Genomic DNA, 50,219 nt, shown 5'->3' on the forward strand with positions numbered 1-50,219 from the left:
TTGAAACTAGGTATATGGTTATCGAGAGCTAAAAAATATTTTCCAAATAGCCACAATACTATTATTCGTTGGTTTGATGAAATTATTGCTTACTTTGATAATAGGACAACTAGTGGTACTGTTGAGGATATAAATAACAAACTCAAGCTAATTAAACGCTCGGGTTATGGATTTAGAAACTTGGAAAACTTCCGGATTAGATGCTTATTAAATTGGCATTTTAATTGTTGATCTAGCATAACAGATACTGAAGAGCCAATACAATTTAAGCCTAGAATTGCTTGTGGTAGGTATATAAAGAAACTTCCAAATCCAAAATTATCCCAGAAAAAAGCTATGTCTCAAACCCATAAACAAGATGATGTTATCTCAGGTGCTGCCTTTGTTACCGGAGGCGCGGCGGCGGGTGCTGGAGTTTCCGCAGCAGTTGGTGGGATGGGCTTAGTCGGAGGATTCGGAGCAGTTGGAATTGGCATGGCACCCGTTACAGCAGCGGGCGCGGTTGCTGGTGTTGCTGCTTATGGAGCATTCAAAGCGATAGGAGAAGGAGATGCTTTCGCTTTAGGTTCGATGGGAATTGGTGCAGTAGGCGGCGCAGGTTTTTCCTCTGTTTTTGGCGGCATGGGATTAGCTTTCAAGGGAACAGCCGTTGGAATTGGGATGGGTTCCTTTGCAGCAACAGGTGCGGTTTTTGGACTGGGCGTTTATGGTTTATTAAAGCTGATTGACGAATCTGGAAGTGGGGAAAGTGCATATCAAGCTTTCGAGCGGATGGAAGAAAAAGTATTATGGCAAGAAGCTTATACTAATGCTCTTCTAGAGCTAGAATTGACAGCGCTAGATAACAAGTTATCGGGTGATGTTTTAGAGAAAAAATTTGCTGCTTTGGAAATTGAGGACGAGTTGAAGGCGCTAAAAGTAAAAATACCGACTAAAACTGTTTTTAATCTGAATTATTCTGCACCCTTTAAAAACGTTTCATCTCCAGTCTCTACATCTAACTCAAGTTTCAAGTCATCTGTAACTCCTAAAACTTCCACCCATCAAACACCGTTACCTCAACCGGAATTTGCTAAGCCTAAGATGGCAGCAGAATCGATGGCAATTGAGCCTCAGATACCTCAAGCTTGGAAATGCGTACATACCCTCAAAGGACACTCAGCCTCAGTCAATTCTATTGCCATCACCTCCGATGGTCAGACGATTGCTAGTGGGAGTGATGATAGAACCGTTACACTGTGGAACCTGAAGACTGGAAACCGGATTTTCAACTTCCTTGGGCAAGGACAGGAAGTTTCTTCAGTGGCAATTAGCCCAGATGGTCAGACGATTGCCAGTGGCAGTTTTGACCAAAAAATTACCGCCTGGAATTTGCGTAAAAAAGAATTTCTCCACACCTTCTTTTATTCAAACTCTTCTTACAGTCATTCGGGCTTTGTTTACTCGGTTGCCTTCAGCCCTAATGGAAAAATTATTGCTAGTGGAAGCGCTGATAAAACGATTAGGCTTTGGGGTGCCTATACAGGAAAACTAAGAAGCACGCTTAATGGACATTCTGACGCGGTTTTGTCTGTTGTTATTAGTCCTGATAGCCAAACTCTTGGCAGTGGAAGTGCTGATAAAACTATCAGGCTTTGGAATTTGAGCGGTGGACAACAGCCCCGCATCCTTATAGGACATTCAGGCTGGGTTACTTCTGTCGCCTTCAGCCCGGATGGAAAGACTCTAGCGAGTGGGAGTGGAGACGCGACAATTAAGTTGTGGAATTTCCAGACTGGAGAATTGCTTGGCACTCTTACAGGACACTCATCTGCGGTTGTTTCTATCGCTATCAACCCCGATGGCAAAACGCTCGCCAGTGGCAGCCGAGACGGCACCATCAAACTTTGGAACCTAAGCGCTGGAGAACTGCTGGATACTCTGTCTGGGTGTCATCCCGTTGCCTTCAGTTTCGATGGACAGACGCTGGTGAGTGGCGGTGAGAGGAACACGCTGAAAATTTGGCAAAAATGTGGCGCGAGTGAATCCATACTTGACGCCGTGCCATCTGGGGAATGGTGGGAAGTTTTGGGCGTGGTAAGGAACGCTGATGCTGACGATGTTAAGCGTGCTTACCGACGATTGGGAAGGCAGTATCACCCTGATGTTAATCCTTCTACCCATGCAAAAGCTCAAATGCAGGCGATTAATCAAGCTTATGCCAAGTTTGAGAAACAATTGAGCGATCGCTAACAGCATAACCCCTTTCAGAGATTCTCCCCACAAGTCCCCTCTAGCCTCTAACTATTTGACCTCACCTAGTCGTGAATGCTGCCATCGGGCATGATGGCTCCACTCAAATTGGCTTGGCTGAGATTGGCTCCACTCAAGTTGGCTCCACTCAAATTGGCTTGGCTGAGATTGGCTCCACTCAAGTTGGCTCCACTCAAATCTATCCAAACCATATCTGCCTTGCTCAAGTTAGTACCGCTCAAGTTAGCTCCACGCAGATTAACCCCAGGAAGGTTCGCTCTACTCAGGTCTATCCCTGCCAGCAATACATTCGGGGCAATCAACAACGCTCCTGCCAGTTTTGGGTCAAACTCTTCGGGAAACTTAGTTTGTTCGCTGTAGAGCGCTCTACGGAAGTTAGTCCCCACCAAGTTGGCCTCCCTTAAGTCAGCTTCATAGAGATGTGATGCGCTCAGATTAGCTCCACTCAGGTCAGCTCCACTCAGGTCAGCTCCGCGCAGGTCGGCTAAACTCAAGTTAGCTTCGCTCAAATCAGCTCCAATCAAGTTAGCTCCAATCAAGTCGGATAAACTCAAATTGGCTCTCGTCAAATCGGTGCCAATCAAGTCGGATAAACTCAGGTTGGCTGCAATTAAGAAGGTTCCAAGCATTTCAGCTCCACTCAAGTCGGCTCTACGCAAGTCTGCCTCACACAGGTCGGCTTCCTCCATGTGGGTTGCAGCTAGGGTGCATCGGCTCAGAATCGCTCGACTCAAGGTAGCTTTCTTTAAGTTGGCTCCACTGAAATCCGCCTGACTTAGATTTACCCCACTCAAGTCAGCTCCACTTAGGTCGGCTAGACAAAAATCTCTTTCGCCCTCTACATATTTCCTCAGTAGTTCATCTGCGTCCATCGATTCACACCCATTTGCGGAACAGTTGCATGATTTCCAATCGGGAAAGTCGCTTCCTGTCTAAGATTTTCAACCCAAAATCCCAAACCTCAAATCTAAAATTTTAAGACTCCTTCCCTCCTCCAATCAGTAGAGTAACTTTTCCTCATAAAAAAGCCCCCAATTGGGGGCAAGTTTGGTCAAAAAAAGCAAAAACAAAGATTCAAATCAGATAGAGGATGGTGAACAGAACAATCCACACAATATCGACGAAGTGCCAATAAATCTCTGCGGCTTCGACGCCAAAGTGGTGTTCGCTGCTGTAGTGACCTGGTTTGAAACTGCGCCACAAAACGGCAATCATCGCCCCCAGCCCCAAAAGAACGTGGAGACCGTGGAAACCAGTTAGAACATAGAACGTGCTGGCAAACAAGTTAGTGCTGAGGCCAAATTCTAAATGGGTATACTCGTAAATCTGACCCCCTAGGAAAATCGCTCCCATCAGGGCAGTTGCGGCAAACCAAGTCCTTAAGCCTGCCACATCGTTCTTTTTGATGGCAGTATCCGCATTGTGGATGACGAAACTGCTGGAAATCAGAATAATTGTGTTGATTCCGGGCAGTAATAGCTCTAACTTTGGCGTTCCTTCCGGGGGCCAACTCGGTGCCACGGCGCGAAAGGCTAGATAGGCGGTAAATAAGCCTACAAAGATCATGCCTTCCGCAATCAGAAACACAATCAGCCCCTGGATGCGGAAATCATGATGTTCTACGCCGTGGGCTTCCACGGTTGCTTCTGAGTTGTGGTGATAATTGAGGGCAGTCTTCGCTGGGTCAATGGTTGAACCTTGCATGAATCTCCTCTAGAAATTGGATAGGTAATGGGTAGTGGGGAATAGGTAATGGGTAGTCGTTTTTGCCCGATTACCTTTTTCCCGATTACCGATTGTGACTTTCTCCTTGGCGGTCATCTGGATGCGCCGCCACTGCGGGATCGGGATCGGCACGTAGAACCGAGTCAGGGCCAGCAGCCAAGACTGGATTTCGAGGCTCGTCAAGGGGCACCTCGACTTGAGTCCGGCGATCGCCCATGCCATAGTCATAAGGTCCTGTGGCTAACACTGGGTCTTTCTCAAAGTTTTCCGGTGGCGGGGGCGAGGTCGTCATCCACTCTAGGGTCAGTCCTTGCCAAGGGTTGTCAGGTGCCTTGGGACCCGCAATCCAACTCCAGCAGGCATTGACAATAAAAGGAATGGTGGACACGGCGAGTATGTATGCCCCAATAGTGCAAATTAAGTTGAGCGTAGTAAATTTCGGGTCATACTCAGCAATCCGCCGGTTCATGCCTTCTAGACCTAGCTTGTGCATCGGCAGGAAGGCCATATTGAAGCCAATCAACATCAAGACAAAGTGAATTTTGCCCCAAGTTTCGTTCAGCATCCGCCCCGTCATCTTGGGGAACCAGTGATAAAATCCGGCATAAATGCCGAATACACTGCCGCCAAAGAGGACGTAGTGCAGGTGAGCCACTACAAAGTAGGTGTCGTGAACGTGGATATCGAAGGGCACGGCTGCCACCATGACGCCACTGATGCCGCCGATGACAAACATGGAGATAAAGCCCATTGCGAACAGCATGGCGCTGTTTAGGCGCAGTTTGCCACCCCAAATGGTTGCCAACCAGCTAAAAACTTTGATCCCGGTAGGGACAGCAATCACCATTGTGGTGATCATGAAAAACATCCGCAACCAGGCAGGGGTGCCGCTGGTAAACATATGGTGCGCCCAGACGATTAGCCCCAAAAAGCTGATCGCCAGACTGGAATAAGCGATCGCCTTATAACCAAAAATCGGCTTGCGGGCGTGAACCGGCAAAATTTCTGAGATCATCCCGAAAAAGGGGAGGATCATGATGTAAACCGCCGGGTGAGAGTAAAACCAGAATAGGTGCTGATACACCACCGGATCTCCTCCGCCAGTCGGGTTAAAGAAGGACGTACCCACCAGCAGGTCAAAAGATAGTAGAATCAGTGCCCCTGCTAAGACTGGCGTAGCGATGAGAGCCAATGCAGAGGTAGCGAGCATTGCCCAGCAGAACAAGGGCATTTGATTCCACCCCATCCCCGGCGTCCGCATCTTCCAGATGGTGACGAGAAAATTTATCGCTGCCAAAATCGAGGAGGTTCCCAGGATCAGGACGCTGAGAATCCAAATCGCTTCACCGGGTTTGCCACTGACAAGGCTCAAGGGGGGATAAGAAGTCCAACCCGCACCGGGTGCCCCGACTAAGAAACTGCTCAACAGCAGCAACCCAGCGGGTGGGATCATCCAGAAGGCGATCGCATTCAGTCTGGGAAACGCCATATCCCTTGCCCCAATCAGCAAGGGCACCAGGTAGTTACCAAAGCCGCCGGTTCCCGCAGGCACGATCCACAAGAAGATCATCACCGTCGCGTGAACCGTAAATAAGCTGTTGTAAACATCTGGGGGGACAAAATCGGACGCTGGTGTTGCCAGTTCCGTGCGAACGGCTGTTGCCAGTACCCCACCGATCAAATAAAAGATAAACGTCGTGACCAGATATTGAATCCCAATCACTTTGTGGTCGGTACTAAAGCTAAAGTATTCTCGCCAATGCGTTACCTTCGGTTGTTTACCGTGAGCCGGTAGATTGGCTTGTTCTTGAAGCTCTACTTGTGTCATAAATCATTGAAGAATTGCTAATTGAAGAATTGAAGAATTGTCTTTTTTCCCATTAGCCATTAGCGATTAGCAGTCTTCCATTAATGGTGGTGGAGAGGGTGTAGAGTTTCGGCATCGATCCCCATTTCACTAGCGTAGGGAGCCAAAAACTCAGCATCGGAGCGTTCTGCGGGGTTTACTGCCACCGCCCGATCTAGAGCATCCGAACTAGCAACTTCTTGCTGTTCGGCAAGCCATTTCTGGAAATCTTCGAGTGTCTCAACAATTACCGTTGTCTTCATGGCTCCATGATAAGCACCACAGAGTTCCGCACAAATTACCGGATACTGACCGATTCTGCTGGGTGTAAGCCGCAGCTCAGTTTGTCGTCCTGGAATCGCATCCTGCTTGAGGCGAAACTCAGGCACCCAAAAAGCGTGTATGACATCATTTGCCGAGATGTTCAATTTCACTTCCCGTCCCACCGGAAGATGCAATTCGCCAGCTGTCACATCGGTTCCAGGGTAGTTAAAAAGCCAAGCAAACTGTAAACCCGTCACATTCACAAAAAATTCTGGGTCTTGACCTTGCTTGTCAGGTGTGGGACCAATGCGACCGGAAGTTGTTATGCCCATGTTGGATGAATCCCGCAGTTGGGGAAGCTCCTTGCGAACTTTTGCCGTAGCCTGGTCTTCCAGGACTTTTTCTTGCAGCTGCTGATTGCGATTTTCAGTGTCTGTGGCGTTTTCAGCCTCTGTCAAGGTAGCTGCGATCGCTGCTCCTGGCATTTTGGCAACCTGCTGATGATTATGACTCTGAACGTGGGCAACCGAATGCTCCATCGGATTCAGTCCGCCTATCTGACCATAAACCTCAAAACTGTAGATCGAGATTCCCAGGACGATCACTGCTGGAATCGCCGTCCACAGAATTTCTAAGGGAACGTTGCCATGCACGGGTGGCCCGTCCGTATCATCACCAGGACGACGCCGAAATCTAATCGCCGCAATGATGATTATTCCCTGAACCAGCAGGAACAGACCTGTGGAAATGGTCATCATCGCGTTAAACAGCGTGTCTATTAGGGGCGCTTCCTCAGAGGCTGCTATCGGCAAAAGACCGTGGTTTTGACCGTACCACAGGCTGACAAGGGTCAGCACAATGCCAACCAGTAAAGTTAATATCGAGCTTGGGATTTTCACGGGCTTTGTCTTGGATTTGGTGCAAAACTTCTGAATAAAACAGTGTGGGCTGATGCAAAAGACAGATTCGGTCTATCTAGACTGCCTCGAATTGAAGCTGCCTTTGTGTTCGATCTTAGAAAATCAGTTCCGCCTCATTAACCACGGTAAGGCAGAGATCCCATAAAGGTGAGCCTATCTGACTTATCTTTTGGTATTTTTTTGGGATCGCCGCCATTTACTCAGGAAAGTTACCAGCAGACAAAGCAATTGCTGCCAGGATTCAGCCTGGTAGGCGTCTCCCGCCATTTGGGGGATTCAGGATTTAGCAGCCCAAGGTTGCCTGTGGATTTTAGCGGATTTTTTTCTAAATACAACAGGACTCGCCGCACATCACCACATAGGAAGGGCAACCACAGGGGGATTGAACCCGAAAAAACGCTATATGCATAAGCTTTGCGTAAGTCCTATACCAGTGATTTTTTTGACAATTAACTACTTAATCTAGAAGAAATATAAAAATTTTAGAAGCCAATGTCACCTCATCGCCCGAATTCGCGTCAATTTCCGCCAAATCTCGGCAATTGGAAGAAATTCATAAAGCTGTGGCTGATGGTGCAACGGGATCATTAGAGTGGTAGCTAGAGTCGGTCATCTTCCCTAAGCAGATGCTAGGTTGGAATTGAGCGGATACTCTGGATTTGATTAAGAAAAATTAGCTTTTTGAACGCTATGACAGAATCCGTCCTTCATCAGGATGTTCGCACTCTGGAGGATTCCCACCCAAGGGACAAGATCCGTCGCTTGGTGTTTCGGCTGGGCGTAGCTACGCTGGTTTTGATGGCGATTGGGAGTGCCACAAGAGTGATGAATGCTGGGCTGGCGTGCCCGGATTGGCCTTTATGCTACGGTCAACTGGTGCCTTCTTCGCAGATGAATCTTCAGGTGTTTCTGGAGTGGTTTCACAGGTTGGACGCGGCGGCGATAGGCTTAGGGGCGATCGCGCTAGCTGTTCTTTCCTGGTGGCACCAGCGATCGCTCCCGAAATGGTTGCCTTGGGCGTCCACCTTCGCACTCTTTTTAGTGGTATTTCAGGGCGTCTTAGGGGGACTGACGGTAACGCAACTGCTGCGTTTTGATATTGTCACCGCTCACCTGGGAACAGCACTGTTGTTTTTCATCACCCTACTGACAATCGGCGCGGCACTCTTGCCTTATCAAGGCACGGGCACGGTGGGAAAATTGCCTTGGGTGAGCTTAACGGCTGCCATTTTGGTCTATCTACAAAGCCTCCTGGGTGGATTAGTGGGTTCTCGCTGGGCGCTACATCAGTGCTTTGGGGCGCAAGAATTGTGTACGGTGATGAATAGCCACATTGCGGGTGTTGTTCCACCAACTTTAGCGATCGCCGCCGTCGTGCTTTTGGCATGGCGCACACCCGCACTGCACCCGCTGCTGCGCCGTCTGGCTAATCTAGGTGGTGGTTTACTGATGTTACAAGTGATTCTTGGTGTGGCGACCTTCCGTTTACACCTCCAAGTAGAACCCTTGACCGTGGCTCACCAGGCAGTCGGAGCCGCCTTACTCGGATCGCTGGTTGCTTTTAGTGTTTTAGCGTTGCGCGATCGCGCTAGTGTCATTCCAAACCCCTCCGTATAGCTCTTCATCGCTCCGCATCCCTCAGGGTGGGACTCCACAAACAAAGCCTGCGCTCGTTTACCCTTGAGCGATCGCGTTGCGGCAGGCTAAGTAACTTAGGAAAAAAATAAATAATGCAGGAAATGATAGTTGGAACCGATGTCTCCCGCAGACACCAAAACTTCCTAGAGGTCATTCAAAGTTACTACCAGCTGACAAAGCCCCGAATTATCCCCCTGCTGCTGATCACAACGGCGGCGAGTATGTGGATGGCATCAGATGGACAGGTAGACCCGCTGTTGTTATTGGTGACGATGGCAGGCGGAACTCTCGCTGCTGCATCTGCTCAAACCCTTAACTGCATCTACGATCGCGATATCGATTATGCAATGGAGCGCACCCGCCACCGCCCGATTCCTTCCGGTCGGGTGCAGTCCCGCGATGCGCTAATTTTTGCAATTGTCCTGGCAAGTCTTTCTTTCACCTTGCTGAGTGTCTTCGCCAACCTGCTGTGCGCTCTCTTAGCAATATCAGGCGTTGTCTTCTACATGGGCATCTACACCCACTTGCTAAAACGCCACACCACGCAAAACATCGTGATTGGCGGTGCAGCAGGGGCGATTCCGGCGCTAGTCGGTTGGGCAGCTGTTACCGGCACCTTAAGCTGGGCAGCTTGGCTGCTTTTTGCCATTGTGTTTGTGTGGACGCCTCCCCATTTTTGGGCGTTAGCTTTAATGATTCGAGATGACTACGCCAAAGTCGGCATTCCGATGCTGCCAGTTGTTGAAGGTGAAGTTGTCACGACTCGGCAAATTTGGCTTTACACCTTGATTATGGTACCGATGACGTTGTTGCTGGTTTATCCTTTGGGGGCGTCTGGTATCGTTTATGGCATTTTTGCCTCAATCCTTGGGAGTATCTTTATTAAGAAAGCATGGCAGCTGTTGCAGTCACCTGGAGATAAACAGGTCGCGCGATCGCTTTTTAAATACTCCATCCTCTACATGATGCTGCTCTGCACCGGCATTGTCGTCGATAGTTTGCCAGTGACGCATCAATTCACCGCATTTGTTGGCGAACAGCTACAGACATTAATCAGCGCGATCGCAATTTTGCAATGATCCGGCGATTAGAAATCGCGTCTACACAAAACCCGCACAGGCGGGTTTTTTTGCGTTAAAAGCGATCGCGTTTTAGCAAGGAACTCTCAAGAGGCACTCAGGGCTAAACTAGGAAACATAAAGTAACGAAGGGTGTGAATTATTCCTACATCAGCACAGCTATTGACTTGCTTCATCCTGAGTTATTGGGCAACAAAGATGTATTTGCCTATTTATATAGTTCGCATAGATGAACCCACAGGAGGAGTATTCTTTCTAGCTGGAGAAGAGACAGCAATCCTGATTAATCGCAATGGACTTTGGAAACTTTTATGACGAAACCAAATTTTGAGGAAATGAGTCGCAAAGAACTACTAACCTACATACGAAAAAATCGAGACGACGATGAAGCCTTCCGGATTTACATGGATAGGGTGACGGCTGAACCTACTACAGAATGGTATCCGGCTCCCCAGTCAATTGACGATCTTAAACATTTTCCTGAGTTGCTAGAAAAACATCGCGTCCGACGAGAAGAGGGTTTGTAGGAGTAAAGTTTGAGAGCGATCGCCTTTCCATCAACAATTCGCGCGATCGCATACATTGAACCTGACAGTAGCAGGATTGCGCCTCAAGCCAACAACTCATCCACCGCTACATTAAATCCCGGCAATACCGTTTGAGTGCTGATTACCTCACCCGTTGTCAACATCAACGCTTGAGTTTGGGTAATCACAATTATCCATCGACTTTCAGGAAATACCAGCCAAACTTCCAAACAACCTGAATCCAAATACTCGCGTGCTTTGAGAAATATATCCTCACCCAAATCAGTGGGTGAAACGATTTCTGCAACCAGCGGGAAACTCTGCGGCAGAGTCTCAAATTCGCCATACTGCTCTAACAGTTCAGGAGTGATATAAGCTACATCTGGACGCCGTCCCTGTTTGTTGGTGCGACAAGGGACATCTGTGTAAGCTTCTCCCCCTTGACCACTTGAGATCATGTAATCTCTCCAGTCACTGCCCAGTCTCAGCTGAATTTTACTATGCTTGAGCGTCACTCCATTTTTCTCCACAAGTTCCCCATCCACCCACTCCATTTTTTCGGGGGGATTTCGCATAAAGTCTTCTAGAGAGAAATTTGCTGGGACAACAGCAGCAGTCACCATAGGTATTCACTCTCCTTTGCAGTATTAATCGGCGGTCTGGGTCTGAGCCAATGCTAGCGCGATCGCTTGCTCCGTATGCTTGTCTGGCGCTGTTCGTCCTGGGATGTCACGGTACGGACTTTTCGCCTTTCAAGTAGAGAATTCCAGTACGTTAGGAGTATAAATCCTGATGAGGGATTGAAATACAATAGAAACAAAGAGTGTTTAGATTTGTTAATTTGGGACATCTATGGCTCCCGCTGTTTTAATCGAAAAGCTTCAGAAACGCTACGGCTCAGTAGAGGCCGTTAAAAATGTTTCCTTTCAGGTAGAACCGGGTGAAATTTTTGGTCTATTAGGACCGAATGGTGCCGGGAAAACGACAACCCTGCGGGTCTTGTGTACCCTGACAGCACCTGATGCTGGCAAAATTGAGGTTTCTGGCATCTCCGTTGTGGATAACCCTAGGGGGGCACGGCAACGCTTGGGCTATGTGGCTCAGGAGGTAGCCTTAGATAAGGTGCTGACGGGGCGAGAACTCTTGCAACTGCAATCCGCCCTGTATCACCTCCCCGGTGCTGTGGCGAAACAGAGAATTGAGGCGGTGTTGAGCATCTTGGGATTGCAAGAATACGCCGATAAAAAAACTGGCACCTACTCTGGCGGTTTACGCAAGCGCCTCGACTTAGCCGCTGGGTTGCTGCATCAGCCAGATGTCTTAGTTCTGGATGAACCAACTGTGGGACTGGATATTGAAAGCCGTGTAGTCGTGTGGGATTTCTTGCGCCAGTTGCGAGCCTCCGGGACAACGGTGCTGATGACCAGCCACTATTTAGAAGAAATTGATGCTTTAGCCGACCGGGTGGCGATTATCGACCGAGGGGTGGTGATTGCCTCTGGGACGCCTTCTGAGTTGAAGGATCGGGTGGGAGGCGATCGCATCACCCTTCGTATCCGCGAATTTTCTCCCGTTGAGGAAGCAGAGAAAGCAAAAAATCTGCTGCAATCTCTACCCTTTGTCCAAGAAGTAATTATCAATAGCGCTCAGGGGAATTCTCTCAATTTAGTCGTGACGCCCCAAAGCGAGGCGCTGATGACGATACAGCAATCTCTACAAGCAGCTAATTTACCGATTTTTGGCATTGCCCAAGCTAGACCTAGCTTAGATGATGTTTACCTCGCCGCTACGGGTAGAACCCTTATGGATGCAGAACTTGCAGCAGCGGGTAGCCGCGATCCGAAGGCAGAGAAAAAGCAGAATATGCGGTAGAGCGAGCTTTTACACCACCAAGCGACCAACATCCAACATCCAACATCCAAAATTGATATGAGCAGTACGATAACGCCTCCTAAACCTGACATCCGGTTGCAGCCAGAGGCATCTGGTAAATCTAATGCCGGTGCTGCATCCAGCCTCGTCAGCGACTTTATTCAAGAAACTCTGGCTTTAACGAAGCGCTTATTCATTCAATTGCAACGGCGTCCCTCGACTCTCGTGGCGGGAATTATCCAGCCTTTGATGTGGTTGGTTCTATTCGGGGCGCTGTTTCAAAATGCTCCTCAAGGCATTTTTGGCAATAACTTGAGCTACGGACAATTTCTCGGTGCCGGGGTGATTGTTTTTACCGCGTTTGCTGGGGCACTGAATGCTGGATTGCCGGTGATGTTTGACCGGGAATTTGGCTTTCTCAACCGCTTATTAGTCGCTCCTTTGGCATCCCGATTTTCGATTGTTGCTGCTTCTGCTATCTATATTGTGACGCTGAGCTTAATCCAAGCCGCAGTCATTGTTGCCGCTAGCGCTTTTTTGGGAGCCGGTTTACCCAATCTTTTGGGCTTAGGCGCGATCGCGTTGATTGTTCTGTTGCTGGTTCTAGGTGTCACCGCTTTGAGTTTGGGTTTGGCTTTTGCTTTACCCGGTCACGTCGAGCTGATTGCTGTAATTTTTGTTACTAACCTGCCTTTACTGTTTGCCAGCACAGCCCTCGCCCCTTTATCCTTCATGCCCAATTGGTTGCAAGTTGTCGCAACTCTCAACCCCCTCAGCTATGCGATTGAGCCAATTCGTTATCTGTATCTCCACAGTGATTGGGCACTCAGTAGCGTCGTCATGCAAGCGCCTTGGGGTGCTGTAACTTTTGGCACTGCGATATTGGTGCTTCTCGGTTTTGATGCAGTAATATTATTAGCAATTCAACCACTGCTGCGTCGCCGGTTTGCTTAAGAATCGTGTTGAGTGATGAGTACTAAGTCCCGATCGAGTTCTGAGTTATAAAGTTGAACATAGATAGAGATAAATTTCTTTGTCTTTATTCAAAACTCAAAATTCAAAACTCAAAACTTTCTTAGCGTGTTTCGCCCCAAATTGCCATGAATAAAAAAACTAAACTGGTTCTCGGTGTCCTGGCTGGCATGGGATTCGCCTCCTGCTTGCTGCCTCAATTAACTCTGGCTCAAGCAACCCTGTCGCAACCAGGGGAGGTCAATCCCGCAGACACTTTCCAAGAGCAAAATACAGACCCATTTTCTCGGACGAATAATGGAGGTGCTTCCGGTGTCTTTGACTTGATGCATCGAGCCACCCTGGGCAACATTCGCAGTATGGAGGAGTTTAATACCGACCAGAAGAAAAATCTGAATACTGCCGCCGAGCAGTTCCGGCGTCAACAACTACAACTTCTTGGCACTCCAAATCAGGCATCACCTGTCAACCCGACAAACTCAGTTACACCCGCCTCTTCGACGCCAAATTAGTCAGTATTCAAATAGTCCTGTGGTTGAGAAGCCCGGTTTCTTAACGAAATCGGGCTTCTCGTATTAGTCGCAGATACTAAAGTCGTCGGCTCAAGAAGCCAGTGCCGCTAAGATATCCTGAGCATGACTACCCGTGTTGACGCTGGAATCAACGTGAACGATCTTGCCAGTGTCATCAATAACGTAAGTTACGCGCTGGGCATAGCCGCTACTTCCTTCAACTTCATAAGCTTTGATGATGCTGCCATCGACATCTGCCAGTAGGGGAAAAGGCAAATTGAATTTCTCGGTGAATTTCTGGTGAGACGATTCATCATCCTTGCTCACGCCCAAGACTACAATATCTTTGCCTTGATAGTCTGCATAGGCATCTCGAAAGCTACAAGCTTGTTTGGTACAGCCGGGTGTATCATCTTTGGGATAAAAATACAAAATCACGGTTTTTCCCGCCAAATCAGACAAGGAGACGGTGTTCCCATTGGTATCTTTGGCGGTGAAGGCGGGTGCCGTTGTACCGACTGCTAGAGCCATAAATTCTATTTCCTGCTCAGTTATGATTGTTTGGTGAAAATCAAATTTTACAATATTTTAAAATTGCGCTTGGGCTAAGCTAAGGTGGATGACGGCAGTAGGTCTCCTATCGAGACGCGCCGGAGAGCGTCTGCAGCTACAACCATAGAGTTTGTGGGTGCGAACGATAAAAATCGGTTAATGAATAACCGAAATTGACTAGATGGCAATTGTTAATCCTCTGCTGTTTCCTGGCATTAGAGATAAGAGATGAATTCTGTTGAGGCAAAAAACTCCCAGTCGATTCAATATTCCCCTGGCAGTGTATCCCGTGCCGAACGGGCGATGCGCTGTTCGCCCTTCCTCCTCCCTTTGTTTGCGGCGATGCGCTCAACGAGCGTTCCCCTGCAAGCGATCGCTAGTTCTTCAGGCGTCCAACACCAGTACACCCGCCAGCCTTTGCGGGAACTAGGTGCAGAAAGTTCCCTGTTGTGGCTGATTCAGGTAGGCATCCTGCGGCGAGAAGTGGATGGTCAAGGAATCACCGATAGTTTTCGCCTCACACCCTTGGGACGCCAATTGGTAGAAAAATGGGAACTTCAGGGTGGTTCGTGGCCTCCCCCCTCTCTTGGCGATCGCTTCTATAATGCCTTAAATCGTTGGTTCCGGTTGTTCTGAGGGCTGAGGGCTGAGGACTGAGGACTGAGGGCTGAGGACTGAGTGCTGAGGACTGAGTGCTGAGGACTGAGGGCTGAGGACTGAGTGCTGAGAACTGAGTGCTGAGTAAGAATTTTCCCCTGCCCCCTGTTCATCTCCTGTTCCCGGCTTGCCTGCTCCCCCCTCTTCCTTGCCCCCCTGTTCCCCTGCTTCCCGACTTGCCTGCTCCCTCCTCTTCCCTATATCCCCTAACTATTAAAATGAAAGCGATTATGGTCGTGGGAACCACATCCCACGCAGGAAAATCTCTACTCACCGCTGCACTTTGCCGGATTCTATCTCGGCGCGGCTGGCGAGTGGCTCCCTTTAAAGCGCAGAATATGGCGCTGAATTCTTACGTGACGCCCACTGGAGGAGAAATTGGTTATGCCCAGGCAGTGCAAGCTTGGGCTGCGGGAGTAACGCCCTGGGTGGAGATGAACCCAATTTTACTCAAACCCCAAGGGGACATGACTTCCCAGGTGATTATCAAAGGCAGATCCGTCGGGCAAGTGGGTGCTGCGGAGTACTACGAGCAGTATTTTGACATAGGTTGGCAGGCAATTGAAGAATCGCTGCAACGTCTCTCCGAAGAATTTGATTTACTTGTATGTGAGGGAGCTGGTAGCCCAGCGGAGATTAACCTCAAGCACCGCGACATGGCGAATATGCGGGTAGCGAAGCATTTAAATGCTTCAACTCTGCTGGTAGTGGATATTGACCGGGGGGGCGCTTTTGCTCATGTGGTGGGTACTCTGGAGTTGCTGGAGAAGGAAGAACGGGCGCTGATCAAGGGTATTGTAATTAATAAATTCCGAGGACAGCGATCGCTCTTAGACTCCGGCATCACCTGGTTAGAACAACGCACCGGCATTCCCGTAGCGGGTGTCATTCCCTGGATCGATCAAGCTTTGCCCGCTGAAGATTCCCTAGATTTGTTTGAGCGTCGCACTACCAAGTCTCACAGCGATCTCACCATTGCCATCATCCGCCTTCCCCGAATTTCTAACTTCACCGACTTCGATCCTCTGGAAGCAGAATCCAGCGTTACGGTGAAATACATTAGCCCCAGAGAACCCTTGGGACATCCGGATGCCGTGATTATTCCGGGTTCCAAAACCACCATCGCTGATTTATTACTGCTGCAAAAAACCGGCATGGCGCAGGCAATTCAAAACTACGCGGCAGCAGGTGGCACCATTCTGGGGATTTGCGGCGGGTTCCAGATGCTGGGCAAATTTTTAGCCGATCCCGAAGGAATTGAAGGCGAAACGGGACGTTACAAAGGTCTGGAACTGTTACCCGTAAAAACCGTGATTACCGCCCAAAAAATCGCCCGCCAGCGACTCGTAACTTCTAACTATCCTCAAGCTGGTTTACCTGTCGCCGGTTATGAAATCCATCAGGGGCGCACGCGGCTGTTGGATTCAGAGGAAGGAATGGGGGCATCCGGGCAGGCACCGAGGCAATACTCCTACAAAACGCTGTTTGACGATCCCACTTTGGGGATTGTCGATGGCACTCAATCAGTTGTGGGCACTTATCTCCACGGTCTTTTTGATAATGGTCCTTGGCGAAGATCCTGGTTAAATCACCTACGGCAGCAACGGGGACTTCCATCTCTCCCCACAGGCGTCGCCAACTACCGCGAACACCGAGAAGCAATTTTGGATTCGCTGGCAGATACGGTGGAAGCTCACCTAGATTTAAACCCTGTTTTGTCTTAAAAAATTGGTAATTGGTAATTGCTTTTTACCAATTACCAATTACCCATTACCAATTACCTATTACCAACTACTGATGAGCGTAAGTGTACTTTTTTTACCTGACGACATTGCGGTTGACGCTGAGGTAGGAGAAGCGTTATTACAGGTAGCAGAACGGGCTGGGGTGTTCATTCCCACTGGCTGCCTAATGGGTTCGTGTCACGCCTGCGAAGTGGAGGTAGGGGACGGACATACTATCTGTGCTTGTATCACAGCAGTACCGGCAGGGTGCGAACAGTTAACTATCAATCTCTACGTTGACCCCGCCTGGTAGCAAACTACACACAGGGTTGAGCCGTTAATGGAATATTTGCTTTACGGATTAGCAGTCTATGGGTTGCTAGTAGTGGCACCCTACTTGATTTTTTTTCAGCGACTTTTAGGCTTGACTCTACAGTATATCGAATACGAAATTCGGAGCGGCGAGGAAATCCCTGCTTATATCAAAGATTTATTTGAGATTCCATTGCCAGAACTTGAAAAGCTAGGGTTTCAGTTCTGTTCCTATTTCAGCTTTAATGACATTTACCTGGATGCCTCGAAAAGCTGGGGGATGGTGCTATACAACGAGGCATTTAAAACATTCGCCAATGTAAACATTCGTAGCCTGCCGGAATCGGTGAGGCTGTTTACGATTGAGTTCTTTACTTTTTTTGAGGATGGTGTCCTGTTACACACGATGAATGGACAGGCTTACGGCGTGATTGGGAAAATACCCAATACCATTCTCCAAGATCCTTACGCGGTGGAAACCCAGGAACAGTGGCAAGTCCATCAAGACAAGCTTGAGCATTTGGCGCTTACAAAAATGCCCCTCGCCATGTCATCAAAGGCGTTTATTGAGACATTGCGATCGCATCATGTCACCTACATAGACAGCTTGGTGAAATCAGGGCAGCTGTCACCGATTAAAGGAACAGAACTGCTAGAACTCAATCTCGGTACTGCGATGAAAACAGCTATCAAGATGGGGAAAGATAACAGCAAGTATATAACTCTCGTCAAAAAGTGGACGCAAAAGGCAAAAACAGAACCCTATCGATATGTGGAGATTCCTCCGGCGGTGGAAGTTGAGGGATTCCGCCGGATGGAACGAATCGAACGGGGACGCGCCAGAAAGGGGATAAAGTCTTGGTTGTTGCTTGGCAGTTTGGTCGTGTTTGCCATCTCCTTCACGCCGTTTTTCGACTTGGAGACACTGCTGATTCTCATCGGCGTCCTGTTTTTGCACGAACTGGGGCACTTTTTGACGATGAGAGGGTGCGGCTATAAAGATACGTCGATTTTCTTCTTGCCCTTATTTGGTGCTGCGGCTTCCGGACGCAAAGAAAATGCTACGATTCGGGAAAAATTTCTGGTTTTGCTGGCGGGTCCGGTTCCGGGGATAATCTTAGGAGTTGCGATCGCGCTGGCAATTCCCGATTCTCTCCAGCGTTCCTTAGGTTTGCAAGAGGTAATCAGCTTTCTAGTAATTATTAACTACTTCAATTTACTCCCTATCTTGCCCTTAGATGGAGGACGCATCCTAGATTTATTAATATTTTCCCGCCATCCCTACACCGATGTTTTGTTCAAACTTTTCGCAGTCGGATTGCTAGTTTTTATCGGCATGAGTCCAGGGACTGGGATTTTTCTTTTCCTCGGATTTTTGATTGCGTTTAGCATCCCTGCTAGCTTTCGCAGTGCCAAGATTCTGAAGATACTGCGGCGAGAACTACCTCAATCAACTGACGATGCTGATAGCGTACTGATAGCTATTTTCCAGACGCTCAAAAAGTCTGGTTACGGTTCCCTACCGTTTGCTCAGAAGTATAGAATGGTCAAAGATATTGCCCAACGCTGTCGGGAATCCCATTCCAGTTGGGGAACCAGACTGTTGTTGTTAGGCGTATATTTGATGTGCTTATTTGGCGGTTTGATACTTTTAGGTAATAGCTTCGTACCAGTTCGTTAGCTATTTATCCGCAAATTGAAATTCAGATATTAGAGATCCCCCTTTTTAAGAGGGGTTAGGGGGTATCGGATCGGTTCTCATCGAAAAATGATATGAAAACCAATAGTAAAAGGATCTGATGAATCAAGAACAACTTAACATTGAAAGTATTCAAGAGGAACTTAGAAATATTCCTCTGGATGAACTATTTACTCTTGAGGAATGGAACATAACTTTCGCAAGATTCACTGAATTTATTGGTCATCAGAACGAGAAGATTAGAGAATTAGCGGTTGAGAGAATTGTTAAAGATATTTGCTCAGAAAATTTACAGAAATACCGCCAAAATAACTTTGTACCTGAATCCTCCGCGCAACGCATCGCACCAATTTTAAGTGCGATCGCTTACCAAGAAAATCAAACACCTGGATTAGTTGAAGAGTTTTGTTACTACGCTCAGCGCCTTATCAGATATGAAGATTATCTGGAATTAATTCTCCAATGGCTAAACAATTTGGCAGAGAATAAACAGTGTGAATCCCTAAGTGTAGAAACAATTCTAACTTGCCAAATCCGCTTTTTTTTTATGGTTATATTTGGAAAGAAGCTCAATTAAATTTACTCGCTGCTCTGGATCATCCTCACCCTTCAGTTCGAGCCTGTGCTGCACAGAAAATTGGTGAATTTTATCAGTATGGCGATCCAGATATGCCGCCAATCAATGAAATGATGCAATTAATTAAAGACAAAGAAATTGAACGTCCTGGAATTGCTGGACCGTTTTTTGATCCTATCTGTTTCGATTTTAAAAATATTCAGCAATCCTATGAAACGCAGATTGATGTTTGCCAATGGATATTGGATATTTTAGAAAATCGCAAATCTTCAAAGCCAAAATTAAAACTAAAATATTTCGGTGTGAGTATTGATTTTCAAGCTCACGAACTGCTTTCCAACAATCCCTCCCACATTCAACATCTAATAAAAATAGGTAGATTTGACATCGCTGTATTGGCGGCGACAGACAGGGAGCGGAAAATCGAAGCGCTTGAACATATTTTAATGGACTTAGGAAATCACAACGAGCCGGAAATAGTACGCCTCGCCTCTTGGCATTTGGCATATTATTACCATCGCTTGCATCCGAAAGGCGAAGAAATGAATTTTGTCAAGCTCATTTCTGAACTAGCTGATATTGATGTATTTCTGAATTTTTCCTCAGACTCAAAACCACCTTACGCAGCAATTATTTATCCAAAAGACGATAATAAACTAATGAATAATCAGACAGCTTGGACATGGATAAATAAACTTTTCCCGGAATCTGTTCGAGGCAAGGTAGTTCCAAATACCTGGGATAATGAAGATGAAGTGACTTACCAGTACGAGTGCGGTTACATCCAGTTTCGCGGTTCTGTTGAGCGAAAAGAATGGGAGAGTGTAACTATCGCAGATTATGGTAATTTTTGGAACCCTATAAAGCTACTTGAGCTACCCAATTAAGATTTAGCTTGAGAGTTAATGGCGTATTCTCGAAACCGATCCAAATCGGCTTGGATAGTGGATTCGACAACGCGCCCCAGAAAAAGATTATCCATTAATCTGCCCAACCAACCGGGAATGCCGTAAGCCACCGTTAGTTTAACAATGCTACTGCCGTGTCGGTCATAAAAGCGAATCGCACCCCGATTTGGCAATCCACCAACCGATTCCCATTGGATAATCTGGTTGGGCACTTTTTTCAGGATACGAGCAAGCCAGGTAAATTCTAAGCCGCCTGTAGCGAGTTTCCAGCGGGATAATTGTGGGTCATTATCCAGAACTGTAACCGAGTCAATCCACTTCATCCACCGAGGCATTTGCTCCAGATCGGACCAGAGGTTCCACACCTCGTCAATGGGAACCGGCACCTCTACCTGCACGCTATGCTCTAGCCAATCAGCCATTTACTTCTTTTCTTCCTTCGCACTATGCGGCGTCTTTGCGGTTTCTTCCTCTAAACTGCCGACAACTGACTCTTACCCTTTATTTCTTGCACATTTTCTAAAATCGCCTTCGCCGCCTGACGCCCAGACAGAGTTGCCCCTTCCATACTATCGATGTAATCTTGCTGAGTATAGCTACCCGCAAGGAAGAAATTTGCAATCGGCGTCTTCTGAGGAGGACGATAGGGGTCCATGCCAGGGGCTTCGCGGTAGAGAGACTGAGCCAGCTTCACCACACTGTACCAGGTCATGTTCAACTCGCGGGAGGAAGGGAATAGCTCATGCACCTGCTTGAGGACGTGTTGAGCGATCGCTTCGTTACTTTCCTTGATAAACGGATCTCCCGGCGTCAGCACTAGCTGCAACAGCGAACCTTGTCCCTCGCGGTAATAATCAGAGGGACTTGTTAAAGCTAAATCTGCAAAGCAGGAAAAGTCGGCATCTGCTGTATAAAGCAGATTATCAATTCCGGCAGCATGATGCACTTGGTGTCTTTCTTCGGCATCGTACAACTCAGTCACCCAGCCATCAAACCGCAGCTGCACTGTCGCCACTGGCACTGTATCCAGCTTATAAATATTGTCAAATTCCGACCATTGACGCCACGCTTGCGGCAAAACGCGCTGAATTCCTGGCACGTCGCAGGCGCAGACATAAGCATCTGCGGTGATGGTTTCTTCAGTTTCTCCTTTAGCAATCAGTAAGCCAGTCACTTGCGTCTCATTGCCTTCGCCGGTATATTGAATTTCTCGTACCCGGCGACGAGTATGAATTTTCGCGCCTCGTGCTTCTATGTATTCAATAATCGGCTTGTGCAGGTACTCGTAAGGAGAACCTTCCAGCATTCGCAGTACCGACGCCTCGGTTCTGGCGGCAAACATCTGAAAGATGGTTAGCATACAACGAGCGGAAATATTTTCGCAATCAATAAATCCGAGTGCATAAGCAATTGGGTTCCACATCCGCTTGATGCTGCCATTACTGCCACCGTGACTGCGAAACCAATCGGCAAAGCTAATTTTATCGAGAGCGCGAATTGTTTTCATCGAACCCTCGAAGTCTACCAAGCCGCGCACGATGGTACTGCTACCAAGTGCGATCGCATTCTGTACTTTATCCTGCAACGATAGCTGCGATGTTGTGAAAAATGCTTTCAATCCATTGAAAGGCGCACCTGTGATGAAGCGAAAATCCAAGGCACCCGTGACGCCTCCTTGATTGATAAAGGTGTGGATATGTTCTTTCAGGCGCAAATTTTCATCTGCCCCCACCTTCTTCATCAATTCAAATAGCTGGTAGTAGTTCCCAAAAAAGACGTGCAACCCCATCTCAACGTGATTGCCATCGGCATCCACCCAACTGCCGACTTTACCCCCCACAAACGGACGAGATTCAAAGATTTCGACTTCGCAACCGGCATCGACTAAATCGACTGCCGCTGCCATTCCAGCCAATCCTGCCCCGACGATTGCAACCCTCATGCCATCTGTCCTTGTCAATTTCTTTACAAAGTTTAACAGGTGACAGGAGAAGATTACCGATTTTTTAATGGAAGACTGGCTAATTGAAGGATGGCTAATTGATAACTCCCTCTGCTTTTCAGCTTGTCGCCGCATCACCAAATACAGATGGGGAAAACATCTCCCACAACACACGGAAGTAAGGCTGCAAAGTATCCGCTTGTGTAGAACTCAAGCGAGTCCGAATTTCCTGTCCCAACAAGTGGAGCAGTTGCCGCACCAGTTCCCACTTCACCTTTAATGTAGGGTACAGCATCACGCACAGGGGAAATAACTCCTCTTGAATCGCGCTGATGTTTCCTTCCAAGGCACATACCCACAGATAAACTTGGAACATCTCTACATCGCGGATGCTAGATGTCTTAACCGTGCTGTCACTGAGATTGCCAGTGTAGCTGCGATAGGCGGGATATAGTGCCATAACTCGCTGGACAATTTTATTGGCAATTTCTGTACTTACTGGCAATAGGTTTTGTACTGCTGCCAAAGCTGGCGAATCATAATCATGTTTAGCTGCTGCATCGTAGGCGCGTTGCAATGGCATATAGAGGTGATCGTCAATTACTTTGAAGTAAGCATTAACTAGCGATCGCTCTTGAGGAGAAAGCGTCTCTAGCAGCATCTGACTGGTGTAATGGAACTGCATACTTACAAAACCAATTATTCTCGGATCGTTACAAGTATATTTCTTCCGCATTGCTCCGATATCGGCACCAATTACTGTAGATAGCTGACTGGGGGCAACCTGTTCGGTATAAACTTCTAGGGCATTTTCATCAATCGGATGGGAATTGCAAGCCGTTTCCATCACTGCAAGACGCCGCGATACCGATTGTTGAGTATAGACTTCTAACGCCTTCTGATAGATGCCAAAGGAATCGGCTGCAACTTCCCAGGGATTAATTAACTTAGGGTCAATCCGATTTCGCTGAACTTCTTTGGCAAGCAACACCTCAGTTTTATTCCAGGCTTTGGCACTGACGAATCGCAGAGAATGCATTAAATTTTCGGCGGTTTGCGCCCGTCCTTCTTTAGAAATAATTTTGCCAAAGCTTAGCTCGTTTGTATCCTCTCGCTCTTCTGAATCAAACTCTAAGTTCTCAACATACTTTTTAGCCCATTGCTGTGCTAAACCTTCAAGATTACTAGAGTTTGGTATCTCTGTTTTTGGTTTATAATTATTGCTAGTTAAGTTTGTCATTATGCCCCCAGATTGGTATTTCTTTGTTTAGTAGAGCTAAAACGGTCTATTTTATTATTTAATACTATTGTTTGAAATTCTATAAGCGTAAAAATACCAGTTAAGTCTATTTAAATAAAATTTAATATTGGGTATTTTTACTGATTCAAACTAATTTAGTAAAATTGTTTTGACTACAGTTACTAACAACTTGTTTGATATAGCAATCCTACTTGAGTTGTGAGAAACGAACCGCTCTGTTCGCTTTAGACGCAGAGAAAGACAGGAGAGAATTTCGCAGCTAATTTATGACTGTTATAGCAATCCTAAATGAGAGGTGAAATTTTATTTATATAGACGTTCTATAGAACGTCTCGGAAGAAGGACAGACTCACCACAACCTATTTAGGATTGCTATATATTTTGGGTCTTCCGGGTATACAGGTTTAACCGTATACTGGGATACAAAAAATTGGCTCTGATAGGGCTGAAACCCCTGTCCTGCTAAACATAAATCTTACTTATCACCCAATACCTAGGAGAGCCTATATTTTTACTATTGTTACAATTAATAAAGCAGATTGTCAAATAATCAAAACCGATGATTATTAAAGATTTGATTAATTAACTCTAGGTAAAAGGTTTAGTAATTAGTTAGATTTACGGCTCCTCTGGGTGGGGTGAATCTAGAGCAGTCCTATTTGATTGGGAGCATCTCGCTTTTGTCGCCGACACCCTTGAGGGTGCGATCGCCTACAAAAACGCGCCTTGCCGTGGTTTAGTAGTCAGGACTTACGCAAATATCACCACATCTGAGGGCAACCACAGGGGGATTGAACCCGAAAAAACGCTATATGTATAAGCTTTGCGTAAGTCCTGTTAGCCTGAAGAGAGCAGTCGTTGTTTGACAAGCCACGACTTTAGTCGTCAGGTGTTTTTACAAAACTAAGATGCACCTATTTGATTTGTAAAGAGACGCTGGCATGAAAGCGTCTCTACTTTCAACTTCTCAATCCACCTCAAACTGGGGCATCAGCTGGAGCATACCCAATCCTAATTCTTTGGTGGAGAGCGATCGCGCTTCAAATAAAGCCATCATGTCGCCTAGCTGAGGATTTCCCCTAGATGCTCCTTTTAGCCCCCTAGCAACAATCAAGCCGCAGTAGCCTTTGGTTTTCTTACAACGCTGATCCCACTTGCGACGAGCTTCGCTATGAATCGGATCGTCTTCTTGAAATTCACCAAACAGGTACATATTGCCATTTTCAGTTTGGAGAATTCCTAAGTCATAGCGATCGCTAGTTAAAGGATCTTCTCCCGGATTAAAGCAAATTCCCTTCAACCCTCCAGCACCTTGGATTTGCTCAATCAATTCTTTTGCCTTGGGACGAGAAGTTTGAATCAAAATCACCGGCATTCCCTCACCCGCCGCGATCGCATCCTTCGCTTGATAGAAATCGACGCTTTGACGCAGCACCTCCACTCTCTCCCAAGTCATCATCCCCAAGCTGAGGAAAGAATCTTTGGGCACCAAGTCATCCCGCAGAGGTAGCGTCATCTCCTCAATGTCGGCGTCTTCCTCCTCTGCCAACTCTGCCATCTCAAACAGTTCCGACGCCACATCGGGCACCGTTGCCACCTTAACGGGAATCGATTTTTGCAGATCCGCCTCTAGGGGTGCGGCGATGCGGTAGCGTTTGCTCAAGGTGGGGAACTTCTCTGCTGCCAACTGCCGATTGGATGCCCGGAAAAAGCGATGGAGGGCTTCCAGTGCCACGTAAACTGCGATCGCTTCTTCCTCATACAAAAATGGTCGCATCCCCTCTAACGGATGCACATTTCCGAAATTGGGTTGAATTTCCGAAAGCGGCAAGTCAGCTAAATCAATGTCTTCGTCCTCTTCATCTTCGTCTAAGGAATCTTCAGCTGGCTCGAAAGTGACAAACAAGCAATCTTGCCCTAAAAATGCTTCTTCTAGCTCCTCAAAAGACTCCTTTGCCAAAACCGACGACCGAAACCGTTTCAGAGAGTCAAGAGAGCGATACAACAAAATGCCGTACTCCATGCCCAGCATTCCCATCACCGAGGCGTACAGCGTCTCCACATCCCACTGGTTTAGCTCAATTGAGATAATCTGGTGGTCGGCAAGCAGTTCCCAAGGCGCATCGTGCCAAATCTCATAAGCTTTTTGCACCAGTAACTCGGCATATTCCGGCGGTAGCTTGGGAGGTCGAGTGCTGGTGATTTCCTGGAACCCGCGAAATAGTTCGTCAATCAGGGGCAGTTCCGGTACATAATCAACGGCAATGTCTAGATTCTGAAGGACACCCCGCAGGTAGAACTGAAGTTCTCTGTCTCGGACTACAATTTTCTGAGGGCGAGATGGCTTCCCAGGGCTGTGGGGATGTTCCATTGCTCGCAGCAGGGCGCGAACAACGGCTTCCGGTCCCGTCTCGGAAGTCACGACATCCATCGCCCGAACCATTCCCTCGACGCCATCCACCCAAACAATGCATTCGCTATCTGCTTGAGTATCCGACTCTAAGCTTTGCGCCATCCCAGCAGATAATCGACGGCGATCGCCTTCCCAGACGCTGGGAATTTGTTGTAAAGTTTGCAGCCGACGAGATGTAGAGCGATTGAGAGCAGACATAGACTAGGCCAACTGGGGGAACAACACACCGTGCGCTTTGTAGATCCTCATTTTAAATACTAATCGTCTCTTCGCCGTCCTTCTATAAACTGATGCTTGTCAGTGATGAAAGCACCACGATATAATCCTTGCGCGATCGCCCCATCTATCCTCAACGCCTAATGGTTAACATAGATAATAAACAGCTTTTCGCTTCGCCTGTCTGCGGTTAAGTTAAGATTCTTCGATAAAATTGACCTAGTGGACTGGCTTCCTCAAGTCGTCTAGATAAAACAGCAAATTAGGAGTCGAGAGCGCCATGACACAAGCTACTCAATCGCAACAACGCGGCATCCAGTTAAGCGAAACCGCCCTCAAACACGTCCTCTCCCTGCGCGAGAAACAAGGCAAGGATCTGTGCCTGCGAGTTGGCGTCCGCCAAGGTGGCTGCTCTGGGATGTCGTACCTGATGGATTTTGAAGAGCCTAGTCAAATTCGGGAGAATGATGAAGTATACGACTACGATGGCTTCAAAATTGTCTGCGATCCCAAGAGTATGCTATACCTCTATGGTCTGATGCTGGACTATAGCGATGCCATGATTGGCGGTGGCTTCCAATTTACGAACCCCAATGCTGCTCAAAGTTGCGGCTGCGGTAAGTCATTTGGCGTCTAAGTCATTTGGGGTCTAAGTCATTTGGCATCTAAGTTCAAGCTTGGCGTACAGCTTGTAAAAACATCTGATTGGAAAGCAGGTATCTCGCCTGCTTTCCAGATATGGGTGGATTCAAACTCCAACCTCCCCATAAAATAACGATAAAGAGCGCCGCTATCTAGCTCGCCATCCGCTACGCGATCGCTAACATCTTTCATCTTTCAGAAATGACCGATCCAATTAACGACCTTTTTGACAATAGCCTGGAACGCTATAAAGCGGGAGAAGGCCCGGATACTTTGCTACCCGTTTTCAAGGACATTTGCGATCGCTCCCCCAAACTCACTGCTGCCTGGATTTGTCTGTCGTGGCTGTATCTATTGGACGATCAAGCTACTCTGGCTTACAAAGCCGCTCAAAAAGCTGTCAAGTTAAATCCCCAAGATCCGCAGGCTCACATTAACCTGGTTCTGGCGATGCTTGAGGAAGGGAAAACCGGCGTCCGCCAACACATTGAAGAGGCTCAACGATATCTGGCGATTAATCCAGAACTACGCCAAGATATCCAAGAAAGTATTGAAGATGGATTAGCCAGAAAACCCGACTGGAAGGGTTTAAATCGGGTAAAAAACTGGTTGTTTACCTAATTGGGAATTGTCCTCAGAAACCCTAACTTTGAAGGTGAAATATTGGAAAAAGTTAGGGGTTTTTAGGGTATACTTATTTAAGTAAGTTAAAAATGCTTTTTTATATAATTGAGTGTTTGCAATTTTTAAAAAATCTAATATATTCCCATTATATAAGAATACCATTTAGGAGCGAAGAAGTAAAGATAGTAACAACAATTTGTAAATCGCCTCAATAAATCCTAGTTAGGTGCGCCGTTCGCCAACAAAAACAAAGCGCCCTCGCTATACTAATTTGGGATATCTGTTTTCACGATCGCGCTCAAACATCACTGCATCAATCAATTCTTTTCTTTTGTTTTAGTTCTTTTTTTTGAGATTGCCTCCATGTTGCCTTCAAGGACACCCTTAATCGGTCTCTCGGCAGACAAATTTCGCCATCCCCTAGATTTGGAGGCGACCAACGCCTTAAAACAGCTACCGGGAATGGATATCCTGGTAAGAAATTTGCTTGGCCCCCTTGCCGAACAGTTTTTTTACCTGGAAAATATAGCGGCGGGCGTCCTCGTAGGCGAACAACAGCTGCCTCATCTGCATAAACTGCTGTTAGAAGCTTGCCAGATATTGGATTTGGAACCACCGCAACTGTACGTCCGCGCCTCACCCGCGCCAAACGCCTACACCTTTGCCATGCGAGGAAAGCAGCCGTTTATTGTGTTGCACACCTCATTAATCGATTTGCTGACACCCGAAGAGATTCAGGCAGTCATCGCCCACGAACTGGGACACCTGAAATGCGAGCATGGAGTGTACCTAACACCCGTCAATATTATGGTGTTAGCGGCAGGATTAATTCCTACTTGGGGTGCGGCGATCGCTGAAACTTTGAGGGCACAGATGCTACAGTGGCTGCGATGTGCAGAATTCACTTGCGATCGCGCCGCACTTCTTGCCACCCAAGACTCCAAAGTCGTCAGTTCTGTCTTGATGAAACTCGCCGGGGGTTCGCCCACTCTCGCACCGCAGCTGAACCTGGAAGCCTTTTTAGCTCAAGCGAGAGCTTACGACGATATCAGTAAAAATCAGCTGGGTGAAATGCTCAAACAAGCGCAGACAGCCCAACTCAGTCACCCAGTTCCCGTCTTGCGGGCGCGAGAAATTGACCGCTGGGCCAGCAGTCAGGAATATCAAGCCTTGCTACAACAGCACTCCATAGACTATAATGGTGAAGCTAAACCCAAGGGCGGGTGGCGAAATTGGTAGACGCATCAGACTCAAAATCTGACGATTGTGAGATCGTGAGAGTTCGATTCTCTCCCTGCCCACTCTTTACACAAGAGAACGACCATGACTCAACGACTCAAGCGGTGGGAATCTCCCCGCCGAGAGGGAAGAAACGACAAAGGGAAAGGTGGCTCCGCCAGGGCGAGACAAATTAGAAAGCAACAGAAGATGTTGCGGAAGAAGCTAAAAGACCAGGGTGCATCTGAAAATAGTCAAGATTCGAGGAGAGGGAAGATTAACTTCCCTCTCTTTTTTTGTGTGCAATTCCAATTAAGTGAGACCTTGGCAAATGGGAATCTCAATCCAAAACTCCGCTCCTTGTCCTGGTTTTGAGACACACTTTAAAATGCCACCGTGCTTCTCCACCACAATTTGATAACTGATGGATAATCCCAGACCTGTGCCTTTCCCCACAGGTTTAGTCGTGAAGAAGGGGTCAAACAGACGGGCTTTTACTTGCTCGGTCATTCCCGACCCATTATCAGCAATCCGAATGGCGACATGGGAATTGACAACCTGGCTGCGAATAGTAACGATCCGAGGAAGGGGTTGGGTTTCCAGAGCGTCAAAAGCATTGTTCAGGAGGTTCATAAACACCTGATTCATCTGCCCTGCATAGCACTCCACAAGAGGGAGGTTGCCATACTCTTTGACAATCTGAATGCCTGGACTGTCGGGTTTGGCTTTCAGACGATTTTGCAAGATCAGCAGGGTGTTATCAATGCCCTCATGGATGTCCACCTCTTTCATTTCGGCTTCATCCAGCCGCGAGAAATTCCGCAAACTTAGTACAATCTGACAGATGCGGTCTGTTCCCATCTTCATCGAACCCAGAATTTTGGGGAGGTCTTCCACCAGGAAATCCAGGTCAATCGCCTCGGTCTCATCTTGAATTTCCGGGACTGGATGGGGATAGTGCTGCTGGTAAAGGCGGAGAAGATTGAGTAAGTCTTGGGTGTATACGTTGGCGTGGGTGAGATTGCCGTGGATGAAATTGACGGGATTGTTAATTTCGTGAGCAACGCCAGCGACCATCTGACCCAAACCGGACATTTTTTCGCTCTGAATCAGTTGGGCTTGGGTTTGTTGCAACTGGTGCAAGGTTTGCTGTAGTTGTTGAGCTTTTTGTTGGGCTTGCTGGGCAGAGTCTTGGGATTGGGCGTAGAGTTCGGCTTGGAAAAGTGCGATCGCTAGTTGATCCGTCACTGCTTGCAAGAGTTCTACTTCATCGTCACTCCAAAGTCGAGATCCACGATGATGTCCGCAGATGAGCAAACCAATCTCACCAGAAGGTGTCTGAATCGGCAGTGCCAGTATCGCGGTGTAGCCAGAACCCATATAGAGTTCCTGCTCTCCTGAATCGGTGGCAGTCGTCAGATCGTCAACACGGAGCATTTCTCGGTTGATGAACTTCTGCGTGACAGAATTTTCCGGCGCTGGGTAGTGACCCAGGAAGCTCGGTAGCGCCGGTATCTTCGCTTCTTTCACCACGTCCCAGGCAGGTTCCTCTGCAAATGGTCGATACCAAACAAATAAGCATCGGTCAATTTGCAACAAACTGCGGGTCTCCTCCACGGCAGTTTCCAGAATGGTATTTACGTCCAGAGAGTTGCGGAGCAGGTTTGCTAGTTGGTTGAGCAGTTCCTCTCGTTGGGCGAGTTGTCTAAATTGTGCTTCCGATTGCCGCAACGCCTCCTCTGCCTGCTGGCGCTGAGTGATATCGCGGACAATGACCATGATTTGGTTTTCCAGCAACGGCACAAGCCTAGCTTCATAACTTTTATCTTCGTTCTCACTCGGTAGAGAATACTCAAGGTGTACGGATGCGGGACTGTGCGCCCCTAGGGAGTTTTTCTGCAACACCTGAAGAATGCCTTCGTCAAACTGGTGTCCGATGTGGGGGGGCAGAATATCTTGCATTCGCTTGCCGAGGAATACTTCCGGTGGAATGTACAGATTTCCCGTCCCGATTTGTCCGGCGTTGTAGTCCAGAATAGTGCCATCAGAGTTGAGCCGAAAGTACAAATCGGGAAAAGCTTGAAAAACTGCTTTCAGCTCCGAAGTTGTTTGGCGTAATTGCTCCTCTGAGAGCTGGCGATCGCTAATATCTAGCCCGATGCCACATAGCTTAATCACCTGACCCTGCGAATTCAAAATCGGCTGCCCTTTAGAGAACATATATCCGATCGCACCGTCAGGCAGCAAAGTCCGGTTGTCGAATTCATAAGGCTTGCCTTCGGTAATTGCCAACTCAACTGCTTTTGCAAAGACTTCCCGATCATCCGGATGAACTTTTTGTAAAAGATCTTCGTAACTCGGTACAGTTTGGTTCGGCTCCATCCCCCAAAGGCGGAACAGTTCCTCCGACCAAGCGATTTCTCCAGTTGCGAGATCGAATTCCCAACTGCCGACGTGGGCGACTTTTTGAGCTTCTGCAAGTCTGGCTTGGCTTTGGCGGAGGGCTTCCTCTGCCTGTTTGGCGGGAGTGATGTCGCGGGCGATCGTAGAGAGAAATTCAACCGCTCCGTTTTCCCCTTTGTGCGCCATAATTACTTGCGAGACGGGAATCTCATTGCCGTCGCAGGACTGAAAAGCAGTCTCGCCACTCCACACTCCGTCCTTGATGGCAGCAGGCACACCTTCAGCTAGCATCATTTCAGCTGCACTCTTGGTGGAGAGTTCAGAGATATGTTTGGTTGAGAGGTCTTCATCTTCTTCAATCCCCAACATTCTTCGACCAGCGCCGTTGATGTAGAGTACATTACCTTGGGCATCAGAGGTGCCTACAAAGTCAGGTGTTGCTTCTAAGATTGCGGTCAATCTTGCCTGAGTTTTTTCTGCCTGTTTGCGATCGCTGATGTCATGCATCGCCACGACTGCACCTAGTTTTTTTCCCTGAGCATCAACGATCGCTTGTCCGCTAGCGAGTAGGGTGCGGATTTTTCCTTGCTTCGGGGCGATGATCATTTCTACTTCCCGAACCGTCTCTCCCCAAAACGCTCTAAACAACGGAATATCTTCCGTTTTCATCAGTGTTTTCCCATCGGGCAGATATAAATCAAAGTGTTCTGCCCATCGATCGGCAGGAAGTGCTTGTTCCGGCAACCCATGAAACTCTTGTGTCGCCCGATTAAATAGCGTTAAAACTCCATTGGCGTCACAAGCGACAATGCCGTCTGCCAAGTTATTAAGCAATGCATTTAAAAATTCTCTTTCTTTGTATAAAGCTTCCTCTACCCGCTGGCGCTCAGTCATCTCGTCTTCTAGCTGCTGGAGGGTATGCCTTAATTGGGCGGTGCGTTCCTCGACTCGGATTTCGAGAGCTTCATTCGCCTGTTTTAGTGCTTCTTCTGCTAACTTGCGATCGCTGATATCAACGAAGGTGACAACAGCACCTTTGATTTCCTCACCCTCAAGGATCGGATAAGACGAATACTCGGCAGCAAAAGCAGTCCCATCCCGCCGCCATAGAACTTCGTTGTCTATCCGGCAACTGTTTCCTTTGCGAACAGCACAAAAAATCGCACACTCAACACTTGGATAGAACGAGCCATCGCTGCGACTGTGATGGATTAACTCGTGCATCTCCTTGCCCATCACTTCATCAGGCTGGTATCCCAGCATCTGAGCCGCCGCTTTGTTGATGAAGGTACAACGTCCTTGTAAATCAATGCCGTAGATGCCTTCCCCGGTCGATTGCAGCAGCAATTGGATGTGATTAGCTAATTGCGATCGCTCTTGTTCTGTTCGCTGACGCTCGGTGATGTCCTTCATAAAACAGTGATGACCCATAAATCGCTGCTGCTCATCGTAATCGCAGATCATCACCACTTGCTTATAAAAAATAGAGCCATCTTTACGGATGCCCCTAGTTTCAGCTTCTACCTTGCCATCCACAAGCATTTTGTGATAAGCGGCGATCAGCTTGTCGAGTTCTTCAGGATGGACAGTTCGCTGCCATTCCATGCCAATCATTTCTTCAGGCTCGTAACCGGCTGCATTGGCGTAGGCTTTATTGACAGTAACGTAGCGCCCTTGAGTGTCTAGCCGAGAAATTCCTTCGACAGCATTTTCTAAGACAGCTCCTAAATTGCGGAGTTTTTCTTCAGCAGGTTTGCGATCGCTAATGTCACGAACCACTGCATACAGCAAATCTTCTTCGGTGGAGACAGCAGAAGTCCATAATAGCCATTTATAGGAGCCGTCTTTGCACAGGTAGCGATTCTCAAAAGAGATTGTTTCCACGCCTGTAGCCAGCTTCTGTACTTCGGTGAAGGTTGCTTCCCTATCTTCAGGATGAACAAACTCCATAAACGGTTGGCTTAAGAGTTCTTTGTTAGTAAAACCCAGGGTTTTTTCCCAGGTAGGATTTAGGTGCTTGAAGTAGCCATCCAACCCGGCGATACAAAGCAGCTCCAGCGAGAGATTGAAGAAACCCGCCTCTGCCGATTTGTACCCGTTAACGCTCTTTTTCTTTAGTTTGTCGCTATCATGGGTCAACACTTTGGTTTACTTCCTTCGTCTCAGATGGAACTGAACTTAGTTTTCCCAAAAGCTGAATCAAAAATTGCTATTACCAAAGGCTCAGGGAGAAGCAACTTGCCAAATTTTAATGGTTCTGTCAAAGCCGCCACTCGCCAGGGTTCGCCCATCGGGACTAAACGCAACCGATTTTACCCAATCGGAATGTCCCACCAGCAAGGCAATCAGTTCGCCCGTTCTCAAGTTCCACAAGCGGACGCCATCCCGACTAGCAGTAGCAAGGACTTCTCCAGAAGGATTAATCGCGATCGCCCTAATCCATCCTGTATGTCCGGAGAGTGTGTAAAGCAATTGCCCGGTGTTAAAATTCCAAACTTTGATGGTGCGATCGTAGCTGCCACTAATCAGAGTATTTCCATCCGGCGCGAACGCTAAGGTACTGATTGCACCGCTATGTCCCGACAATGAATCAATAAATCTTCCACTCTTGAGATCCCACAGCTTAATCGCGGTATCTTTGCCTCCACTCGCCAGAATCTCCCCATTGGGATTCGTGGCAACTGCATAAGTTTGGTTATCGAAACGCACCAGGTTGTAAATCGGGCGCTGCGTTCTCAAATTCCAGACTCGAATGCCATCCAAGGCACCCGTCACCAGCATTTCACTATCCGAGGTAATCGCCGCCGACAGAATGTTACTCGTATGATCCAGAAAGGTACGGGTATATTTTCCAGTCTTCCAATTCCATAAATTCAGCGAGGAGTCATTGCTACAACTCGCCAGGATTTCGGAATTAGGACTCATGGCAAGGGTCATCACTGCCCTACTATGCGCCCTGAGGCTACCCACTTCTTTCCAACTTCTGACCCACCAAAACTTGATTCTGCCGTCATTGTCGCTACCCCCGCTGAAGAGAAATTTCCCATCTGGTGTGAAGGTCAAGGAATCAATGGTCGCCTTGTGACCTTTGAGCGTGCGGAGGAGTTTAACGTTTCTCCAAGCTTCAGCTTGCGGGATCTGGGCTGGGGCGTCAGACGGCGCAGCTGGCTGGATTACTGTCTCGGCGGAGGCTGGGAGAGGCTGACTGGCAAGGGCGAAACAATAAAAGCTAAAAGGTAAAAATGCAAAACTCAGAATTTTTTCTTTGCATAAGTGCCTTTTTACTTTTGCCTTACTCGCCAGAGGTTTCATGGTGCTGATTGAATATTGGGGCAGATAGTATGATCGATCTGGTGAGCGGGCGGTCGGTCTTGCCAACCAGAGATTAGCCCTTCTAGCTCGCTCTTGAGGATTTCTAGCGATGCGATTTGTTCGGCGATCGCCTCTACTTTCGCGTGCAGCAGCTGCTTCAAGGCACCGCAGGGTAGCTGCCCCCGATCGTGAACCGTTAAAATTTCTTGAATTTCGCTAAGAGTTAGTCCGAGTGCTTGCGATCGCTTGATGAATGCCAGTCGATTGACGATCTCACGATTAAAAAGACGATAGCCGGAAGCTGTCCGCTTTACCGTCGGTGCTAAAAGACCAATATCTTCGTAATAGCGAATGGTTTTGACAGGCAGACCACTCCGAGCGGCAACTTCACCGATTTTAAGCCATTCAATGGAAACAGAAGTGGCAATCATAGTTGTCAGAAAATCCCACCCAAAGGTTTACTGATTTGGATGGTGCTTGGAGGCACTCAGCATGGGCAGGACAGGACGAGAGGATTGGGGGGGAAGAAAGTGTTTTGCAGTTTGGGGGATTGGTTCGACTTCTTTTCCCTGCGTTTGCCACCAACGTAGAGCGATCGCTGCCCCCACTGTCAAGACTCCGAAACTAAACAAACCCCAGCTTTCATCTACGCCGCCAATCACTGCATCTACAGCACCAACTATCACCACAAAGCTGGAAATTGGCTCTTTACGATAGGCTGACTTTAAAAATCTAGGCCACAAAGCATTCATCACGACTTGCTCTATTCCGTTATTCTTTAATCTAATTTCAGGTTATCTCATTCAGGAGTCAGGAGTCAGGAGGCAGAAGTCAGAATCATTTTTGGATTCTAAACTTCATCCTTTATCCCACCCTTCGGCAAGGGCAAAGCCCTACATCCTGCAAAAGTTGTACTAGACCGAGGAAAGCCTGTACGGGTTGCCGATTACCAAGGGCGTAGAAGAGCGCTTTTTTATTGCAAGCCCAGCCAGGATAGCACCCCTTGACCCGTGACATATTCAACGATCGCCGTCAGCAAAAAGCCGATCATTGCGGCTCGACCATTCAATCGTTCTGCGTAATCATTGAAGCCTAACTTGGGTTCTTCCAGCTTAGGAGTGGTGGTAGGTTGAAGTTGTGTCATAGCTTTGGCAATCCTTGCCCCTTGATGGGTTTACAATTCGTTATATATTGTCTTCTATTGTAGAGGTGCTAAGCCTTGAGTCAAGGGCAAAGCAGATAGAGTTGCTAATCAACCTCTTTGATCACCATGATTTCAGTCGCCTTGATCAGGGCAGTCACTTCATCGCCAACCGAAATTTGCAGATTTTCTGCCGAACGACGAGTAATCACCGCGTCAATCAAGTTATCTCCCACCTGAATCGTCACCTCGGCGAGAATATCACCCAGTTGAATAGCAGTAACTTTACCCGTAAGTTGATTCCGTCCGCTAATTTGCATCGTCATCTTGGTGTTTCCAAATCCTTTGGATAAGGTACCCGTCTTGATTGTTACAGCATTCCTGTGAAGTAAACCGAAAATTTTTGGGAGTCCTAAATAAATAAGTAATCATGGGATCAGGGGAGAGAGGGAGTTTCAGGAGAGGGAGTAACCAATTCCTGATTCCCGATTAGCCGCCCGTCCCGATCGATGCGCGAATTACCCAAACCAAAAACCGCTTTACTTGAGAAGTTGTCAGTCCAATTTCTCACTCGCCCCTTCAGGGAGGTAATTCCCAATGCAACGAGTCACTTGGTGTGGCACCTATAGTCAATTCAATACATAGCCGAGCAATTGAGGTATATAAATGGAAATTGGCGTTCCCAAGGAAACCAAAGATCGTGAATTTCGGGTGGGGTTAAGTCCTAGTAGCGTCCGGGTGCTGAGTGAAAACGGTCACGCGATTTTTGTAGAAACTGCGGCTGGTGATGGTGCTGGTTTCGCTGATGAAGATTATATTCTTGCCGGGGCGAAAATTGTCCCAGAAGCGAAGGACGCTTGGAACCGAGAACTGGTGGTTAAGGTGAAAGAACCGCTGAAGCCAGAGTACCAGTTTCTCCAGAAAGGGCAGATGCTGTTTACTTATTTACACTTGGCAGCAGATCGGGGGTTGACCGAGCATCTGATTGATTGTGGCGTCAGCGCGATCGCTTACGAAACTGTAGAACTACCCGATCGAAAATTGCCCCTGCTTACCCCCATGAGCATTATCGCCGGTCGCCTCGCCGTACAGTTCGGGGCACGGTTTTTGGAGCGCCAGCAAGGAGGTCGGGGTATTCTTCTGGGCGGCATTCCCGGTGTCAGACCTGGTAACGTGGTGATTTTAGGCGGCGGTGTCGTTGGCACCGAAGCGGCTCGAATGGCGGTAGGCATGGGTGCCCGCGTCCAGATTTTGGATGTGAATGTCGAGCGGTTGGCGTATCTGGAAACCCTCTTTGGCTCCAGAGTTGAGCTGCTCTACAGTAACTCCCTGCAAATAGAAGCGATCGTTTCGGAAGCCGATTTACTTGTCGGCGCGGTTTTAGTCCCTGGGCGTCGCGCCCCTATCTTGGTGCCTCGGACTTTGGTACAAAAAATGCGTCCCGGTTCGGTAATTATCGATGTGGCAGTCGATCAGGGCGGTTGTGTCGAGACGTTGCGACCAACTACCCACACGAATCCCACCTACATTGAGGAAGGCGTCGTCCACTACGGCGTCCCGAATATGCCGGGAGCCGTTCCCTGGACAGCAACTCAGGGACTTAACAACAGTACTTTACCCTACGTCCTGAAGCTGGCGAACCAAGGGATGAAAGCTCTAGAACTCGACCCAGTTTTGGCAAGGGGCGTCAACGTGCAGAATCACCGCCTGGTTCATCCTGCCGTGCGCGAAGTGTTTCCCGATTTAGCTGATTAAATAACAGTTACCACCTACCCCCCTTAAAAGGGGGGTAATTACATCTATCGCTGGGAAGAAAGGGAAAGCGATCGCATCTTTTATTTCAATTTCTAATCTGGTTTTATACCCTTTCCCTGCTGGCATTCTACAGTTATTTATAAATAGGTCTAATAACAAAGGAAAATACCAAACTATGCGCGGCGTTCAATTTTTAACTGACCATCAAGATAAGAAAACTGCTGCACTTATTGACCTAAAAGAACATAGTGCATTTTGGGCAGATGTTCTCGAAGAGGTGGGCGAACCGACAGATTTTCAGTTTTTAATGAATGACCAAGGTGAAAAAATTGCCGTCCTCCTTGACTTCGAGAAACACGGCGAACTGTGGGAAGATGTCTATTTTGGTCTGATTACCGAAGATATAGAGGATGAACCGGGCATACCTTGGGAAGAATTTAAACGCGAACTAGAATCAAAAAGGAATTTGAGTGTCTGATTACCAAGTCACCATTCAACCATCAGCCCAAAAACAGCTTAACTCACTTCCCGCTGAAATTATTAGCAGGATTGAACCAAGAATTATTGGTTTAGCAAATGATCCCCGTCCAGATGACTGTCGCAAGTTAAAAGGTAGACAAAATCGATGGCGAATTCGGGTTGGGGATTACCGGATTATATACAGCATTGATGATGAAACTTTCACCCTATATATACTGACAGTAGCTCATCGGAGAGAAGTGTACGACAGGTAAGGCAAGCGATCGCTTTCATTTTTTCAAAAGCGCGATCGCTTCTTGCCACCGGAAAGAGACTAAGATTTTTTCTTAGTGCTAGTTGTTGCCGTCGTCTTTTTAGCGGTTGTCTTCTCAGTGGTGGTCTTTTTGGCAGATGTTCCACTCTTAGTTGATTTGCGACTAGATTTTGTTGTGGCCGCCTTCGCTGCCAATGCTTCCAACGCTTTTTCCATCGTCAACCCTTCCACAGATTCCCCTTCTGGCACAGAAGCATTCGTCTTCCCATGCTTAATATAAGGGCCATAAGGGCCATCGTAGATATTCACGGGTTCCCCATCAGCGGGGTGAGTCCCCAGTTCTCGTAACGGTTCCTTAGACTTGCTGCGAGTACCGCCGCGTCCCTTCTTCGGTTCAGCTAGCAGCTCGACTGCACGTTCGATGTCAATTGTCAATACATCGTCACTGGCTTTCAGGGAGCGATACTCCTTGCCCTCCTTGCCTTGGTCGTGGACGACGTAAGGACCAAAGCGTCCCAATCCTGCCTGGACTTTGCCGCTAGTTTCTGGGTGAATGCCCAAAGTACGCGGCAGAGATAGCAAGCCAACTGCCATATCCAGCGTCACATCCTCAATAGTGACACCCTTGGGTAGAGAGGCGCGTTTGGGTTTTTTGTTCTCCTCTGTGGCATCACCCAGTTGGACGTAGGGGCCGTAAGTGCCTATTAGCACGTAAATCGGTTCGCCGGTTTCCGGATGCAAGCCGACTTTATCGGGGCCTTCTGTTTTCTGCTGTAGCAGCGTCTCAATTAGCTCAGCGTGGATGTCTGAGGGGGTAAGATCCTTAGGAAGCGAGGCTTTCACTGGCCCAGAGCCATTTACAGCTTCGATGTAGGGGCCATATTGACCAATCCGGACTTTCGCCCCACCGAGATCGTCCAATTCGATGGTACGGGCAGATGCCGCATCAATCTCATTTTCCCGTTCCTTGACTTGGGTTGCCAGACCCGTTTCTCCGAGATAGAACTTTTTCAGGTATGGCAGCCATTTGGCTTCCCCAGTGGAAATTTCATCCAGGGTTTGCTCCATTTTGGAGGTGAAGCTGGGATCGACCAAATCGGGAAAGTGTTGTTCTAGCAGACTGGTGACGGCAAAGGCGGTGAAGGTAGGAACGAGGGCGTTGCTATTCATCTGGGCATAGCCTTTCTCGATAATCGTGCCGATGATGCTGGCGTAGGTGCTGGGACGTCCGATGCCTTCGCTTTCCAGAGTTTTGACTAGGGAAGCTTCCGTGTATCTTGCCGGTGGCTGAGTTTCGTGACCGATAGATTCTAACTTTTTGCAGGTCGGGCGATCGCCTTTTTTGAGAGTTGGTAAGATGACTTCCATGTCTTCTAGTGCCGCATGGGGATCGTCCGATCCTTCCACGTAGGCGCGTAAGAAGCCGTGAAAGTCAATCCGCTTGCCGCTAGCCCGAAAACCGGCATCTTCGACTTGCAACTGCACGGTAATTTGAGTTTGGCGAGATTCTGCCATTTGGGTGGCGACGGTGCGCTTCCAAATCAGGTCATACAGAGCGAATTCCCGACCGCTTAAGCCGGTTTCCTGGGGAGTGCGGAAGCTGCTACCAGCGGGGCGAATGGCTTCGTGAGCTTCTTGAGCGCCCTTGCTTTTCGTGGTGTACTGACGGGGTTCCGGGCTGAGGTATTGCTTGCCGTACATTTGCTCGACACAACTGCGAGCGGCAGCGATCGCTTGCTGCGACAAATGCACCGAATCTGTCCGCATATAGGTAATATACCCCTGCTCGTACAAACTCTGGGCAGTTCGCATCGTGTCGCGGGCAGATAAATGTAGTTTCCGATTCGCCTCCTGTTGTAGCGTCGAAGTTGTAAACGGCGGTAAAGGTTTGCGAGTAACAGGACGCTCCTCTAAGTCAGCCACCGTCCAGCTTTTATCCGCCAGTCGCGTCTCTAAACTTCTCGCTTCCGCTTCCGAGAGCAGAATCACATTGCGTCCGGCAATAATTTGTCCCGTGGCTTCATCAAAATCGCTGCCAGTGGCAATTCTCGTCCCTTTGAGGGCAACAAGTCGCGCTTCAAAGGATGTCTTGTCTTTGTTTAAGCTTGCCTTGAGATCCCAGTAACTGCCTTGGCGAAAGGCTCGGCGTTGGCGCTCTCGATTTACCAAAAGCCGCACTGCTACCGACTGCACCCGTCCCGCCGATAAGCCATAGGAGATTTTCTTCCACAAAAGCGGCGACAGCGTATATCCCACCAGTCGGTCTAATATCCGCCGCGTCTCCTGAGCGCGAACCACCTGCTCATCAATATTACGGCAGTTCTTGAGGGCGTCGCGGATGGCTTCCTTGGTGATTTCGTGGAAGACCATTCGCTTGATGGGAACCTTGGGCTTCAATAGCTGGAGCAAATGCCAGCTAATGCTTTCGCCTTCTCGGTCTTCGTCAGTTGCCAACACCAATTCATCAGCCTCTTTCAGGGCGTTTTTCAGCTGGGTGACAATTTTCTTTTTGTCGTTGGGGACGACATACAGGGGTTCAAAGTCCGCATCCACATTTACTCCCAGCTGCGCCCATTTTTCCCCTTTGTAGGCTTCGGGAATTTCTTTGCTGGATTGGGGCAGGTCGCGCACATGACCCATCGACGCCTCGACCCGGTAGCTGGAAGGCAAGAATTTACTGATGGTGCGTGCTTTGGTGGGAGATTCGACGATAACGAGGGTTGACATGGGAGCTTGGAGAAATAGCAGCTGGGCTGAACAGTCTAATTTAAATACTTTATGTCAGATGTCAAGAGCGATTGAGAGGATTTTATGCGGAAAACCGACGACTGAAGTCTTGATTCTGGCGTACCACGCCTGACGAGAGCAGGTTCCAAGAATGGCGGTAAATCGCATCAAGCAGCGATTCGCTCTCCCAAAGATAACTCGCTTTTTTAGAGCCGTTCGCGCCAGACTTAATTTAAAGCTATCTCAATGTTTAACTTATAGAGGATTGCAATGGCGACCTCCCTAAGTATTCGAGTTGTGCCAGAATGAATGCCAACATCAGGCTCAGACAGCTTAGCAGCATTTGGAGGAGAACCGATGCAACCGATTCGACAAGGCGATGTGATTTTACTCCCCCTGGGGCAAATCGAAGCAACTAAGGGTGGGGAAACCCCACTCCTACCTCACCTGACTTTAGCCGAAGGCGAGGTGACGGGACACAAGCACCGCATCAGCGACGGACAAGCGGAACTATACGAGAAAGATGGCACGCTTTATCTGCGCGTCTTTTCAGAGACGGCGACTTTAACTCACGAAGAGCATAAGGCTATTTCTATTCCCCAAGGCAGCTGGATGGTGCGAATTCAGCGCGAATATGAGCCTCAAGGATGGCGATATGTCGCAGATTAAGATTGAAAAGCTAACAAAGAATTAGAAGTAATTAAATTACATACTTGGCAGGAATACACCTTATTAGAAATAGATACTAATGTCGATGCCGAGCCAATTTATTTATTAAAAATGACTTGTCCCAGTACCGGACATATTCACACCTTGCGAGTGCCACCTAATATGAAATCAGCGCGTGAAACTATTCGCTAGGTAAATTGGGGAATCGATCCTGAAGAATTTGCAATGCAAACCTAAAACCCTCTCCAGACGCGATAACCCTTGTCTCTACAAGATGTGGGTTTTGCTTGTTGGCGGTTCGTTTCTTTAAACGCGAACTGACACTTTGGAGCGCTTCGCGATCGCGCTTACAACAAACGCAGCACAGGCAAGGTAAATCCAAGCACCACATCTTCACCATTCAAAACGGCTGTAGCGGGATACTGCGTAACCGAGCCATCTGCACGATACACCCAAGCTTGCTGATTTTGACGGTCAAACAACCATCCCAAACGCACCCCATTATCGATATATTCTCGCATCTTTGCCTGAAGCGTTTCTAAACTATCCGATTTAGAACGAATTTCTATGACAAAATCGGGAGCTAAATTTAAAAATCTATCTTCTTGCCGATCCCAATCTTCTGCCAAGCGTCCTTTAGCAACAAAAGCAGCATCTGGCGATCGCACTGCACTATTCGCTAATCTAAAACCACCGCTGGAACTAAACACTTCACCCAAATCGTGACTTTCTACCCAATTGAACAGATAAGCCATTGCTTTCGCCTCTCGATTGCTAGAAATTCCCCCAGTTGGCGGCATAATTACCAATGTCCCGTCAGCATTCCGCTCAAATCGCAAATCAGGATTTTTAGAACTGATTAGCATCAATTCTTCATCAGTTACAGTAGCCCAAGACTGTACCATTGCTTTTTGCCCTTGCAGAATCTCCAAACATATCAATGGCGTCACCTTTACAGAATCTCAGACAGGCGATCGCCTTACTAAGATTTTAGCGATCGCGCGATCGCCTCTTCCCTCTCTTCCCTCTCTTCCTTGGCGCTATGCAGCGTCTTCGCGGTTCATTTCTTTAAACGCGATCGCCCTCATCAACAATTCAAGCAACCGCGAACGCCATAAAATTAAATAATATTAAGAGTCTCAGTCTCTGTGCCTAAATACCCAAAACTATATATCTCATGAGTTTTGCTGAACTTGCAGCCCAGCTGAATGCTGGGACAATCTGGCCTGAAGGGATTTTAATTGTCACCCTTTTGGCGGTTCTAATCGTTGACTTGATTATCGGGCGGTCGTCCTCGCGCTTCACCCCCTATATAGCGATCGCGGGTCTACTCGCCTCTATCGTCGCCTTGTACTATCAATGGGGGAACACGAACACCATCGCCTTCTTGGGTAGCTTCAACGGTGACGCCATGAGTGTCGTCTTTCGCGGCATCATTGCTTTGTCTACCACCGTCACAATTTTGATGTCGATCCGCTACATAGAACAAAGCGGCACCTCCCTGGCGGAATTTATTGGGATTATGCTCAGCGCCACCATTGGGGGAATGATCCTGTCTGGTGCAGATGAGCTGGTGACGATTTTTGTCGCCTTAGAAACCCTCAGTATCTCGTCCTACCTGATGACGGGATACATGAAGCGCGACCCCCGTTCCAATGAAGCAGCGTTAAAATATCTGCTGATTGGCGCTTCGAGTACAGCAATCTTCCTCTACGGTGTCTCGCTGCTGTACGGACTATCGGGAGGAGAAACTAAGTTGAGCGCGATCGCCACTGGCATTGCCAACGCCAACGCTGACTTATCCTTAGGGTTGCTGATTGCATTAGTCTTTGCGATCGCCGGGATTGGCTTCAAAATTGCCGCCGTTCCCTTCCACCAATGGACACCCGACGTTTACGAAGGTTCGCCAACACCTGTCGTTGCCTTCCTCTCCGTCGGTTCAAAAGCCGCTGGATTTGCCCTCGCCATCCGGCTGATGGTGACAGCTTTCCCCCTCGTCACTCAAGAGTGGCATTTTGTCTTCACCGCCCTCGCAGTCTTGAGCATGGTACTGGGTAACGTAGTTGCTCTTACCCAAACCAGCATGAAACGTCTGCTGGCTTACTCTTCCATTGCCCAAGCTGGCTTCATCATGATCGGTTTGATTACCGGCACCGAGGACGGTTATGCCAGCATGGTATTTTACCTGCTGGTGTACCTGTTCATGAACTTGGGAGGCTTCGCCTGCGTGATTCTGTTCACCCTGCGAACGGGTACCGATCAAATTAGCGAATACGCGGGACTATATCAAAAAGATCCGCTTCTGACCTTGTGCTTGAGTATTTGTCTGCTGTCCTTGGGAGGGATTCCGCCCTTGGCTGGCTTCTTCGGCAAAATTTACCTGTTCTGGGCAGGTTGGCAGGCGGGTGCTTACGGCTTAGTCTTACTAGGGTTGCTCACTAGCGTCGTCTCGATTTACTACTACATCCGTGTCGTCAAGATGATGGTGGTAAAAGAACCGCAAGAAATGTCTGACGCCGTGAAGAATTATCCAGAAATTCGCTGGAATTTACCGGGAATGCGACCTTTGCAACTGACTTTAGTGCTGTCGTTAGTGGCGACATCCTTGGCAGGGATTTTGTCTAACCCGTTGTTTACCCTGGCGAATAATTCAATTATCCGCACGCCAATGCTGCAAGCATCGGTGCATAACACAGTAGCGACGCAAGACCTTGCTCCCTTAGAATCTAAGGTGACTGCGGCTGACTCGCTTAGTCAAATTCAGCCTCAGCTTGATTCCAGCGCCAAGATTTAACATACTGGCGTTGAGGTTGGGACGAGGGATGAGCGGGACTCTTTTCGCCTAAAAAATGTCAGGACTTACGCAAAGCTTATACATATAGTGTTTTTTCGGGTTCAATCCCTCGTGGTTGCCCCCAAATGTCGCGCAAGTTGCGTAAGTCCTGATGTCAATAGTCCTTTCTTAGGAAAACCCGGTTTCTTGAAGAAGCCGGGTTTCTGGTATTTGGGCGAAATGTAGCGTGTATTTTTGCTTTCGGGCGATCGCATCCACTGCCAGTTAGCATCCCTGGACGCTCATCAGGCGGACAGTTAGAATGATCAAGTAAATCTATCCTCAGATAGATGAACCGATCAAACGATAGCTGACGCTAGAGGTTGTTTTATGCCAAATCTGCGCTATTCGCCCAAACTTGCTTCCGTCCAGCATTCGACCAGCAAAAAGTTAAAATTGGGCGGCTATCGACCCGACACAAAGGATGCTAACGATAAGAAGTACGCGGCTCATCGATTTCAAGCCCAAAAGCTGCCGCCAAGGGTTGATTTGCGTCACTATCTGACTCCGGTAGAAGATCAGGGGGAAGTGGGAAGCTGCACGGGCAATGCGATGGCGGGAGCCTACGAGTACCTGGCAATGCGCCAACTCGGTACCGCCGGGGATGTGAGCCGGTTGTTTATTTATTACAATGCGCGATCGCTCGCCGGAGAAATTGCAGAAGACGCCGGAGCAACACTTCGCAATTGCATCCAGGTATTGCGAAAGATGGGCGCTTGTTCTGAGTTAACCTGGCCCTATCACCCAGAGCGGTTGTTTCACCGTCCCCACGACCAAGCTTATGAGGAAGCAACCCAATTCTTGATCGACGATGCTGAGCGAATTGAGATAGATTTGTATGCCATGAAGCATTGTCTAGCTGAGGGCTATCCGTTTGCCTTTGGGTTGCAGCTTTTCGATTCGTTCATGAGGGAGGGAAACAAAGGGATTCCCATGCCTAACCCAGAACGAGAGGAGTCTCAAGGTGGTCACGCAATGTTGTGCGTCGGCTACTCGGACAAAGATCGGGTGTTTGTTGTTCGCAATTCTTGGGGCGCAAACTGGGGAGACAAGGGATACTGTTACATTCCCTACGACTACATGACCAATCCCGAATATTGCGATGACTGCTGGACGATTCGCAGCGTCACCGACCTCGACTATAGCCGGGACGTTTGGAGCGATGATGACTTCTCGTTCTTTGATGACATTATCCCGTTGATTGCCGATGCTCTCGATATTTCAGACGGCGAGATCGGTAGTGACGAGGAAGAGTACGAAGAGGATATAGAAGCCGTCGCCGAAGACGAATACGTCGAAGATGAAGAGTACGAAGACGATATAGAAGCCGTCGCCGAAGACGAAGAATACGTCGAAGATGAAGATGAAGACGAGATAGAAGCCGTCGCCGAAGACGAAGAAGCTGTAGAGGAAGACGAAGATGAAGAATACGTCGAAGATGAAGACGAGATAGAAGCCGTCGCCGAAGAAGAATACGAAGACGAGGAATACGACGAAGAAGCTGTAGAGGAAGAATACGATGAAGATGCCGAGGAGCTAGAGGAAGACTACGACTCAGAAACCCTCGAAGAAGAGTAAAATCCGGAGAGCGAGTAGCGCTATAGCCTTTTGGACATACGCTTTGCGATCGCGCAAAATAATCGCTCTAGAAAACAACTCAAGACAATCGATGGTATTACTGTTAGGTGATTTTCAGCCATTAGCCGCGATCGCGACCACTCCCACGGGTGCCGAAAAACTACAGCCGCTTTGCCAATCCACTGGTGCTACTCTTTGGGTTCCAGAGTCTCTAACCGACGTTGTAGAGACAAAGGTTATCGCGTCAGCCCAGGTTTATCGCGGTTCCCTCAAAGACCACCTAGCGACCTTGTGGAATACACATCGGGGCTTTATTTTCTGCTTGGCATCTGGAGCCGTGGTGCGCTTGATTGCACCCTTATTGCAAGATAAATCCCGCGATCCAGCAGTGGTCGTGGTGGATGAAAATAGCCAGTTTGTGATTAGTCTGTGTAGCGGTCATCAGGGAGGGGCGGATCGGTTGGCACAAGCGATCGCGCTTACCATTGGGGCAACGCCAGTCTTGACAGGTGCCTCCGCTGGGTTAAAACTACCAGCAGTGGATATGCTGGGCGTTCCCTTTGGCTGGAGTCGAGGCGAGGGAGATTGGACAGGCGTTAGTGCAGCGGTGGCGAGAGGGGAACGGGTACAAGTCATTCAGGAAGCGGGTTCTACTTTATGGCAAAGTCATCTTCCTGAAAAACATCCATTCTATTTTGGGTTTCCGGAATCTACCGCCAGCCAATCAGAGATTGTTCAATCTAACCAGGAACCCGATCGTCCAAAATCATCCCCGGCGAGGATTTGGATTAGCCCCACCCGGCGACGATTTTCCTCAGAATCAGAGCTGCCAAAAGTCCAGTGGCATCCTAGAGTCTTGTGGGTGGGAATCGGCTGCGAACGAGGAACATCGAAAGAGTTGATAGAAACAGCGATTGGGCAGGTGTTTGAGAAAAATCACCTAGCGGAAGAAGCGATCGCCGGGATTGCCACCATCGATATTAAAGCTTCGGAAATTGGGTTAGTGGAATTATGCCGCGATCGCCACTTGCCTTTGCGAACTTTCTCGGCTGATATCCTCCGTTCCGTTAGCGTCCCCACTCCCTCAGCGGTTGTCGAAGCAGAAGTCGGAACGCCCAGCGTAGCAGAAGCCGCAGCAATTGTAGGGGCAGGTCTTGTACCTGCCCTCCATGAAGGTGTAGGGCACCTAGGGGCAGGTCTTGTACCTGCCCTCTATGAAGGTGTAGGGCACCTAGGGGCAGGTCTTGTACCTGCCCTCTATGAAGGTGTAGGGCACCTAGAGGCAGGTCTTGTACCTACCCTCTATGAAGGTGTAGGGCACCCACAAGGGGTGCTACTACGGGTGGCAAAACAAGTTTTTAAATTAGAAGGGCAACCAGGGGCAGTGACGGTAGCGATCGCTCAATCCGAACTAGAATATACGGGTCGCACGGGCTGTTTATTGCTAGTTGGTACGGGACCTGGAAAATTAGACCAAATGACCCCAGCGGCTCAAACTGCTGTATCCTGCGCTGACGCCATCATTGGTTACTCTCTCTATATCGATCTCATTTCTCCTTTGCTGCGTCCCGGACAGATTGTAGAAGCGTTACCGATTACCCAAGAACGTCAACGGGCAGAACGAGCCATAGAATTAGCTAATTGGGGATTAACCGTAGCGGTTGTTTCTTCTGGAGATTGCGGCATCTACGGCATGGCTGGGTTAGTCATGGAAGAACTCCAAGCCAAAGGCTGGGATGGCAAAACGCCAGGGGTGCAGGTGTTTCCGGGAATTACCGCCCTACAAGCCGCTGCGTCGCGGGTGGGTGCGCCTTTGATGCACGACTTCTGCGCGATTAGTTTGAGCGACTTGCTGACCCCCTGGGAGGTGATTGAAAAGCGCCTGAGTGCCGCCGCGCAAGCAGATTTTGTCACCGCACTTTATAATCCGCGATCGCAAACTCGAACCAAACAGATAGCGATCGCCCAAACTATCTTTCTGCAATACCGCGATCGCCACACGCCGGTAGCGATCGTAAAATCAGCTTATCGAGAAGACGAACAAATTACTCTGATTACACTTGACAAATTACTCGATACTCCGATCGATATGCTGACAACGGTACTGATTGGCAATAGCACTACTCGCACCCACGCCGATTGGATGATTACCCCACGCGGCTACTTAGGTTTTGACGCCGAAATCCGTTAATTTATTCAGCGTCTCTGTTGAACAAAAAGTTTAGCCCACTAGCCACCAGAGTCAGAACGATTGAACCTATCAAAGCAGGCACGAAACCAGCGACACTAAAACCGGGAGTAATCGCCCCAGCAATCAAAATTGTGATGGCGTTAATCACAAACAGAAACAAACCTAGCGTCACCAGCGTCAGCGGCAATGTCAAAATTACCAAAAGGGGTTTGACAATTGCGTTCACTAAGCCCAAAACAATCGCAGCAAGCAGCGCCGCCACAAAACTTGTGACGGCAAAACCGGGGACAATGTATGCAGTAATCATGATTCGCGATCGCTGTAACCAGCCAAGTCACCAAAAAGTATGGCATAAGCTTTCGTTAAACCTCGTTCACTCACAATTTTAAGGGTTTGTTCGCATCAGTAAAGGATTCCACAATACACTAACCTAAAAGATAGCCAACTCTATAGCGCGTTTTGAAACGCTTTTCTATGACCTTTCGGCAACTAGCTGCGTTCCTACTAACAATCGTTCTCTTCATCTGGGCATTCCCAGCACAAGCAGGAAACTACCCGCCTCCCTTGTCGTATAGCAATGCCGAACTGAAAGCCAAGGATTTCTCCGGTCAAATTTTGCAGGTGGCTGAGTTTTCCAACGCCAACATGGAATTCGCTAACTTTGAGGGTGCGGACTTAAAAGGGGCGATTTTTAGTGCATCGGTGATGACAAATGCTAATTTACACGGAGCAGATTTAACTAATGCAATGGTCGATCAGGTAAAACTCAACGGCGCGGATTTAAGCGATGCCGTTTTGGTGGAAAGTATCCTGTTGCGTACTATATTTGACGGTGTAAATATCGCTGGTGCCGACTTCACCGATGCAATTTTAGATGGGGCGCAAATAAAAGAACTCTGTATTAAAGCATCTGGTGTAAATTCTAAAACTGGTATAGCAACTCGTGAGTCTTTGGGGTGTCGATGAAGCGTGTAGGGGTGATTGGAGGGGGACAGCTAGCCTGGATGATGGCAGGTGCAGCGGAGGCGTTGGGGATTGAATTGGTGGTGCAGACGCCCAATCAGAACGATCCGGCGGTGGCGTTAGCGAAGCGTGCGGGAAGCGCGATCGCATCTTCCACCATTTTTGCCCCCATTGATGATGCTGCTGCTACAGCCGAGTTAGCGTCTCGCTGCGATGTCATTACTTTTGAAAACGAATTTATTAACCTGGAAGCTTTAGATTCACTTGTCCAGCAAGGCGTCTGCTTTCGCCCTAGTCTAGAAGTATTAGCCCCGCTGTTAGATAAATACGATCAGCGCTGCTATTTAGAAGATATAGGCTTACCAACTCCCAGTTTTATGACGCTTGAAGGAGAAGCCGGAAATCATCAAGTAAATCTTTCAAAATCATTCACTCACCCCTTGAACCTCAAAAACCTGGATTTTCCAGTCGTTCTAAAAGCCCGACGCGGCGGCTACGATGGTCAAGGCACTTTCATAATTAAAGATAGTCACGCCCTAGAGTCAACTTGGCAGCGACTGAAATATGCGCCAGTGTTGTTAGAAGAATTTGTGCCTTTTGAACGAGAATTAGCGATTATTGCCGCTCGTTCTGCCGCTGGTGAGATAGTGACTTACCCTGTAGTAGAAACTCAGCAGGAAGATCAAGTGTGTCGGCGCGTCTTGGTGCCAGCGGCAATTACGCCAACGGTGGAACAAGAGGTGAAAGCGATCGCTCATACGCTTCTAGATAGCCTGCAAGCAGTTGGCGTCTTCGGCATTGAGCTATTTTTAACCCCAGCCGGAAAAGTGTTGGTCAATGAAATTGCCCCCCGCACTCACAACTCCGGACACTTTACCCTTGATGCCTGCGAAACTTCCCAATTTGAACAGCAACTCAGAGCCGTCAGCGGTCTACCTTTAGGCAATCCTACCCTCAAAAGTGCGGGTGCCGTTATGGTAAATTTACTCGGTTACGAGCATTCCCAAAGCGATTATCTTGCCAAACGGCAACAGCTAGCCGAGTTGTCTCACGCTCACGTCCACTGGTACGGCAAAACCGAATCTCGTCCCGGTCGAAAACTCGGTCACGTCACCGTTTTACTAGAAACAGCCAACCGTTCTGAGGCAGAAGCGATCGCCCAAACCATCGAATCTATCTGGTATTCAAAAGAGGATTGAGGGAAGAGGGAAGAGGGAAGAGGACTGAGGGCTGAGGACTGAGGACTGAGGACTGAGGACTGAGGACTGAGGACTGAGGACTGAGAGAAGAGGATTCCTCTACTGTGCGACTTTGAGTTGAGACGCCTGGTTCCTCAGTCCTCAGTCCTTTCACCTCAGTCCTCAGTCCTTTCACCTCAGTCCTCAGTCCTTTCACCTCAGTCCTCAGTCCTTTCACCTCAGTCCTCAGTCCTTTCACCTCAGTCCTAAGTCCTTTCACCTCAGTCCTCAGTCCTTTCACCTCAGTCCTCAGTCCTTTCACCTCAGTCCTCAGTCCTTTCACCTCAGTCCTCAGTCCTTTCACCTCAGTCCTTTCACCTCAG

50 protein-coding genes, 1 tRNA gene and 2 pseudogenes are annotated in these 50,219 nt (G+C 48.3%); 30 read left to right on the forward strand and 23 right to left on the reverse strand.

Annotation, left to right across the window (positions count from 1 at the left end):
• Positions 1–231 (forward strand): transposase (locus AC2VDX_RS23500; RefSeq protein WP_378172089.1); only part of this gene is annotated, 231 nt, incomplete at its 5' end.
• Positions 232–336: 105 nt separating this feature from the next.
• A complete protein-coding gene (locus AC2VDX_RS23505; protein ID WP_378172086.1) occupies positions 337–2,232 on the forward strand; it encodes a WD40 domain-containing protein in 1,896 nt (631 codons plus the stop codon).
• A gap of 65 nt (positions 2,233–2,297) precedes the next feature.
• On the opposite strand, the gene AC2VDX_RS23510 is transcribed toward AC2VDX_RS23505, so the two are convergent.
• The 4 genes from AC2VDX_RS23510 to AC2VDX_RS23525 all read right to left on the reverse strand — a co-directional run bounded on the left by AC2VDX_RS23510 (position 2,298) and on the right by AC2VDX_RS23525 (position 6,987).
• Positions 2,298–3,125, reverse strand: coding sequence for a pentapeptide repeat-containing protein (locus tag AC2VDX_RS23510; protein ID WP_378172083.1), 828 nt, complete (start codon positions 3,123–3,125; stop codon positions 2,298–2,300).
• 202 nt (positions 3,126–3,327) lie between these two features.
• Positions 3,328–3,957 (reverse strand): cytochrome c oxidase subunit 3, encoded by a 630-nt coding sequence (locus AC2VDX_RS23515; RefSeq protein WP_378172080.1) that lies wholly within the window; start codon positions 3,955–3,957, stop codon positions 3,328–3,330.
• A gap of 85 nt (positions 3,958–4,042) precedes the next feature.
• On the reverse strand, positions 4,043–5,806 hold the full coding sequence (gene ctaD / locus AC2VDX_RS23520; RefSeq protein ID WP_378172077.1) for a cytochrome c oxidase subunit I: 1,764 nt from the start codon (positions 5,804–5,806) through the stop codon (positions 4,043–4,045).
• 80 nt (positions 5,807–5,886) lie between these two features.
• Positions 5,887–6,987: a cytochrome c oxidase subunit II gene (locus AC2VDX_RS23525; protein ID WP_378172074.1), complete on the reverse strand. Its 1,101-nt coding sequence runs from the start codon at positions 6,985–6,987 to the stop codon at positions 5,887–5,889.
• 711 nt (positions 6,988–7,698) lie between these two features.
• Here AC2VDX_RS23525 and AC2VDX_RS23530 point away from each other — a divergent pair.
• The 4 genes from AC2VDX_RS23530 to AC2VDX_RS23545 all read left to right on the forward strand — a co-directional run bounded on the left by AC2VDX_RS23530 (position 7,699) and on the right by AC2VDX_RS23545 (position 10,252).
• Complete coding sequence (locus AC2VDX_RS23530) at positions 7,699–8,625, forward strand: COX15/CtaA family protein (protein ID WP_378172072.1); 927 nt, start codon at positions 7,699–7,701, stop codon at positions 8,623–8,625.
• A 122-nt stretch (positions 8,626–8,747) separates the two neighbouring features.
• Complete coding sequence (locus tag AC2VDX_RS23535; RefSeq protein WP_378172110.1) at positions 8,748–9,725, forward strand: heme o synthase; 978 nt, start codon at positions 8,748–8,750, stop codon at positions 9,723–9,725.
• Positions 9,726–9,866: 141 nt separating this feature from the next.
• Positions 9,867–10,040, forward strand: coding sequence for a DUF6888 family protein (locus AC2VDX_RS23540; RefSeq protein WP_486928251.1), 174 nt, complete (start codon positions 9,867–9,869; stop codon positions 10,038–10,040).
• Positions 10,037–10,252 carry a DUF6887 family protein gene (locus AC2VDX_RS23545; protein ID WP_378172069.1) on the forward strand — a complete coding sequence of 72 codons (216 nt, stop codon included), beginning with the start codon at positions 10,037–10,039 and terminating at the stop codon, positions 10,250–10,252. Before AC2VDX_RS23540 ends, AC2VDX_RS23545 begins: the two co-directional genes overlap by 4 nt.
• Positions 10,253–10,335: 83 nt before the next feature.
• Here AC2VDX_RS23545 and AC2VDX_RS23550 read toward each other — a convergent pair whose 3' ends face one another.
• Positions 10,336–10,875, reverse strand: coding sequence for a Uma2 family endonuclease (locus tag AC2VDX_RS23550; protein ID WP_378172066.1), 540 nt, complete (start codon positions 10,873–10,875; stop codon positions 10,336–10,338).
• 229 nt (positions 10,876–11,104) lie between these two features.
• Between AC2VDX_RS23550 and AC2VDX_RS23555 the strand changes: the two genes are divergently transcribed.
• The 3 genes from AC2VDX_RS23555 (at position 11,105) to AC2VDX_RS23565 (ending at position 13,608) form a co-directional block, all read left to right on the forward strand.
• Positions 11,105–12,124: an ABC transporter ATP-binding protein gene (locus tag AC2VDX_RS23555; protein WP_378172064.1), complete on the forward strand. Its 1,020-nt coding sequence runs from the start codon at positions 11,105–11,107 to the stop codon at positions 12,122–12,124.
• Between the two features lie 57 nt (positions 12,125–12,181).
• Positions 12,182–13,078: an ABC transporter permease gene (locus AC2VDX_RS23560; RefSeq protein WP_378172061.1), complete on the forward strand. Its 897-nt coding sequence runs from the start codon at positions 12,182–12,184 to the stop codon at positions 13,076–13,078.
• A 146-nt stretch (positions 13,079–13,224) separates the two neighbouring features.
• Positions 13,225–13,608, forward strand: a complete 384-nt coding sequence (locus AC2VDX_RS23565; RefSeq protein ID WP_378172058.1) for a hypothetical protein — start codon at positions 13,225–13,227, stop codon at positions 13,606–13,608.
• Between the two features lie 90 nt (positions 13,609–13,698).
• Here AC2VDX_RS23565 and AC2VDX_RS23570 read toward each other — a convergent pair whose 3' ends face one another.
• Positions 13,699–14,139 (reverse strand): peroxiredoxin, encoded by a 441-nt coding sequence (locus tag AC2VDX_RS23570; protein ID WP_378172055.1) that lies wholly within the window; start codon positions 14,137–14,139, stop codon positions 13,699–13,701.
• 249 nt (positions 14,140–14,388) lie between these two features.
• On the opposite strand from AC2VDX_RS23570, the gene AC2VDX_RS23575 reads away from it, so the two are divergent.
• A complete protein-coding gene (locus tag AC2VDX_RS23575; protein WP_378172052.1) occupies positions 14,389–14,796 on the forward strand; it encodes an Npun_F0494 family protein in 408 nt (135 codons plus the stop codon).
• On the opposite strand, the gene AC2VDX_RS23580 is transcribed toward AC2VDX_RS23575, so the two are convergent.
• Positions 14,760–14,930 (reverse strand): hypothetical protein, encoded by a 171-nt coding sequence (locus tag AC2VDX_RS23580; RefSeq protein ID WP_378172050.1) that lies wholly within the window; start codon positions 14,928–14,930, stop codon positions 14,760–14,762. The genes AC2VDX_RS23575 and AC2VDX_RS23580 overlap by 37 nt on opposite strands.
• A gap of 105 nt (positions 14,931–15,035) precedes the next feature.
• Here AC2VDX_RS23580 and cobQ point away from each other — a divergent pair, with 105 nt between their 5' ends.
• The 5 genes from cobQ to AC2VDX_RS23605 all read left to right on the forward strand — a co-directional run bounded on the left by cobQ (position 15,036) and on the right by AC2VDX_RS23605 (position 20,016).
• The gene (gene cobQ, locus AC2VDX_RS23585) at positions 15,036–16,541 is read left to right on the forward strand and encodes a cobyric acid synthase CobQ (protein ID WP_378172047.1); all 1,506 of its coding nucleotides are present in this window, start codon (positions 15,036–15,038) and stop codon (positions 16,539–16,541) included.
• A gap of 73 nt (positions 16,542–16,614) precedes the next feature.
• Positions 16,615–16,854 carry a 2Fe-2S iron-sulfur cluster-binding protein gene (locus AC2VDX_RS23590; protein WP_190823166.1) on the forward strand — a complete coding sequence of 80 codons (240 nt, stop codon included), beginning with the start codon at positions 16,615–16,617 and terminating at the stop codon, positions 16,852–16,854.
• Positions 16,855–16,881: 27 nt separating this feature from the next.
• Positions 16,882–18,534, forward strand: a complete 1,653-nt coding sequence (locus tag AC2VDX_RS23595; protein WP_378172044.1) for a site-2 protease family protein — start codon at positions 16,882–16,884, stop codon at positions 18,532–18,534.
• Positions 18,535–18,652: 118 nt separating this feature from the next.
• A complete protein-coding gene (locus AC2VDX_RS23600; RefSeq protein WP_378172041.1) occupies positions 18,653–19,129 on the forward strand; it encodes a hypothetical protein in 477 nt (158 codons plus the stop codon).
• Entirely contained in the window at positions 19,078–20,016 is a 939-nt protein-coding gene (locus AC2VDX_RS23605; protein WP_378172039.1) for a hypothetical protein, read from the forward strand. The genes AC2VDX_RS23600 and AC2VDX_RS23605 overlap by 52 nt, the downstream gene beginning before the upstream one ends.
• On the opposite strand, the gene AC2VDX_RS23610 is transcribed toward AC2VDX_RS23605, so the two are convergent.
• From AC2VDX_RS23610 to AC2VDX_RS23625, 4 genes are all read right to left on the reverse strand, one after another.
• Entirely contained in the window at positions 20,013–20,459 is a 447-nt protein-coding gene (locus AC2VDX_RS23610) for an SRPBCC family protein (protein ID WP_378172036.1), read from the reverse strand. The genes AC2VDX_RS23605 and AC2VDX_RS23610 overlap by 4 nt on opposite strands.
• A gap of 50 nt (positions 20,460–20,509) precedes the next feature.
• A complete protein-coding gene (gene zds / locus AC2VDX_RS23615) occupies positions 20,510–21,979 on the reverse strand; it encodes a 9,9'-di-cis-zeta-carotene desaturase (RefSeq protein ID WP_378172033.1) in 1,470 nt (489 codons plus the stop codon).
• Between the two features lie 118 nt (positions 21,980–22,097).
• On the reverse strand, positions 22,098–23,219 hold the full coding sequence (locus AC2VDX_RS23620) for a hypothetical protein (protein ID WP_378172031.1): 1,122 nt from the start codon (positions 23,217–23,219) through the stop codon (positions 22,098–22,100).
• Between the two features lie 988 nt (positions 23,220–24,207).
• Positions 24,208–25,851 (reverse strand): DUF6930 domain-containing protein, encoded by a 1,644-nt coding sequence (locus tag AC2VDX_RS23625; RefSeq protein WP_378172028.1) that lies wholly within the window; start codon positions 25,849–25,851, stop codon positions 24,208–24,210.
• A gap of 298 nt (positions 25,852–26,149) precedes the next feature.
• Between AC2VDX_RS23625 and AC2VDX_RS23630 the strand changes: the two genes are divergently transcribed.
• The gene (locus tag AC2VDX_RS23630) at positions 26,150–26,506 is read left to right on the forward strand and encodes a HesB/IscA family protein (RefSeq protein ID WP_378172024.1); all 357 of its coding nucleotides are present in this window, start codon (positions 26,150–26,152) and stop codon (positions 26,504–26,506) included.
• A gap of 17 nt (positions 26,507–26,523) precedes the next feature.
• On the opposite strand, the gene AC2VDX_RS23635 is transcribed toward AC2VDX_RS23630, so the two are convergent.
• Complete coding sequence (locus AC2VDX_RS23635; RefSeq protein ID WP_378172021.1) at positions 26,524–26,703, reverse strand: hypothetical protein; 180 nt, start codon at positions 26,701–26,703, stop codon at positions 26,524–26,526.
• 9 nt (positions 26,704–26,712) lie between these two features.
• Here AC2VDX_RS23635 and AC2VDX_RS23640 point away from each other — a divergent pair, with 9 nt between their 5' ends.
• From AC2VDX_RS23640 to AC2VDX_RS23655, 4 genes are all read left to right on the forward strand, one after another.
• Complete coding sequence (locus AC2VDX_RS23640) at positions 26,713–27,132, forward strand: hypothetical protein (protein WP_378172019.1); 420 nt, start codon at positions 26,713–26,715, stop codon at positions 27,130–27,132.
• 366 nt (positions 27,133–27,498) lie between these two features.
• The gene (locus AC2VDX_RS23645; RefSeq protein ID WP_378172016.1) at positions 27,499–28,374 is read left to right on the forward strand and encodes a M48 family metallopeptidase; all 876 of its coding nucleotides are present in this window, start codon (positions 27,499–27,501) and stop codon (positions 28,372–28,374) included.
• Positions 28,353–28,436: transfer RNA gene (locus tag AC2VDX_RS23650), tRNA-Leu, on the forward strand. The genes AC2VDX_RS23645 and AC2VDX_RS23650 overlap by 22 nt, the downstream gene beginning before the upstream one ends.
• 22 nt (positions 28,437–28,458) lie before the next feature.
• Positions 28,459–28,728 (forward strand): hypothetical protein, encoded by a 270-nt coding sequence (locus AC2VDX_RS23655; RefSeq protein WP_378172013.1) that lies wholly within the window; start codon positions 28,459–28,461, stop codon positions 28,726–28,728.
• Here the strand turns inward: AC2VDX_RS23655 and AC2VDX_RS23660 are convergent.
• The 7 genes from AC2VDX_RS23660 to AC2VDX_RS23690 form a co-directional block, all read right to left on the reverse strand.
• Positions 28,666–32,895, reverse strand: coding sequence for a PAS domain S-box protein (locus AC2VDX_RS23660; RefSeq protein WP_486928247.1), 4,230 nt, complete (start codon positions 32,893–32,895; stop codon positions 28,666–28,668). The genes AC2VDX_RS23655 and AC2VDX_RS23660 overlap by 63 nt on opposite strands.
• Positions 32,896–32,979: 84 nt before the next feature.
• Complete coding sequence (locus tag AC2VDX_RS23665; protein ID WP_378172008.1) at positions 32,980–34,068, reverse strand: WD40 repeat domain-containing protein; 1,089 nt, start codon at positions 34,066–34,068, stop codon at positions 32,980–32,982.
• Positions 34,065–34,499: a heavy metal-responsive transcriptional regulator gene (locus tag AC2VDX_RS23670; RefSeq protein WP_378172005.1), complete on the reverse strand. Its 435-nt coding sequence runs from the start codon at positions 34,497–34,499 to the stop codon at positions 34,065–34,067. Before AC2VDX_RS23670 ends, AC2VDX_RS23665 begins: the two co-directional genes overlap by 4 nt.
• A gap of 27 nt (positions 34,500–34,526) precedes the next feature.
• Positions 34,527–34,820, reverse strand: coding sequence for a hypothetical protein (locus tag AC2VDX_RS23675; RefSeq protein ID WP_378172002.1), 294 nt, complete (start codon positions 34,818–34,820; stop codon positions 34,527–34,529).
• 221 nt (positions 34,821–35,041) lie between these two features.
• Complete coding sequence (locus AC2VDX_RS23680; protein WP_378171999.1) at positions 35,042–35,212, reverse strand: hypothetical protein; 171 nt, start codon at positions 35,210–35,212, stop codon at positions 35,042–35,044.
• A 104-nt stretch (positions 35,213–35,316) separates the two neighbouring features.
• A complete protein-coding gene (locus tag AC2VDX_RS23685) occupies positions 35,317–35,535 on the reverse strand; it encodes a TOBE domain-containing protein (RefSeq protein ID WP_378171996.1) in 219 nt (72 codons plus the stop codon).
• Between the two features lie 110 nt (positions 35,536–35,645).
• Positions 35,646–35,807: a hypothetical protein gene (locus AC2VDX_RS23690; protein WP_486928248.1), complete on the reverse strand. Its 162-nt coding sequence runs from the start codon at positions 35,805–35,807 to the stop codon at positions 35,646–35,648.
• Between the two features lie 68 nt (positions 35,808–35,875).
• Here AC2VDX_RS23690 and ald point away from each other — a divergent pair, with 68 nt between their 5' ends.
• The 3 genes from ald (at position 35,876) to AC2VDX_RS23705 (ending at position 37,698) form a co-directional block, all read left to right on the forward strand.
• The gene (gene ald, locus AC2VDX_RS23695; RefSeq protein ID WP_378171994.1) at positions 35,876–36,964 is read left to right on the forward strand and encodes an alanine dehydrogenase; all 1,089 of its coding nucleotides are present in this window, start codon (positions 35,876–35,878) and stop codon (positions 36,962–36,964) included.
• A 175-nt stretch (positions 36,965–37,139) separates the two neighbouring features.
• On the forward strand, positions 37,140–37,442 hold the full coding sequence (locus AC2VDX_RS23700) for a hypothetical protein (protein WP_378171992.1): 303 nt from the start codon (positions 37,140–37,142) through the stop codon (positions 37,440–37,442).
• Positions 37,435–37,698: a type II toxin-antitoxin system RelE family toxin gene (locus AC2VDX_RS23705; protein ID WP_378171990.1), complete on the forward strand. Its 264-nt coding sequence runs from the start codon at positions 37,435–37,437 to the stop codon at positions 37,696–37,698. Before AC2VDX_RS23700 ends, AC2VDX_RS23705 begins: the two co-directional genes overlap by 8 nt.
• Positions 37,699–37,757: 59 nt before the next feature.
• Here AC2VDX_RS23705 and topA read toward each other — a convergent pair whose 3' ends face one another.
• Positions 37,758–40,424: a type I DNA topoisomerase gene (gene topA, locus AC2VDX_RS23710; protein WP_378171988.1), complete on the reverse strand. Its 2,667-nt coding sequence runs from the start codon at positions 40,422–40,424 to the stop codon at positions 37,758–37,760.
• Positions 40,425–40,781: 357 nt separating this feature from the next.
• Here topA and AC2VDX_RS23715 point away from each other — a divergent pair, with 357 nt between their 5' ends.
• Both AC2VDX_RS23715 and AC2VDX_RS23720 read left to right on the forward strand, forming a co-directional pair.
• Entirely contained in the window at positions 40,782–41,093 is a 312-nt protein-coding gene (locus AC2VDX_RS23715) for a hypothetical protein (RefSeq protein WP_378172104.1), read from the forward strand.
• 36 nt (positions 41,094–41,129) lie between these two features.
• A pseudogene (locus AC2VDX_RS23720) lies at positions 41,130–41,285 on the forward strand (DUF6745 domain-containing protein); the annotation flags it as partial.
• Positions 41,286–41,440: 155 nt separating this feature from the next.
• On the opposite strand, the gene AC2VDX_RS23725 reads toward AC2VDX_RS23720, so the two are convergent.
• A complete protein-coding gene (locus tag AC2VDX_RS23725; protein ID WP_486928249.1) occupies positions 41,441–41,998 on the reverse strand; it encodes a Uma2 family endonuclease in 558 nt (185 codons plus the stop codon).
• A 272-nt stretch (positions 41,999–42,270) separates the two neighbouring features.
• Between AC2VDX_RS23725 and AC2VDX_RS23730 the strand changes: the two genes are divergently transcribed.
• The 3 genes from AC2VDX_RS23730 (at position 42,271) to cobJ (ending at position 47,695) form a co-directional block, all read left to right on the forward strand.
• Positions 42,271–43,887 carry an NAD(P)H-quinone oxidoreductase subunit N gene (locus AC2VDX_RS23730; RefSeq protein ID WP_378171986.1) on the forward strand — a complete coding sequence of 539 codons (1,617 nt, stop codon included), beginning with the start codon at positions 42,271–42,273 and terminating at the stop codon, positions 43,885–43,887.
• Positions 43,888–44,256: 369 nt separating this feature from the next.
• Positions 44,257–45,504, forward strand: a complete 1,248-nt coding sequence (locus AC2VDX_RS23735; protein ID WP_378171984.1) for a C1 family peptidase — start codon at positions 44,257–44,259, stop codon at positions 45,502–45,504.
• Between the two features lie 91 nt (positions 45,505–45,595).
• A complete protein-coding gene (cobJ, locus tag AC2VDX_RS23740; protein ID WP_378171982.1) occupies positions 45,596–47,695 on the forward strand; it encodes a precorrin-3B C(17)-methyltransferase in 2,100 nt (699 codons plus the stop codon).
• Between the two features lies 1 nt (position 47,696).
• Here the strand turns inward: cobJ and AC2VDX_RS23745 are convergent.
• Positions 47,697–48,048 (reverse strand): annotated as a pseudogene (locus AC2VDX_RS23745) (phage holin family protein).
• Positions 48,049–48,169: 121 nt separating this feature from the next.
• Between AC2VDX_RS23745 and AC2VDX_RS23750 the strand changes: the two are divergent.
• Together AC2VDX_RS23750 and AC2VDX_RS23755 are read left to right on the forward strand one after the other, a co-directional pair.
• Positions 48,170–48,661, forward strand: a complete 492-nt coding sequence (locus AC2VDX_RS23750; RefSeq protein ID WP_378171980.1) for a pentapeptide repeat-containing protein — start codon at positions 48,170–48,172, stop codon at positions 48,659–48,661.
• Complete coding sequence (locus AC2VDX_RS23755) at positions 48,658–49,857, forward strand: 5-(carboxyamino)imidazole ribonucleotide synthase (RefSeq protein ID WP_378172098.1); 1,200 nt, start codon at positions 48,658–48,660, stop codon at positions 49,855–49,857. Before AC2VDX_RS23750 ends, AC2VDX_RS23755 begins: the two co-directional genes overlap by 4 nt.
• Here AC2VDX_RS23755 and AC2VDX_RS23760 read toward each other — a convergent pair.
• Complete coding sequence (locus AC2VDX_RS23760) at positions 49,832–50,200, reverse strand: coiled-coil domain-containing protein (protein ID WP_378171978.1); 369 nt, start codon at positions 50,198–50,200, stop codon at positions 49,832–49,834. The two genes, AC2VDX_RS23755 and AC2VDX_RS23760, sit on opposite strands and share 26 nt — an antisense overlap.
• Between the last annotated feature and the right edge of the window lie 19 nt (positions 50,201–50,219).

This window comes from Coleofasciculus sp. H7-1, assembly GCF_057473865.1.

Excerpts from the sequence above, each read along its gene's own strand:
- AC2VDX_RS23505 (WP_378172086.1), top strand. The coding sequence starts at position 337 with ATGTCTCAAACCCATAAACAAGATGATGTTATCTCAGGTGCTGCCTTT.
- AC2VDX_RS23510 (WP_378172083.1), bottom strand. The coding sequence starts at position 3,125 with ATGGACGCAGATGAACTACTGAGGAAATATGTAGAGGGCGAAAGAGAT.
- AC2VDX_RS23515 (WP_378172080.1), bottom strand. The coding sequence starts at position 3,957 with ATGCAAGGTTCAACCATTGACCCAGCGAAGACTGCCCTCAATTATCAC.
- ctaD (WP_378172077.1), bottom strand. The coding sequence starts at position 5,806 with ATGACACAAGTAGAGCTTCAAGAACAAGCCAATCTACCGGCTCACGGT.
- AC2VDX_RS23530 (WP_378172072.1), top strand. The coding sequence starts at position 7,699 with ATGACAGAATCCGTCCTTCATCAGGATGTTCGCACTCTGGAGGATTCC.
- AC2VDX_RS23535 (WP_378172110.1), top strand. The coding sequence starts at position 8,748 with ATGATAGTTGGAACCGATGTCTCCCGCAGACACCAAAACTTCCTAGAG.
- AC2VDX_RS23545 (WP_378172069.1), top strand. The coding sequence starts at position 10,037 with ATGACGAAACCAAATTTTGAGGAAATGAGTCGCAAAGAACTACTAACC.
- AC2VDX_RS23550 (WP_378172066.1), bottom strand. The coding sequence starts at position 10,875 with ATGGTGACTGCTGCTGTTGTCCCAGCAAATTTCTCTCTAGAAGACTTT.
- AC2VDX_RS23555 (WP_378172064.1), top strand. The coding sequence starts at position 11,105 with ATGGCTCCCGCTGTTTTAATCGAAAAGCTTCAGAAACGCTACGGCTCA.
- AC2VDX_RS23560 (WP_378172061.1), top strand. The coding sequence starts at position 12,182 with ATGAGCAGTACGATAACGCCTCCTAAACCTGACATCCGGTTGCAGCCA.
- AC2VDX_RS23565 (WP_378172058.1), top strand. The coding sequence starts at position 13,225 with ATGAATAAAAAAACTAAACTGGTTCTCGGTGTCCTGGCTGGCATGGGA.
- AC2VDX_RS23570 (WP_378172055.1), bottom strand. The coding sequence starts at position 14,139 with ATGGCTCTAGCAGTCGGTACAACGGCACCCGCCTTCACCGCCAAAGAT.
- AC2VDX_RS23575 (WP_378172052.1), top strand. The coding sequence starts at position 14,389 with ATGAATTCTGTTGAGGCAAAAAACTCCCAGTCGATTCAATATTCCCCT.
- AC2VDX_RS23580 (WP_378172050.1), bottom strand. The coding sequence starts at position 14,930 with ATGAACAGGGGGCAGGGGAAAATTCTTACTCAGCACTCAGTTCTCAGC.
- cobQ (WP_378172047.1), top strand. The coding sequence starts at position 15,036 with ATGAAAGCGATTATGGTCGTGGGAACCACATCCCACGCAGGAAAATCT.
- AC2VDX_RS23590 (WP_190823166.1), top strand. The coding sequence starts at position 16,615 with ATGAGCGTAAGTGTACTTTTTTTACCTGACGACATTGCGGTTGACGCT.
- AC2VDX_RS23595 (WP_378172044.1), top strand. The coding sequence starts at position 16,882 with ATGGAATATTTGCTTTACGGATTAGCAGTCTATGGGTTGCTAGTAGTG.
- AC2VDX_RS23600 (WP_378172041.1), top strand. The coding sequence starts at position 18,653 with ATGAATCAAGAACAACTTAACATTGAAAGTATTCAAGAGGAACTTAGA.
- AC2VDX_RS23610 (WP_378172036.1), bottom strand. The coding sequence starts at position 20,459 with ATGGCTGATTGGCTAGAGCATAGCGTGCAGGTAGAGGTGCCGGTTCCC.
- zds (WP_378172033.1), bottom strand. The coding sequence starts at position 21,979 with ATGAGGGTTGCAATCGTCGGGGCAGGATTGGCTGGAATGGCAGCGGCA.
- AC2VDX_RS23620 (WP_378172031.1), bottom strand. The coding sequence starts at position 23,219 with ATGACAAACTTAACTAGCAATAATTATAAACCAAAAACAGAGATACCA.
- AC2VDX_RS23625 (WP_378172028.1), bottom strand. The coding sequence starts at position 25,851 with ATGTCTGCTCTCAATCGCTCTACATCTCGTCGGCTGCAAACTTTACAA.
- AC2VDX_RS23630 (WP_378172024.1), top strand. The coding sequence starts at position 26,150 with ATGACACAAGCTACTCAATCGCAACAACGCGGCATCCAGTTAAGCGAA.
- AC2VDX_RS23635 (WP_378172021.1), bottom strand. The coding sequence starts at position 26,703 with ATGAAAGATGTTAGCGATCGCGTAGCGGATGGCGAGCTAGATAGCGGC.
- AC2VDX_RS23640 (WP_378172019.1), top strand. The coding sequence starts at position 26,713 with ATGACCGATCCAATTAACGACCTTTTTGACAATAGCCTGGAACGCTAT.
- AC2VDX_RS23645 (WP_378172016.1), top strand. The coding sequence starts at position 27,499 with ATGTTGCCTTCAAGGACACCCTTAATCGGTCTCTCGGCAGACAAATTT.
- AC2VDX_RS23655 (WP_378172013.1), top strand. The coding sequence starts at position 28,459 with ATGACTCAACGACTCAAGCGGTGGGAATCTCCCCGCCGAGAGGGAAGA.
- AC2VDX_RS23665 (WP_378172008.1), bottom strand. The coding sequence starts at position 34,068 with ATGAAACCTCTGGCGAGTAAGGCAAAAGTAAAAAGGCACTTATGCAAA.
- AC2VDX_RS23670 (WP_378172005.1), bottom strand. The coding sequence starts at position 34,499 with ATGATTGCCACTTCTGTTTCCATTGAATGGCTTAAAATCGGTGAAGTT.
- AC2VDX_RS23675 (WP_378172002.1), bottom strand. The coding sequence starts at position 34,820 with ATGAATGCTTTGTGGCCTAGATTTTTAAAGTCAGCCTATCGTAAAGAG.
- AC2VDX_RS23680 (WP_378171999.1), bottom strand. The coding sequence starts at position 35,212 with ATGACACAACTTCAACCTACCACCACTCCTAAGCTGGAAGAACCCAAG.
- AC2VDX_RS23685 (WP_378171996.1), bottom strand. The coding sequence starts at position 35,535 with ATGACGATGCAAATTAGCGGACGGAATCAACTTACGGGTAAAGTTACT.
- ald (WP_378171994.1), top strand. The coding sequence starts at position 35,876 with ATGGAAATTGGCGTTCCCAAGGAAACCAAAGATCGTGAATTTCGGGTG.
- AC2VDX_RS23700 (WP_378171992.1), top strand. The coding sequence starts at position 37,140 with ATGCGCGGCGTTCAATTTTTAACTGACCATCAAGATAAGAAAACTGCT.
- topA (WP_378171988.1), bottom strand. The coding sequence starts at position 40,424 with ATGTCAACCCTCGTTATCGTCGAATCTCCCACCAAAGCACGCACCATC.
- AC2VDX_RS23715 (WP_378172104.1), top strand. The coding sequence starts at position 40,782 with ATGCAACCGATTCGACAAGGCGATGTGATTTTACTCCCCCTGGGGCAA.
- AC2VDX_RS23725 (WP_486928249.1), bottom strand. The coding sequence starts at position 41,998 with ATGGTACAGTCTTGGGCTACTGTAACTGATGAAGAATTGATGCTAATC.
- AC2VDX_RS23730 (WP_378171986.1), top strand. The coding sequence starts at position 42,271 with ATGAGTTTTGCTGAACTTGCAGCCCAGCTGAATGCTGGGACAATCTGG.
- AC2VDX_RS23735 (WP_378171984.1), top strand. The coding sequence starts at position 44,257 with ATGCCAAATCTGCGCTATTCGCCCAAACTTGCTTCCGTCCAGCATTCG.
- cobJ (WP_378171982.1), top strand. The coding sequence starts at position 45,596 with ATGGTATTACTGTTAGGTGATTTTCAGCCATTAGCCGCGATCGCGACC.
- AC2VDX_RS23750 (WP_378171980.1), top strand. The coding sequence starts at position 48,170 with ATGACCTTTCGGCAACTAGCTGCGTTCCTACTAACAATCGTTCTCTTC.
- AC2VDX_RS23755 (WP_378172098.1), top strand. The coding sequence starts at position 48,658 with ATGAAGCGTGTAGGGGTGATTGGAGGGGGACAGCTAGCCTGGATGATG.